Annotated in this window: 41 protein-coding genes (2 of these 41 cut by a window edge); 29 read left to right on the top strand and 12 right to left on the bottom strand. The window is 36.3% G+C overall.

Annotated elements, in window-relative coordinates; all coding sequences use genetic code 11:
* On the top strand, positions 1 to 1061 hold the 3' portion of the coding sequence (gene gor / locus IGJ27_RS12640) for a glutathione-disulfide reductase (RefSeq protein WP_081128988.1). It extends 286 nt beyond the left edge of the window; the window shows 1061 of its 1347 coding nt (coding positions 287–1347); the start codon falls outside the window, past its left edge; its stop codon occupies positions 1059 to 1061.
* 108 nt (positions 1062 to 1169) lie between these two features.
* Here the strand turns inward: gor and IGJ27_RS12635 are convergent, their stop codons facing one another.
* Complete coding sequence (locus IGJ27_RS12635; RefSeq protein WP_228011925.1) at positions 1170 to 2618, bottom strand: helix-turn-helix domain-containing protein; 1449 nt, start codon at positions 2616 to 2618, stop codon at positions 1170 to 1172.
* Between the two features lie 356 nt (positions 2619 to 2974).
* Here IGJ27_RS12635 and IGJ27_RS12630 point away from each other — a divergent pair, with 356 nt between their 5' ends.
* From IGJ27_RS12630 to IGJ27_RS12580, 11 genes are all read left to right on the top strand, one after another.
* Complete coding sequence (locus IGJ27_RS12630; RefSeq protein ID WP_094940893.1) at positions 2975 to 4396, top strand: helix-turn-helix domain-containing protein; 1422 nt, start codon at positions 2975 to 2977, stop codon at positions 4394 to 4396.
* Positions 4397 to 4518: 122 nt separating this feature from the next.
* Complete coding sequence (locus IGJ27_RS12625) at positions 4519 to 5028, top strand: hypothetical protein (protein WP_178306287.1); 510 nt, start codon at positions 4519 to 4521, stop codon at positions 5026 to 5028.
* A 61-nt stretch (positions 5029 to 5089) separates the two neighbouring features.
* Entirely contained in the window at positions 5090 to 10174 is a 5085-nt protein-coding gene (locus IGJ27_RS12620; RefSeq protein ID WP_178306288.1) for a hypothetical protein, read from the top strand.
* Between the two features lie 46 nt (positions 10175 to 10220).
* Entirely contained in the window at positions 10221 to 11966 is a 1746-nt protein-coding gene (locus IGJ27_RS12615) for a VirD4-like conjugal transfer protein, CD1115 family (protein ID WP_370566299.1), read from the top strand.
* 473 nt (positions 11967 to 12439) lie between these two features.
* Positions 12440 to 12670, top strand: a complete 231-nt coding sequence (locus IGJ27_RS12610) for a hypothetical protein (RefSeq protein ID WP_010720705.1) — start codon at positions 12440 to 12442, stop codon at positions 12668 to 12670.
* A gap of 24 nt (positions 12671 to 12694) precedes the next feature.
* Entirely contained in the window at positions 12695 to 13519 is an 825-nt protein-coding gene (locus IGJ27_RS12605; RefSeq protein WP_010737215.1) for a hypothetical protein, read from the top strand.
* 11 nt (positions 13520 to 13530) lie between these two features.
* Positions 13531 to 13893, top strand: a complete 363-nt coding sequence (locus IGJ27_RS12600; RefSeq protein WP_010737216.1) for a PrgI family protein — start codon at positions 13531 to 13533, stop codon at positions 13891 to 13893.
* Positions 13890 to 16226, top strand: a complete 2337-nt coding sequence (locus tag IGJ27_RS12595; protein WP_063627674.1) for a VirB4-like conjugal transfer ATPase, CD1110 family — start codon at positions 13890 to 13892, stop codon at positions 16224 to 16226. The genes IGJ27_RS12600 and IGJ27_RS12595 overlap by 4 nt, the downstream gene beginning before the upstream one ends.
* Positions 16227 to 17020: 794 nt before the next feature.
* Positions 17021 to 19309, top strand: a complete 2289-nt coding sequence (locus tag IGJ27_RS12590) for a lysozyme family protein (protein WP_178306429.1) — start codon at positions 17021 to 17023, stop codon at positions 19307 to 19309.
* Between the two features lie 102 nt (positions 19310 to 19411).
* Entirely contained in the window at positions 19412 to 20296 is an 885-nt protein-coding gene (locus IGJ27_RS12585) for a hypothetical protein (RefSeq protein ID WP_010737219.1), read from the top strand.
* Between the two features lie 33 nt (positions 20297 to 20329).
* Positions 20330 to 21382 (top strand): hypothetical protein, encoded by a 1053-nt coding sequence (locus tag IGJ27_RS12580; protein ID WP_256733892.1) that lies wholly within the window; start codon positions 20330 to 20332, stop codon positions 21380 to 21382.
* A gap of 98 nt (positions 21383 to 21480) precedes the next feature.
* Here IGJ27_RS12580 and menA read toward each other — a convergent pair whose 3' ends face one another.
* The 3 genes from menA to pplA all read right to left on the bottom strand — a co-directional run bounded on the left by menA (position 21481) and on the right by pplA (position 24652).
* Entirely contained in the window at positions 21481 to 22434 is a 954-nt protein-coding gene (gene menA, locus IGJ27_RS12575) for a 1,4-dihydroxy-2-naphthoate polyprenyltransferase (RefSeq protein WP_010737221.1), read from the bottom strand.
* 12 nt (positions 22435 to 22446) lie between these two features.
* Complete coding sequence (locus IGJ27_RS12570; RefSeq protein WP_081128980.1) at positions 22447 to 23547, bottom strand: FAD:protein FMN transferase; 1101 nt, start codon at positions 23545 to 23547, stop codon at positions 22447 to 22449.
* A 175-nt stretch (positions 23548 to 23722) separates the two neighbouring features.
* Positions 23723 to 24652 carry an extracellular electron transfer flavoprotein PplA gene (pplA, locus tag IGJ27_RS12565; RefSeq protein WP_010720695.1) on the bottom strand — a complete coding sequence of 310 codons (930 nt, stop codon included), beginning with the start codon at positions 24650 to 24652 and terminating at the stop codon, positions 23723 to 23725.
* 300 nt (positions 24653 to 24952) lie between these two features.
* On the opposite strand from pplA, the gene IGJ27_RS12560 reads away from it, so the two are divergent.
* From IGJ27_RS12560 to IGJ27_RS12540, 5 genes are all read left to right on the top strand, one after another.
* Positions 24953 to 26890 carry an NAD(P)/FAD-dependent oxidoreductase gene (locus IGJ27_RS12560; protein WP_178306289.1) on the top strand — a complete coding sequence of 646 codons (1938 nt, stop codon included), beginning with the start codon at positions 24953 to 24955 and terminating at the stop codon, positions 26888 to 26890.
* A gap of 135 nt (positions 26891 to 27025) precedes the next feature.
* Entirely contained in the window at positions 27026 to 27436 is a 411-nt protein-coding gene (locus tag IGJ27_RS12555) for a NusG domain II-containing protein (protein WP_010737224.1), read from the top strand.
* A 12-nt stretch (positions 27437 to 27448) separates the two neighbouring features.
* A complete protein-coding gene (locus tag IGJ27_RS12550) occupies positions 27449 to 28015 on the top strand; it encodes a Gx transporter family protein (protein WP_010720692.1) in 567 nt (188 codons plus the stop codon).
* Positions 28016 to 28037: 22 nt separating this feature from the next.
* The gene (locus IGJ27_RS12545; RefSeq protein WP_010737225.1) at positions 28038 to 29027 is read left to right on the top strand and encodes a polyprenyl synthetase family protein; all 990 of its coding nucleotides are present in this window, start codon (positions 28038 to 28040) and stop codon (positions 29025 to 29027) included.
* A 749-nt stretch (positions 29028 to 29776) separates the two neighbouring features.
* Positions 29777 to 30019 carry a hypothetical protein gene (locus IGJ27_RS12540; protein ID WP_178306290.1) on the top strand — a complete coding sequence of 81 codons (243 nt, stop codon included), beginning with the start codon at positions 29777 to 29779 and terminating at the stop codon, positions 30017 to 30019.
* Positions 30020 to 30556: 537 nt separating this feature from the next.
* On the opposite strand, the gene birA is transcribed toward IGJ27_RS12540, so the two are convergent.
* The 4 genes from birA to IGJ27_RS12520 form a co-directional block, all read right to left on the bottom strand.
* The gene (birA, locus tag IGJ27_RS12535) at positions 30557 to 31519 is read right to left on the bottom strand and encodes a bifunctional biotin--[acetyl-CoA-carboxylase] ligase/biotin operon repressor BirA (protein WP_178306291.1); all 963 of its coding nucleotides are present in this window, start codon (positions 31517 to 31519) and stop codon (positions 30557 to 30559) included.
* A gap of 96 nt (positions 31520 to 31615) precedes the next feature.
* The gene (locus tag IGJ27_RS12530; RefSeq protein WP_178306292.1) at positions 31616 to 32419 is read right to left on the bottom strand and encodes an ABC transporter ATP-binding protein; all 804 of its coding nucleotides are present in this window, start codon (positions 32417 to 32419) and stop codon (positions 31616 to 31618) included.
* Positions 32412 to 33326: an ABC transporter permease gene (locus IGJ27_RS12525; RefSeq protein WP_010737229.1), complete on the bottom strand. Its 915-nt coding sequence runs from the start codon at positions 33324 to 33326 to the stop codon at positions 32412 to 32414. Before IGJ27_RS12525 ends, IGJ27_RS12530 begins: the two co-directional genes overlap by 8 nt.
* A gap of 18 nt (positions 33327 to 33344) precedes the next feature.
* On the bottom strand, positions 33345 to 34313 hold the full coding sequence (locus IGJ27_RS12520; protein WP_161652204.1) for an ABC transporter substrate-binding protein: 969 nt from the start codon (positions 34311 to 34313) through the stop codon (positions 33345 to 33347).
* A gap of 497 nt (positions 34314 to 34810) precedes the next feature.
* Between IGJ27_RS12520 and IGJ27_RS12515 the strand changes: the two genes are divergently transcribed.
* The 3 genes from IGJ27_RS12515 (at position 34811) to rpoC (ending at position 42409) form a co-directional block, all read left to right on the top strand.
* Positions 34811 to 35053, top strand: coding sequence for a hypothetical protein (locus tag IGJ27_RS12515; RefSeq protein WP_010720685.1), 243 nt, complete (start codon positions 34811 to 34813; stop codon positions 35051 to 35053).
* Positions 35054 to 35058: 5 nt separating this feature from the next.
* Positions 35059 to 38676, top strand: a complete 3618-nt coding sequence (rpoB, locus tag IGJ27_RS12510; RefSeq protein WP_010720684.1) for a DNA-directed RNA polymerase subunit beta — start codon at positions 35059 to 35061, stop codon at positions 38674 to 38676.
* A gap of 79 nt (positions 38677 to 38755) precedes the next feature.
* Positions 38756 to 42409 carry a DNA-directed RNA polymerase subunit beta' gene (gene rpoC, locus IGJ27_RS12505; RefSeq protein ID WP_010720683.1) on the top strand — a complete coding sequence of 1218 codons (3654 nt, stop codon included), beginning with the start codon at positions 38756 to 38758 and terminating at the stop codon, positions 42407 to 42409.
* 214 nt (positions 42410 to 42623) lie between these two features.
* On the opposite strand, the gene IGJ27_RS12500 is transcribed toward rpoC, so the two are convergent.
* Positions 42624 to 42830, bottom strand: a complete 207-nt coding sequence (locus IGJ27_RS12500; protein ID WP_178306293.1) for a hypothetical protein — start codon at positions 42828 to 42830, stop codon at positions 42624 to 42626.
* Positions 42831 to 43310: 480 nt separating this feature from the next.
* Here IGJ27_RS12500 and msrA point away from each other — a divergent pair, with 480 nt between their 5' ends.
* Positions 43311 to 43835 carry a peptide-methionine (S)-S-oxide reductase MsrA gene (gene msrA / locus IGJ27_RS12495; RefSeq protein WP_010720682.1) on the top strand — a complete coding sequence of 175 codons (525 nt, stop codon included), beginning with the start codon at positions 43311 to 43313 and terminating at the stop codon, positions 43833 to 43835.
* Positions 43836 to 44140: 305 nt separating this feature from the next.
* Here msrA and IGJ27_RS12490 read toward each other — a convergent pair whose 3' ends face one another.
* The gene (locus IGJ27_RS12490; protein WP_178306294.1) at positions 44141 to 44818 is read right to left on the bottom strand and encodes a prepilin peptidase; all 678 of its coding nucleotides are present in this window, start codon (positions 44816 to 44818) and stop codon (positions 44141 to 44143) included.
* A gap of 72 nt (positions 44819 to 44890) precedes the next feature.
* Between IGJ27_RS12490 and IGJ27_RS12485 the strand changes: the two genes are divergently transcribed.
* The 4 genes from IGJ27_RS12485 to rpsI all read left to right on the top strand — a co-directional run bounded on the left by IGJ27_RS12485 (position 44891) and on the right by rpsI (position 48233).
* The gene (locus tag IGJ27_RS12485) at positions 44891 to 46432 is read left to right on the top strand and encodes a gluconokinase (RefSeq protein ID WP_178306295.1); all 1542 of its coding nucleotides are present in this window, start codon (positions 44891 to 44893) and stop codon (positions 46430 to 46432) included.
* Positions 46433 to 46624: 192 nt separating this feature from the next.
* Positions 46625 to 47092, top strand: coding sequence for a Dps family protein (locus tag IGJ27_RS12480; RefSeq protein ID WP_010720679.1), 468 nt, complete (start codon positions 46625 to 46627; stop codon positions 47090 to 47092).
* Between the two features lie 304 nt (positions 47093 to 47396).
* Complete coding sequence (gene rplM, locus IGJ27_RS12475) at positions 47397 to 47825, top strand: 50S ribosomal protein L13 (protein WP_034686358.1); 429 nt, start codon at positions 47397 to 47399, stop codon at positions 47823 to 47825.
* A gap of 15 nt (positions 47826 to 47840) precedes the next feature.
* Complete coding sequence (gene rpsI / locus IGJ27_RS12470) at positions 47841 to 48233, top strand: 30S ribosomal protein S9 (protein WP_002287505.1); 393 nt, start codon at positions 47841 to 47843, stop codon at positions 48231 to 48233.
* 205 nt (positions 48234 to 48438) lie between these two features.
* On the opposite strand, the gene IGJ27_RS12465 is transcribed toward rpsI, so the two are convergent.
* Positions 48439 to 48552, bottom strand: a complete 114-nt coding sequence (locus tag IGJ27_RS12465; RefSeq protein WP_237558459.1) for a ketohydroxyglutarate aldolase — start codon at positions 48550 to 48552, stop codon at positions 48439 to 48441.
* Between the two features lie 300 nt (positions 48553 to 48852).
* On the opposite strand from IGJ27_RS12465, the gene IGJ27_RS12460 reads away from it, so the two are divergent.
* Positions 48853 to 49083: a helix-turn-helix domain-containing protein gene (locus tag IGJ27_RS12460; RefSeq protein ID WP_067483600.1), complete on the top strand. Its 231-nt coding sequence runs from the start codon at positions 48853 to 48855 to the stop codon at positions 49081 to 49083.
* Positions 49084 to 49105: 22 nt separating this feature from the next.
* Positions 49106 to 53653, top strand: coding sequence for a hypothetical protein (locus IGJ27_RS12455; RefSeq protein WP_178306296.1), 4548 nt, complete (start codon positions 49106 to 49108; stop codon positions 53651 to 53653).
* A 644-nt stretch (positions 53654 to 54297) separates the two neighbouring features.
* Here IGJ27_RS12455 and IGJ27_RS12450 read toward each other — a convergent pair.
* A complete protein-coding gene (locus tag IGJ27_RS12450; RefSeq protein ID WP_113803832.1) occupies positions 54298 to 54393 on the bottom strand; it encodes a type I toxin-antitoxin system Fst family toxin in 96 nt (31 codons plus the stop codon).
* A 981-nt stretch (positions 54394 to 55374) separates the two neighbouring features.
* On the opposite strand from IGJ27_RS12450, the gene IGJ27_RS12445 reads away from it, so the two are divergent.
* Together IGJ27_RS12445 and IGJ27_RS12440 are read left to right on the top strand one after the other, a co-directional pair.
* Positions 55375 to 57318 carry a BglG family transcription antiterminator gene (locus tag IGJ27_RS12445; protein WP_178306297.1) on the top strand — a complete coding sequence of 648 codons (1944 nt, stop codon included), beginning with the start codon at positions 55375 to 55377 and terminating at the stop codon, positions 57316 to 57318.
* Between the two features lies 1 nt (position 57319).
* Positions 57320 to 57671, top strand: the 5' portion of a protein-coding gene (locus IGJ27_RS12440) for a PTS sugar transporter subunit IIA (protein WP_063627663.1). 110 nt of this gene lie beyond the right edge of the window; only the first 352 of its 462 coding nucleotides appear in the window; its start codon is at positions 57320 to 57322; its stop codon lies beyond the right edge, outside the window.

Genomic DNA, 57671 nt, shown 5'->3' with positions numbered 1-57671 from the left:
GTGCGTATCAACGTGGCTTGGATAGTAATCAAGTGGATGCAATTAAAGGATATGCTACCTTTATAGACAGTCAAACCGTGGAAGTAAATGGGGAAACCTATCAAGCAACAAAAATTCTGATTGCAACTGGTGGTAAGCCTAGCAAAATGACGATCCCTGGTGGCGAATATGCAATTGATTCAAATGGCTTCTTTGAGATGACAGAATTGCCAACACGGACAATTGTTTTAGGAGCAGGTTATATTGCCGCAGAACTTTCTGGTGTTTTACACGGGCTAGGTAGTGAGGTAATGTGGGCGTATCGAAAAGAACGTCCATTACGAACTTTTGATAAAATGCTATCTGATAACTTAGTTGAGATGTATCAAGAAGCTGGGATCAAAACTTACGCTGGACATATAGCTAAAGAAATCATCAAAAACGACAATGAGTATACAGTTGTATTTGAAAATGGTGAACGACTCTCTGGTGATTGTGTATTGTTCGCAGGTGGTCGAGTGCCTAATACCGATCAATTAGGATTAGAAAATACCCAAGTAAAATTAGATGAACGTGGTTTTATAAAAGTTGATAAATATCAAAATACCACAGATCCACATATTTTTGCGGTGGGAGATGTGATCGGTAAAATTGATTTGACACCAGTGGCAATTGCTGCAGGTCGCCGTTTATCTGAACGGCTATTTAATGGGAAAGAAAATTCTTATCTAGACTATCACTTAGTACCAACAGTTGTATTTACCCATCCACCAATTGCAACGATCGGTGTAACAGAAGATGAAGCATTGGCTACCTATGGAAGTGATCAGATCAAAGTTTATCGTTCACGATTTACACCTATGTATTTTGCATTGAATGACTATCGACAAAAATGTGAAATGAAATTGATTTGCGTAGGAGAAGAAGAAAAAATCATTGGCTTACATGCAATTGGTATTGGTGTCGATGAAATGTTACAAGGTTTTGCTGTTGCAATTAAAATGGGCGCGACAAAAGCAGATTTTGATGATACGGTCGCTATCCATCCAACTGGTGCAGAAGAGTTTGTTACTATGCGATAGAAAGTATAACTATAGTGCGAGTCCAAAGTTAGTTTTTAGACTAACTTCAGGTCGCACTATATTTTTATGCTGTGATACCGATGTTAAACGAGCAATGATGTAACTCCCTTATGCATAAAGAAGTTCTTTTAGGTTGCTCCAAAAAGCAGAAGTGGGAATTTTTGATATTTTTAACATATTAGTCGAGATCTTCGTTTGATTTAGCTCGATATCAGTTAAAATTAGGTCATATTGATTGATTTTCACATAATCAACAGAGAAAATATTTTCTTGATACATATCAATTTTATATAACGACGGAAATTTTTTTAACAGCAGTTGTTTATAGAAAGACAAAATCCGTTCTTCCTGATAAGAAACAATGACGATGGATAAATGTTTTTTATAAGGAAGGAGTGTTGATAATAATTGTGGAGATAATGTAATCAGTTCTAAAAATAATTCTTCATAAAGCAATTGGTTTTCTTTGATTTCAGTCAAACCGGCTTGTTCGATTGACTTTTCATAAGCTGATAATAGTTTTTCTGATTCTTTGATAAATGTTTGTGACAAAAGATCTATGTATGTCGTCTTAAAGGATTGCAATCGTTCATTAAAATGGATAAAGTCATTTAGTCTTTGTATGTCATTAGGAGATAAGGTAATATCTATGCCCATATAATGATAAAAACTATGAACTAAATTTTGTAATTTCTTTTGCTCCATTAATTCATCATTTTTTGAATTAAAAAAATATAAATGACTATATGAACTTAATAGGTTATGGACATTTGACTTTGTAATACTAAAATTATATTTCTTTTCAATGATCGAACAAAGAACGGTACTTTTTGTCAATAAGTCAAAAAATAATCGTTCACTTTCGGTTTCTTTTTTTAAAGGGTAATCAATTATGTGTCGTTGTCCGATACGAATAATGGACGTATAAAAATAGTAACTATTTAAAATTAACTTATATGTACTTACTGAAGAAAACGTATGGTTTTTATTATGATAACGTTGTAACAAGTCAAATATATAGTCAAAATGTGGTAGTTGCTGCGGGGTATAAATTTCACGAAACATGCTACAAAAAAAATGCCGTATAAAACTTTCGTCACCTGTAATTTGTAACTGAGAAGCAACTTTGATCATGATTGGCCAGTTTCTTTCAGAAAAATATTCATTGATTTTAAAAATAATTCGCCGAATACTGGTTTCACTTAAAAATAATGTTTCAGCGAGTTTTGACAAAACAGGTTCATTGATAAAAATCGTTTTTAAGATTTGAACGTTCGTAGAATGATTTAGTATTTTTTTGATTAAGTCTTCCAGATTCATATCATTAGGCATTTTTAATGTTATGATTTGATACTGATCAATTTTAACGACAACAGGTGAATAGGTGTGGTTAAAAAAAACAATGTCACTTAATAATGTTTTTTTTGTCACATTTAATTGCTTTGTTAGCGTGTTGCACTCAATTGATGACATACCCAGAAGTAATGCTAACTTGACTTGTCTTTCTGAAGTTTTTTCCAGTATATTAAGTTCTTTCATCATCATTTTGGATTTCAAAATCTTAGAAATCGCTTCCTCCCACCTTTCTCTTATGGTATATAAATTATTTTATCATATATTTTTGTTATGTTAGTGTTTTTTTTATAAATTTCTATACTTGTTTTTTATTAACTTTATAGTAAATCGTTAATGGTTATTTGTTACATTGGTTATTATTGTATTTAGTTATTGTTATTTAAAAAATGGAATAGATATATTCTATATGATTGGATTTTTAAATTTTATATTTTAACACAATTCAAATATTTTTGAGAACTTAAATTTCTAAAACTAGAAAAAAACATACGGGAAATTAAAGGAATTGACTGTACGATACTCTTACATGATGTTTAATAGAAGGGAGTTTTGTACTTATGGGGTTACTTGAAAAGCAATTAGAAAGGCAAGTTACCTTACTTTATTTGTTAAATACTAGGTCTTCCAATCTTAACAAACTAGCAAGGAAGCTGACAATTACCGATAAAACACTAATTGCTGATATTGAACACTTCAATGATTCCTATTTTCCTGTTCATATTGAGGTAAATAATCACAAAGAAGTAAGTTTGACGATACCGAACAATGTCAATTTAGATGATATTTTTGTTAAAATACTGAATAATTCAATTAATGTCAAAATACTAAAATACATAGTCATATACGAACCAACACTAACTGAAATTTCTCAATCTTTATTTTTGAGTAAAACAAGTATTCGCAGGATTGTGTCAAAAATAAACAATTATTTTTTTACAGAGACCATAAATATTCAGATCGATTTACAAGCAAAATTAATGGTAGTTGGCAATGAAACGGAAATTAGACGTTTATTTGCATGCATGTTTAAAGAGATGTATCGAATACAAGAGTTTGCTTATTTTGATTCTATCTATCAATTAATACGTAGGTGTCTCAAAGCACAAAATAAAACGGCTAGTGCTCCTAAAATTATTTATTCGGTGTATTACATTTTTCTTTCGATCATTCGTATAGGTCACAAACATTTTGTACCGGAAGATGAGTTGGAGAATAAAGAAATGGTTGTCACTGAGCTTTTAACAGTAATTCAAAAAGATACGGTCTTTACAACGTTGATGAGTCAAAAATATAAGTTTAATGTAACTAGAAATAATGTAGCAAATGTCTTAAGTTCCTACTTTGGCTTGCTCTTTACAACAGATACTAATCGCCAGACAATCATGCCTAAGAAAATTGAAACTTTTCTTACTCATTTTTATTATTTACTTAATATTGAAGGATCGGTCAGTAAAAGAACCATCGACTACTTATCTGACTTTATCAATTTTTATAAAGAATTAATGATCTTTAAAGTCAGTTATGCGGATATATTTTATCAAAAAGTGATGCAAAACAATCCTAAGATTTGGCAAGCGTATCATCATTCGCTAGAGGTTGCAGAACTGAGCTTTATTGAAAAAAGTGAATTATTACATAAAGACTTATTTTTGGAATTACTTATTTCTTCCAATCAATTAGTACATATGATCGAACCACAAGTGAAAGAAAAGTCGATTCTGGTTTTAAGTACACAGGAAATTGGTGTCGCTTTACTTTATAAAAATATTATTTTAAACAAGTATCCTTTTTTTAAGCAGATTGATATTTATGAACAAGATGTCTTTTCAATTGATTACCAGGTGTTGAATCAATATGACTTGATACTAACAGATCTCTCCCTAAATTTTGAACGAATCAATGCGGATATTTTAAAAATTTCAAAAGTGCCAACGCCAATTTTTTGGTCGAATTTTGAGGCGTGTTTATATTCTTCCTAAGGACAACTTTTACGAGTGCCATCTTTTTTTATTTTTTGGAAAAAATAGGATGGAGCCAGCTAGAAAGTCAGGTATGATTAAAATAAACAAAAAAATAAAAAAATTTAAAGGAGGAAAAAGTGATGGATTCTGAAGATCGTAGTATGTTGTTTCTTTTATGCTGTCTATTTGGGGGCTTGGGATTTTTGACTGTGAAATTATTAAAATTGACTTGGGAAGTAGCGAAGTGGACTGGGGATAAGCTTTGGATAGCAGTAAAATGGACTGGGGTTAACCTTCGAAAAGGATATAAAGTTCTTAAGAAAAAATGGAATAAACGGCAAGAAAGAAAGGCATTGGCCAAAGAAAAACAAGACCTAAGCCAAGAAACAGATAAGGTCCCATTACTTAAAGATGAACAAGTTCCAGAATTACAACCAATTGATAAACAAGTTTCAAAATTACAACCAATTTGGACAGTGGCGCAACAACAAAATCCTGTGGGAGTATCAGATAAACAAGTAGATGACAAAAAGCGTATGAAAGATGCCACTACGGGAGCAGTAAAAACCAGTATAGATATTAAAAATAGTCTAACAAATGGTTTCCAAATAAACAACGGTCGTAGTGAAATTGCACATCAGATTCAATAAATTGCGCTATTATGCAATTAGAATAGATCTAGTAGAATGATCCAAGAAGGATGGAGGAGGAATGAACTACTTGGTAAGAAAGAATATATTGGAGAACGAAACCGGTGAATGGCAAAATAAATCTAATTTAAAGTCAGAGTTTATCAAAGAAGCATCGTCGTTTTCTGTCAAAAAAGAAAATGTCTTTACTCTTTGTGAAAAGTCAATCCAAGAGAATCATGGAGAAAAGACTGCACTTTTAAAAGTGCAAGATATGTTAGATGACTTTAAATTTGAAGTACTTCGACGGATGGCTGGGGATCGTAAAGTGTTTGAATTACAAAGTGAAAAAACTGAGTATGAAGCAAGAATCGAACACGCCGAGGGAAAAATCAGCGGGGAGCAACTTCAACAAAAAATTAATGTATTAGAAAAGGAACAAGAAACGAAGATCGTAAAGCATGAAAGGGATAAGGCCACAATAGAAGAATTAGAAACAAAGGACGTTTTTTTATCTAATAATAGTCATGAAAGTAATGATTATCTTGGAGCCATCGCAAAAGATGAAAAAACGAAGTACTTTGAGAATAAAGATCTGGCCGAAATATTAGCTAGTGAGATCAGTCAATCGAAACAAAAACTTACTGGGCTTAAGCAGCACAAACGAAACGAAGTAGCAGATTGTAACAAAAAATTAAATGAATTAAATAATGTTAGTCAGAAAAATAAAAAAATGATGCAAGAGATGTCAAATACGTCAAATACGCTAGATCCGCCAAATGCGTCAGATAAGGTAAGAGACCAAACAATAACAGATCAAACAATAACAGACGCTAAGATTGTTGATAAAATTAAGAAGCTTGTTAAAGAATTCATGAGAACTGAGAATTTTGAAATAATAAAAACGGATACTTTGGAAGAGAGGTATGCAAAAGCTACTGCAGTTGATATTACGAGGGAGGAAGTAGAGAACAGAAAAGACAAGGCGAAAAAAGTTCTCGTAGAGACAGCCACTATAAGGAGGAAAAAAAGACAGGATAGGGGGAGTGTATTAGAACAAAATCAAGACCAAATGAATGTATCAGAAAGGGTTGCAGCGTTTGAAAAGAATGGAGAGTCAAAACCCGACCAAACAGTATCAGTAAAAACACCTAATAAAAATGGAAGTAATCTATCAAAAGGAAACAAGCAGCAAACGAATAATTCTTTCAATCGATCAGAAGACGATTTACGAGAACAAGTAAAACCTGAACCTGAACCTAAATCTATCAATCGCCTAAGTAATAGTAATCTATCAAAAGAGAACGAGCAGCAAACGAATCATTCTCTCGATGAATCAGAAGTTGGTTTGCGAAAGCAAGCTAAGCCTGAAATTCAAGCTACTAATAGTCTCCCAAATGGTGCCTCAGAAAAGGATTCGGCAAATGCTAGACCTGTCAGTGGCGATGTGCGAGGGCTAATCGATAAATTTAATAGCGAAAAAAAAGACTCTCACGAGCTTCAGAAAGGTCCTAGAATAAAATTCAATCAAGGACTTAGCCAACAAGACCAACAAGAAGTGTCTAAACCAAACGGAAATAAGCAGCAAACGAATAATTCTTTCAATCGATCAGAAGACGATTTACGAGAACAAGTAAAACCTGAACCTGAACCTAAATCTATCAATCGCCTAAGTAATAGTAATCTATCAAAAGAGAACGAGCAGCAAACGAATCATTCTCTCGATGAATCAGAAGTTGGTTTGCGAAAGCAAGCTAAGCCTGAAATTCAAGCTACTAATAGTCTCCCAAATGGTGCCTCAGAAAAGGATTCGGCAAATAATAGACCTGTCAGTGGCGATGTGCAAAGTATAATCAATCAATTTAATAGCAACAAAGAAACCTCTCCCGAGCTCCAGAAAGGTCCTAGAATAACATTCGCTCAAGGACATAGCCAACAAGAAGTGTCTAACCCAAACGGAAATAAGCAGCAAACGAATAATTCTTTCAATCGATCAGAAGACGATTTGCGAGATCAAGTAAAACCTGAACCTGAATCTATCAATCGCCTAAGTAATAGTAATCTATCAAAAGAGAATGAGCAACAAACGAATCATTCTCTCGATGAATCAGAAGTCGTTTTGCGAAAACAAGCTAAGCCTGAAATTCAAGCTACTAATAGTCTCCCAAATGGTGCATCAGAAAAGGATTCGGCAAATGCTAGACCTGTCAGTGGCGATGTGCGAGGGCTAATCGATAAATTTAATAGCGAAAAAAAAGACTCTCACGAGCTTCAGAAAGGTCCTAGAATAAAATTCAATCAAGGACTTAGCCAACAAGACCAACAAGAAGTGTCTAAACCAAACGGAAATAAGCAGCAAACGAATCATTCTCTCGATGAACCAGAAGTCGTTTTGCGAGATCAAGCAAAACCTGAAACTAAATCTAAATCTATCAATCGCCTAAGTAATGTATCAGAAATAGTTTCGACGTTTGAAAAGAATGGAGAGTCAAAACCCGACCAAACAGTATCAGTAAAAACACCTAATAAAAATGGAAGTAATCTACCACAAGGAAACAAGCAACAAACGAATAATTCTTTCAATCGATCAGAAGACGATTTGCGAAAGCAAGCTAAGCCTGAAATTCAAGCTACTAATAGTCTCGCAAATAGTGTATCAGAAAAGGATTCGGCAAATGATAGACCTGTCCCTGGCCATGTGAAAAATCTAATCAATAAATTTAATATAGAAGAAAAAGACTCCCTCGTGCTCCGGAAAGGTCCTAAAGCAAATTTTATTCATGGACTTAGCCAACAAGAGGAGCGTAGACCAAATAGAATAGCAAGATCTAGATCAGTTAGTCACACATTACATGAAGTACATAGAGAACAAACAGATAAAGGTCGCCGAAATAGTGCACCAGAACTCACTACGCCATCTGAATCTCCATTACGTTCAGAAGATCGAGAAACATCTTCACCCATGTATGATGACAGTCTTCATGAACGGCATTTAAAATTATCAGATTTTGAGTTAGATCCAGAGAAAAAACCATTTGATGATACACAATTTGACAAACTTCAAAGGTTTGAAAATGATATTCCATTGCGTTACATTGGAAAGTTACGGAATTTAACCAATTCAGAACGTGTACTATCATCATTATCTACAACTCAAGATTTAAAGACTCATGACAAGTTAGTTCGTAGAAATTCGGCTCCCGGAGTAATGACGGAACAGGCTATACCAAGTCACAGTTTTGACCAATTTGACCGAATTCTTATACCAAGAGTTAAATTGCGTTATGTTAATGGTAAAGTTAGTTTATCAAAGGAAATTACAAATCAAACTGCTGAACTCAATAAATTTCCAGAATTAAGCAGTTTTACAAACCAAGTTTTAACACCAGGAGATTCCTTAGACCAACCGTCTACACCCAATAGCGATTCAGAAATAAATAATCTTACAAATCAAGTTCCACTACCAAAGGATTCTTCAGATTTACGTTCAGTATCAGAAGGTGACATGAACCAAACTTCTATGCCGGAAAACGTCAACAGTACATTAGATGAAACAGATAGTGTGAAAAAATCAGTTTCGGTTGAGGATCTAAAGTTAGCATACGTAGAAAGATTACGATCTCAGGTCGCGTTTGTCGAACAAAAGATAAAGCACGATGAAGAATTAAAAAAATATGGACCGTACAATAATTTTTTCCTTGATCAATCGAAGAAGTCTAAAGCAGCAAGATCTAAGATAGAAATCGATCTTACTAAAAATAAAACACTATGTGAAGGTTTAAAGACAATTCTTGGCGATGAAAAAAAATTAGCTGAATTTTTAGAAGAGATACAGCCAAAGGATCCTCAGGTGCTAGCTAAGGAACTCGAAAATGTTAAGCAAGATACGGCAGAATTGAAAGGAAAAGCCGAAGAGTTAAAAGAAATTACTTATAAAGATCTTAAAAAGAAATGGTATCAGGTGCTGACCCGCCCTTCATTTTATTTGTTTTTAGCAAGACAAGTACTGTGGGTTGCACCGATGGCGTTTTTTAGTGCGATGGCTGGCGCTCTTCCGCTAATGCCTACTGGCACACAAATATTACACGGATCCGCTGTAGTCAACTGGTTAAGAGGCGTGATTATTGGTAGTTATGTCGGTCAACGTTTAGTAAATGCCGTACCTAAAATCATTCCACGTACTTCCAAGAGAGTCCAGCGATTTGCTAAGGAAAGATTTCCTAAGACAGTGGCAGCGCTAGAAAAAGGATCAAAAACAATTGCTAGACCTTTTAAATCCATCGGAAAATCTGTGCGCTCGACAGCTAGAACAATTGGTCGACCTTTAAAACCAGTCGGTAAAGTAGTGGCTAGACCATATAAATTTGGTAAGGAAAAATTAAGTAATCTTAACGCTAAAACCTTTGTTCCAATCGGAAAGAAAATAAAAGAAACATTCGATATTGCCCATTCTGAAAAGCGTTCATCAGAAGAAAACCAAAATCTGAAAAAAGGGTTGGATGCTAACGGACAGCGGTTGCCGTTTGCTACTCGAGTAAAAAATGCGGCATTGATGACGACAACCAATTTCGCCAAACGTTTATGGAGAAATAAAGTGAAAACGTTAATTGGAGTCGCCCTATTTGTTGGGTTAGCTACTTTCGGCTTACCTTTACTGTTAACCGCAGCTCTTCCAGCGATTTCTGGTACACTTATTGCTTCAGTAGCAGCTATAGCAGTTCCTGCCCTTTTTACGTTGCTAGGTGTGTGGGTTGCTGATAAATACTTATTGAAACCCCTGCAAAATCGATTAGCTAATCGAGAAAATGCGAAGCGTGAACAGTTATTTACCGAACGCTCAGCTAAAGTGCAAGAACTAGGACAGCACCACTCTCTTACCCCTGATTTTAATACGCGAGTAGCACGAGTGGCTCAGATAGACAATGAAAAGCAAACAGCTGAAAAACAGAAAACGCAGACGAGCCAAAAAACGCAAGAACAAGAATCAGCTCGGACGAGTATATCTTCCATTTCTACTTTGAATAAACAGACAGAAACTGACAAAGTAAGATTAAGGGATTCTGTTAGTAGAGTGCTGAATAATCCAACTAATGCAAAACAATCTAGTGGACGAGCATCAGTGAGCAGTAAAAATGATCACCAGCGCTCGGAGGGCTACGGACGTTAGTGATAATATCACATAAACGCTATATTCAAATTAAGTAACGAAAGGGATGAACAACCACTTGAAAAAGTCTCAATATGTTTTATGGGTAGTCCACGTAGTTGTGGTGAGTACATTAATGTATATAGGGAATCGTACATTTTTTTTATTTACGATTGATCAAAATACAACCGTAACATTTGTGGAAAAAATAGCTAGATCTTTTCTTCACGCAGTTGATGAAATAGCTAGTTTTTCCTTCCAATTCTCATTTAACGTAAAGTCATTACTGGGAGGGCTCGCTTTTGTTCTTTCTTATGGATTACTAGTATTATACAAAACGTTTGATGAAAAAAAAGTACGCCCAAATGAAGAATATGGAAGTGCAAAATGGGGGAAATTTCGAGATATCAAACCATTTTTGGCGAAGAAAAAGAGTTTTAATATCATATTGACTAAAACAGAGAGTTTATCCCTGTCAGGACGAATGAAAATTACTGGTAAAGATAATTTTAACCGTAACAAAAATGTCGTTGTGGTTGGAGGAGCCGGTAGTGGTAAGACGCGATTTTATGTAAAACCGAATCTGATGCAAATGCATTCTTCCTATGTAGTCAGTGATTCCAAAGGATTGTTATTGATGGAAACAGGAAAAATGTTTGAGGAAGCGGGTTACAATATCAAAGTCTTTGATTTGATCAATCGGCGTGACACCCATCACTACAATCCATTTAAATACATAAGAACGGAAGACGATATTCTAAAAATCGTAAATAATTTGATTAAAAACACTTCAAACCCTGATAAAAAAGGTGGCGATGATTTCTGGGAAAAGGCAGAGACTGCTTTATTAATGGCAATTTTTAGCTATTTGATCCAAGAAGTCGTTGAAGAAGATCGCACATTAGGAAATGTGATTGAATTGGTACGTCTAGCAGATATTGACGAAAATGTTCCTGGATTCGTCAGTCCTTTAGACGTGCTGTTCAATGAGTTAGAAGAGAAAGATCCAACAAACTTCGCGGTTGCGCAATATAAAATTTTCAAACTATCAGGGGATAAGACGACCAAGAGTATTTTAGTTAGTTTAGGGGTAAGGTTGTCTCCGTTTGATATTCCTAGTATCAAAGACTTGGTCTCTAAAGATACATTAGAATTGGACACCATTGGGGATCGGAAAACGATTTTGTACATCTTACTGCCAGATACAGATACCAGTTTTAACTTCTTAGCCAGTATGATGTACCAACAGCTCTTTGATATGCTGGTCTACAAAGCAGATAATATTTATAAAGGACGCTTACCATGTCATGTTCGCTGTATTCTAGATGAATTTGCCAATATTGGTCAAATTCCGGATTTTGAGAAAGTTATTTCGGTTATTCGAAGTCGAGAAATCTCAACAAATGTGATCTTACAAAATATTAGTCAGTTAAAAACGTTGTATAAAGATACTTGGGAAACCATTATTGGTACGAGTGACGTCTTTTTATATTTAGGTGGGATGGAACAAAGTACGCATGAATATATTTCTAAACTTTTAGGTAAAGAAACGATCGAACAAAGAAATATCAGTGTCACTAAAGGCTCAAATGGATCATTCAATGAAAGTTTCCAAAAGTTGGGGCGTAATTTGATGGACCCCGATGAAGTAGCCAGTTTGAAAGGGCAACAATGTATTTTAAAAATACGTGGAGCAAATCCTTTCCTGTCTGAAAAATATGACATTGTCAAACATAAAAACTATAAAAAATTAGGGGATGTGACAGACTCATATATGTATGAACGTAATCTCTCTACACCTTCCACTACGTAACATACATATGTAATTATCAGGAATTTAATCCTTGTCAATGATGCTGAGTGAAACTAGTAGAAGATGATATAAGGACTGTCTGGCACTCGGAAATCATGGGAAATCCAAAATTGACTTCTTGTTATTTTGAGCATTTTTGATTTTTCGACTTATTTTCAGGAATCAATTCTTAAGCGCTGTGCATTTATTTGAAAAAAATGGATAGATGTTCCAAGTTTTGTAGATGAATCAATCTATTGTGTCCAAAATAACGAATTTTAAAATTTTTTAGAGTAACTATTCTTCTCAGCTAGTCTGCTTTTTGATAAGGACCTCTTACATATATTGACTAAATTAGTCAATTATAAAATTTGAGAGAGGGAGTTTCTAAAATTTCTCAACTTAGAAATAACTGGCAAACATCGGTTGAAAAATTACCATATACTAAAAGTAGTAACAAATAATAAATAACTCAAAAAAGGGGAAATGTTTAAATGAAAGATGCAGCTTTATTAGAAAAAGTTTTTAGTTTAGTATCAAACTTCACTTTAGTAGGTGGAGGTCTTTGGCTAATTTGGGGAACGGTCATTTTAGCTGGTGCATTAAAAGATAAAAATGGTCCGCAATTACAGCAAGGAATTTGGCAAATTGTCGGTGGTGGATTGATTTTAGTTGCTGCAGGCTGGTTCGCAACTCAATTTGATTTCTCTTCACTTTTACAATAATACACTGAAAGCAGGATTTAATTTATGACATCAGCGATAATGTGGCTCTTTAATCAAATCATGTTTTATTTGAATGGAGATGATTTAAAATACACTCTGAGTAAGAATCTATCAGGATACATGTATGATGCATATAAATTAGTAGTAGATTTACAGGAACTAGTTGTTATTCCGCTTTCATTGTCTATTTTAGCCATCTTTATTCTTTTGGAATTTCAAAAAATTTCACTTAAGGTTGAGGGAGCTGGAGGAGCACCAATGCTTGGGTTTGAAATGATCATCAAATCATTTATTAAATTTGCGATTTGTTATGTGGTTATTTTAAAAATCCAAGTTTTGTTAGACGGAATCATAGTGATTACTTCTAATTTAACGTATAAAATTTTACAAGTAGGTGACGAAAAAACTGTAGCGAATGTAGCAGCAAGAGTAGAACAGGCGGTAAATGATCTAGATTTCTGGTCACAAATCGCTGTGCTATTAATTATGTTCATTCTATTTTTAGTGTCACTTGTTGTACGGACGTTGATTCAGGTAACGATTTATTTACGATTTATGGAGCTTTATATTTTTAGCGCGATGGCACCAATTCCGATGGGGGCTCTGCCAAGCCAAGAATTTTCTGCTATGACCAAAGGCTTCTTTAAAAATTTTGCCGCCACGGGGTTGCAGTCAACCTTTATCGCCCTGGTTTTAGTTACATATCCAATGCTATTCATGAGAATAATGGAAGACGTTGGCACCCATATGTTTGGGATTATTTTAGGATTAACGATCTATATGATTGGAATCTTACTAGCTATCAATAAAACTAAAGGATGGGCCAAAACACTAATATCTGCATCATAAGGAGGGGAGATATGGCAATAGAAGTAAAAGTTCCAAAAGATATCAAAGAATACAAAGAAAAAGTAATAGCAGGAATGAATCTAAAACAATTATTGTGTCTTTGTATTGCTGGCGGGGTAAATGTCGCGATCGCACTGATATTCATTGCATGGTTAAAAATGCCAATCGAAATCATCAGTTGGTTGATGATCATTGCCTCTATTCCAATCGTGTCTTTTGGATGGTTCAAACGAAATGGCTTATCATTTGAAGTTTATGTTAAGCAATTTTTTAAATACCATATTTCGACAGGAACTAGAAAAAAGAAACGAAAAAAGAATGATGGTCAGCAAGACATGTCAGAAAGTAAAGAATTAGGCGGACAAGAACGATGATGAAATTAAAGTCAAAAATAAAAAATAATCATAAAAATTTAAAGAAGACTTCTAAAAATATAAAGAAACAACAGAAAAAAAATCCACAAGATGTGGATTTTTTGCGCGATACTTTTTACTTTAAATCAATTTTTCCCAGCGGTGTTTGTCAACTGGATGATAATACGTACTCCATCACAGTCGAATTAGAAGATATCAACTATCAGCTTTCATCAGAAGAGAATCAGATTGAGATTTTCTCGCAATATTGTGATTTCCTTAATTCTTTAAGTAGTAAAACCCAGCTACAGTTAACTGTCTACAAAAAGAAACGACCGTTGAGTGAATTGCAATCAATTCTCTACTACCAAGAAAAGAATGATTTTTTAGACCCTTATCGCGTAGAAATGAATGATGTTATTTCCAGAAAACTGGATGAAGAAAAAAATGGCTATAAGAAACGGATTTTGTTTACCTTCATCCAGCAACATCAAACAGAAAAACTTGCTCATAAAGAGCTGGAAATGGTTGTAGATCGCTTTGCAATGTTTGCGAGTCGATTAGGTAGTGGGATCAACCGTCTTGAGAAAAAACAGATGTTGACAATTTTGTCTGATATCTTATTAACAAAAAGCGATAAGGAAGAACCAGAGATTGAGGATATCCTACCAGAAGTGATTGAACTGAAACAAAATAAAAACTACTTGAAAATGGATGATCATTATGCCAAAACCGTTTATTTGCAAGAATATCCATCGGAACTAGCAGATACCTTTATTTTTGAACTGTTAGAAATCCCTCAAGAGTTGGTGATTACATTACATATCAAGCCACTTGAACAAGATGAAGCATTTGACTTAGTGAAGACCAAATTAGCTTTTATGGAACAACAAAAAGTGGATGAACAGAAAAAAGCCCTACAAAATGGCTACGATTTTGAAATGCTTTCCTATGATTTGACTTATTCGCTAACAGAAGCGAAAAATTTAGTTGATGATTTACAGAACAAGGGTCAAAAGCTTTATTCGATGACTGGAAGTATCCATTTCCATGCCCCAACAGTTGAAAAATTAACAGAAGTACATGACGAGGTATCTTCTATTGGTCGACAATTTGGATTTAAGATCATCGAGTTAGAATTTATGCAAGAGGCTGGGCTGAACGCAACCTTACCTTTAGGAAATAATATATTGCCATTGGATCGAACACTAACGACTGCCAGCACTGCGATATTTGTGCCGTTTACTATTTCAGATCTAATTCAAGAAAATGGGAAATATTATGGCGTAAATGCTATTTCAAAGAATATTTTATCTCTTGACCGGAAATTATTAAAAGCACCCAATGGATTTGTTCTAGGAACTCCTGGTTCTGGTAAAAGTTTCTCGGTGAAGCGTGAGATCGTAAATGTACTATTGCGTGATGCCGAAGATGAAGTCATCATCATTGATCCTGAACGTGAGTATTCCGTTATCGGTAAAAATTTCAATGGTGAGATTATCAAGATCGCTAGTGATTCCGCTACCACAATCAATCCAATGGATATCAACGAAAACTATGGAGATGACAGTGACCCGGTCGTTTTAAAGTCGGAGTTTTTGATTTCATTGTTCGACTTGATCATTGGCGGTGCATTGGGGCTAACCTCTACCCAGAAAACGTTGATCGACCGTGTATGTCGTCGAACGTATGAAACAGTTAGCGATCGGATGCCAACTTTTGTAGATTTCTACCACATCTTACAAGAGCAAGAGGAAGAAGAAGCGCACCAATTGAGGACGGACTTGGAAATTTATATCGAAGGAAGTTTGTCAGTATTCTCCTCTGAAACAAATGTCGATATTACCAAACGGCTCGTTGTCTATGATATCAAAGATTTAGGGAAACAGCTCAAAACAATGGGGATGTTGATCGTGTTGGACCAAGTCTGGAATCGGATCACCACCAACCGGGAAAGAGGCGTTCGGACCTGGTTGTATATCGACGAAATGCAATTACTGTTTACAAATGAGTATTCTGAAAATTATTTCTTTGAATTATGGAGTCGTGCCAGAAAGTGGGGGGCAATTCCAACTGGGATTACACAGAATGTGGAGACACTTTTACTTTCGGACCTTGCACGGCGGATGCTTTCAAATAGTGATTTCGTCATGATGCTCAATCAAGCAAAATCTGACCGTTCACAATTAGTCCGGTTATTTGATATCTCAGAAGAACAAGAAAAATTTGTTGTGAATTCACCAGAAGGTTATGGACTGATGGTATTTGGCGATACAACTTTACCTTTTTATGATCATTTTCCGAAAGATACGCAGTTGTATAAGATGATGTCAACCAAACCTGGTGAAGACTAAAACGAAAATGGAATCAGAAAGGATACGTCACAGTGCCCGATTTGAATGAACCCAATAACGAACAGCAGGAATCACAAAATAGTATTATCAGCACAGGATTAGAAAAAACCAAAGGTCTCATCAAAGACCAAAAAAAAAGTTCAGAACTAACAAAAGCGATCCTTAAAAACAATCAGACAATTAAAGTAACGATAATCGTCCATAGAAATGATAAACTACCAATCATTAAAAAAAAATCTCGTTTAAAAAGAGTCATTAAACAAGGGAAACAAAAGATTAAACTGACTAAGAAACAAATTTCAAAAATAAAACGAGACGTTGAAGAATTTGGAAATAAAACCGTCGTATTAGCTAAAAATAGGTTCCGTAAAGTTTTAGGCATAAAACGCAAAAATGATCAAAAAAAAGTGCGACAGGAATTACGTGCTGATTCAAAAAGTCAGAATAATATCCTGGGAACAAAACAGTCGACAGATCAACCAAAAGTGAATGTGCAAAAGAAACAGCTAAAAAAAGAACAGTTAAAAAAAGTAGCAGAAGAAACAAAAAAAGGCAATTTGGTTGCTCGTTCTTCTAAGGATAGTACCCCTTACAGCTACACTGCTTACAAAGATCAAAAAGGATTTGCACCTCAAGATTCAGTGAAATCCACCAAAAAAAAATGGTACAATATTTTTGGTAAGGGTAAAAACACGAAAGTTGTCTATGTAAATCCTACAAAAGGCGTCGGCAAAAAGGGTGGTTTCTTCAAGAATTTTCTAGGTAAAGCAAAATCATCGCCAAAATTTTTAGATATGGCTCAAAAGCTGTCACCAAAAGGGCAAGCAAAAGAAGCGGCTATGAAAATGCTTGGTGGGCGAGATGAAAAGGGCGATCTAACGATTATCGGGATCCTCATTACGCTGATTTTTTTAGTGATTACAATCAAAGCGCTATTGATCATCGCGATAGTTATCGTTATACTAGCGATCATTCTCGTGGTAATCTCGGTTGTTTTAGCGATTTGGACTTTTATTGTCGCCTTGTTCACATTGAAAACAGAAGATATGGCGATTGCTGAAGCATTTGAGTATATTTCCTATTTGGATGCCTCTAAAAATAGAGATGTTTATAATCGTTACAATCAATTAGTTGAAGAACATGATGAAGTTTATTTTGAAGTGAATGGAATGGTTGCCGATCCGGAACAATTTTCGTTTGCTTCAAATGGGGATAACTATATTTATTACTTAAATGCCAAATATGAAAATTATAATATTAAAAATAGTGCGCTTCCTAATTATCTGAAACGACTAAAAGACCAAACATCCATGAGTCCTCCATTATATATGTCTTTTTATGCCCAGTTTAAAGATAAGTATTCACCAATGGAGGAAGAGCCAGTTAAGATTGCAAAAGTAGAAGATGAACTTCGCGCAATCCATGATGGCACTTTTACATACAAAGTCGAATTTGAAGAAGAAAAAGATAAAGAAGATAAAGAAGAAAAAGAAAAAGAAGAAAAAGAAGAAAAAGACAAAGACAGCGTCACGCTGAATGTCAAAGTACAAACGATTGCTGAATTTCTTGATTTAGATCCTCAAATCGAACTCTATTCAAACAATAAAGTGATAGGAACGATCTCAGCATTCTCACAAGATGAAATCGATAAATATTATCCTGTGTTAGAAATCGATCGTTTTCAGGATAAGATTTTTATGGATAATCCTTTAGGGAAAGTTTCGTATGCTTCTGTTATTGGTAATTATGGTTATCGCGGTCGGGACGATGCCAATATGAATGATGAAATAATCATTGATGCGAAACCACAAACGCCTGTCTATGCCACATCAAACGAGAAGGTAACAGAGATCAGTACGCGTACGGCTCGAGATCTAAATGGGAAAAAGCAAACGACAACAAGTATCAAAACGGAAACAGGGAAATACCAAGCTTATTATATTAATGTGACGCCGATCATACGTGAAGGAGCTTCTTTAGAAAGCGGAGATTTGATTGGTTACACAAGTGACAAATTTGACGGTAATTTATTGATGATCATGAAAGAAAAACGAATCTTCCTCTACCGCAATCCAGAAATCAATCCGACAATTTTTATTGAAAATTTGGTTTATGGAAATCGTACGAAATTAAGTCAGTATGATCGAGAACAATCGCAAGGTGAGCTTATTTATCCACCTGAAAAAGTGGTTCAATGGCGAGAAAAAGTAGTAACAGAAGCAAAAAAACAGAACATTGAATCATTTACCAATGTCATACTATCCATAATCTGGGTAGAAAGTGGTGGGGATGGTGAAACCGTTCCGGATATTATGGGAATTGCTAAAGCACAAAATTTGAATCAAACGATCAACCCAGAAAAGTCAATTGAATTAGGTGTAGCTTATTTTGCAAATTTAATAAGAAAAGCACAAATGTATCAATTAGGTAACTTAGCAGCGATCCAAGCTTACAATTATGGGGAAGACTATTTGGACGAGTTGATCCGTACAGATAGTAAATATACATTTGAGCATAGCAAAGCTTATGCGCAAGAAAGAAGTAATGGGGAAGTTGTTTCTTATAATAAGGGCGTGGCTTTAGATCTTGGCTATAACTGGCGTTACGCATTTGGTGATATGTTCTATGCACGCTTAATTTCTTACAACCTCTCAAACTCTACTGGCAAGTTGGTAGAGGTGGCAACTAAAGAAATCGGTACGTTAAATGGCAATAAATATTGGGAGTGGGCTGGCTATGAGAGCCGAATGGAATGGTCTGCGATCTTTGTTACTTGGGTAGCAGAACAAGCAGGATATCTCAGTCAAGGTCGTGTACCGAATACTGTAAGACCGTTAGATATGTTCAATTGGTACAAAAAGAATAATAAATTCAAAGCCACTGATATAGGCTATATCCCGCAACCAGGGGATTTGATTTTCTTTGATTGGAAAGGTAATAAAACGGGGAAAGACCAAGTGGGGATCGTCGAATTTACAGGTGGAAATACGATTCAAGTAATTGAAGGTAATTCAGAAAATATGGTTCGAAGAAGAACCTATACACTCGATCATTCAGCAATCTCTGGATATGGGGTGCCTTAATCTTTCGACTAGCTAGTTAATGATTCATCAGTCAATTCGTGAAAAGTAAAGGTGGTGAGTAATTTCTAAAAATAACGAAAATCTTTATTTTTAGGAAAAAATATGATCAAAAATTTTTTAGAAACAAAAACAGGCAGAAATTTTTTAATAGGGGTAACAGTTTTTTTCGTTGTGGTCTTGGGTTTGACAAGCTATTCATTGTTCTCAAACACAGCCAATCGGGAAGAGACGACTAAAAAAGGTCAGACAGAAGAAACAGCGGAAAGTAAGGAACGATTAGGAGAATACAGTGCCACTACTTATAGTGGTAAATGGTACTCCAATCGAAGTGACGAAATGGTACTAGAATTAAAAACCGACGGGACCTATCGTGCTTCTTCTTGGCTAGCAGCTGGTAAATATTACTTAGTCGATAACGGGTATTTAGTGCTAGAAGACAAAGAAGGAACCATGAAAAAACTCAAATTACAATCACGTATGGGAAGTACAATCTTTTATTTAAAAGAAGATAAAGAAGAAATCTACTTCTATCCAAATGAAGAAGTTAAAGTCAAAATGGAAGAAGAGATCACCGAACAAGCAGAAGCAGCCCAACAAGTGATTTCACAAGCTTGGTTAGACGTCTTACAACAAGGCGCATGGGAAAATACGAATACCGATCGAACATTTACATTAGAATTTAAAGACGGTAAGTTAATCCAGAAAAAAATCGAAGAAGACAAAACGGTCAATGAGCTCACTTATGATTATCGTGTTGTCACCGTCAACCCAGATCAAGACGGTGCAGTATTTGTCATCACGAAAATCGACGATAACGGTAGAAAAGAAGAAGTTTCTTTCTCTATTGGAGAAAAAGGCTCGAAATATGCCCTAAGAGGCGACCCTGGTTCATTTAATTGGATTACGATATACGAGAAAGAATACGAAGCGGTATCTCCCACTCAAGATGGGACCACACGTGAAGAAGCAACGAAAAAGAATGTCTGATTCAGATGAAAAATAAGAAGGAGGTGAGAAAATATGATGGAACCGGGAACGGAAAGAGAGCTAGATTATACCGAAAGACTCTTTAAAAAGATGCCAGGATGGGCTGTTACTGCGACACTTTTTATTGGAAGAACGCTAATACGCGTAGGTCGAGCTGGGAAAAAATTATGGAATAAACGGAAAGAGAATCAACAACGAGCTTTTCTTACTCAACTATGTGAAGGAAAAAACGGTAGTGAAATAGAAAAAATAATAAAAGCAGATCCTAAACTAGCTAAATTAATCGAACCGAAAAAGAGAGGGTTGATTGGGCGAATAATTGATAAAGTGAGAGGTATTACGCCAGAAGCTAGGCAAAATAAATGGAAAGATAAACTACTTCAACAACCACTTCATAAATTTGATAAGAACCTATTAAAACCACTCATGAATGAGAATGAGGTCATTCGCGATAAAGTCCTAAGTGAGAACAGATTCTTGGGTTCGATTGATCCAAATGCAAGAAAAGTTTATCAAGCCACTCTAAAAGATACAACTAATCAGAGAGCTTTCGTTACGCAACTATGTGCAGGGAATCCAGCGGTAGTAGAGGCACTAAAAAACCAAAACTCTCCATTACTTAAATTAAACGGTCCGAAAAAAAGAGGCTGGGTTGGGCGAATGATTGATAAAGCGAGAGGTATTACGCCAGAAGCTAGGCAAAGAGAATTGCTCCAACGACCACTAAAAACATTTAATAAGTTAGCATTAGAAGACCTCATAACTAGAGATACTACTAAGGTAATTGAAGATCGAGTCAATAGTCATATCAAATTCAAGAGTTCGATTGATCCAGTTTCAAGAGTAGAGTATAAAAATCATTTAATAGATGCAAAGATACAGGCTCAAAATGCTAAAAAGGGAGTGAACGCACTTGACGTCGGTAATACCATGTCTCGTAAAGGAGAACTAAGTAAGCTTACAGATCTTACGAAACATGCAATACCAAAGGCTGCAAGACTAACTGCAGAAAACCAACGAACAATCGGCGGCAATACACTAACGAAAGGTTTACAGGGACAGCTTTTGCAAGCACCTGTAAGGTAAAAGATTAGCATTCTAAGATAACTTAAAATTAACCCATGAAGTCACAGCTTTTCATTGACTTCATGGGTCTTATTTTTATTTGAAAAATCAATGGATCTCTAAACATAAGACAACAGAATACTGCAAAGTAAGCCCAATGCATAACTACTGTTGAACAAGATCATATTTTTGATGGCATAGCTAAAACTGATGGGGTGAGGCAAGGATTGTTTGAATTGTTGCAAGTTACGATAGATCGTTGGTAATGTGAGAAAAGTCAACAAGATTGGCCACTGGTAGACATGGCTCAATAGTCCAATCAAGACAACTAGATAACAAGCATACATCAATAACTGGAACAACAATTGTCCAATGGGACGCCCAATATAAAAAACTAAAGTATAGCGATGATTTTCGATATCTCTTTCTAAGTCCCGTAGGTTATTAGCTAACATGATATTGGCAATCGTAAAAACCAAGGGGAGTGAAGCTAGGATGATCGTCAGGATACTCCAAATGTTTCCTTCTAAACGGAAGGTTCCTGTCTGAAAAGAAAGAATCAGATCAAATACTTTCGTACTGTAAGTATTGATGTAAATGACCATGGCAAAAATTCCCAACCCCATTGTTACACCGCTGAAAATTTCCCCTAAAGGCATTCGTGATAAGGGAATGGGCCCAAAGGTATAAAAAATGCCAATGAAGCAACAAGTAGCGCCCATCAATAATAATAAAATCCCAGTTCTAGCGGTTAGGATTACACCAATCAGTAAGACAAAGAAAATCATTCCTAGGATCATTTTTTGGATCAGTTTTGGTGAGATGCCAGTTCGTCCAATTACGTTTTCTTGGTATTTATAAGTTTTCGAATGGGCTTTTTGGTAGTCCATATAGTTGTTGATTGCTGTTGTTGCTAAATCAAAAACCAACATACCAATAAAAAACAACCCTGTATTAAGCCAATGTATTTCATGAAAAAAAGCGATAGAGAATAAAACCCCTATCGCAAAAGGAAATACACTAGCCACCTTTGTTCGTAGTTCTACTACTTCTAAAAAGATCTTTAGTGTCATAGTTCATACTCCTTATTTCAATTCAGAACGATTGCCCATCGTATATTTAGAATCTTTGTCCAAAACGAAAGTATCTTTGATCGGATCGGTCACGTATACTTTGTTTTCTTTGGTAACAAAAATGGCTTCCGTTCCATCATTCAGTTCACTTTCGACGTATTCCAATCCTTTTTTCACACCCATTGAAAAGACAGCTGTCGACAAGCCATCACCATCAATTGATTTATCTGTGATGATTGTAACACTAGCAATATCATTATCAAAAGGATAACCAGTATCTGGATCAAATAGATGATGATATTTTTTACCATCTACTTCTAAATAACGCTCATAGATGCCAGAAGTCACTAATGTTTTGTTCCGTTCTTTGATCGTCCCTAAAACAGAACCACGTGCTAGATTCGGATCTTGGATACCAACTGTCCAGTCTTGATCTTCACCACGTGGGCTATGACCTAAAACATAGACATTTCCACCTAAGTCAACGATAGCAGTCGTTACACCTTGCTGTTTTAACACTTTGACAACTTCATCTGTGATATAGCCTTTAGCAATGGCTCCAAGATCGATGATCATGCCTTTTTCTTTCAGATAAACAGTTTTGTCTTTATCGTTCAGCTCAATTTTATGGTAATCAACCAGCTTTAATGCTTGATCGATTTCTTCTTGGGCCGGTTTTCTCGCATCGTCAAACCCAATACGCCATAATTGAGTAATAGCACCGATTGCCATGTCAAAACCACCTTGTGAATCTTGACTATATTCATAAGCACGTTTTAGTAACGTGTAGATATCATCAGAAACCTTTACTGGCTTGATACCCGCTTGTTGGTTCACTGCGTCGATTTCGGAACCCTCCTGATTGATCGTGATTTTATCACCTAGTTCTTTGACTCGAGCAAAGGCAGGTTTTAATGCTGCTTCTTTGCCTTCATCATAGATTCGAATCCGAACATAAGTCCCTAATAAGAACTGTTCATCAGAATAAGGTTCTTGTAAAATTTTGGTGGTCGTTTTGCTCTCAGAGGTCGTTTGTTTCGTCGCTGTGCTGCAAGCTGCTAACGTGAACAAACTTAAAAAGGCTACGAAAGAGAGTAATCGTTTCTTTAACATGTGTTTCCTCATTTCATTAGTGGAAGGGACGGTTGCTGAGAAATCAAAAAGTGTACTTTGAGAAATAAGCCGAAACATCACAAAAATTTTTCAAAGAAAAATTTTGGATATCTCGGCTTGGATCTCAAAGAAACAACTTGTGCAATCGTCTCTTCCACGGATAATTATAGAAAATTTATTTTGTTACGATATTGTCAACTTGAATTGTTTGAGTGTCGCCTTTTTCAGCAGCATTCACTAATTGTTGTGCATACATTACAAATGAATGTGAGCTGTGAGTCGCACCAGTGACAACTTCAACATCTGCAGGTGAACCATCTTCTTCGCCCATCGCTTTGACAAGTTCATCATTCAATTCAGGAATGTATGTCTCTGGAGAAGTACCACTTTTTGCTTTCATATTTTTGTTGTAGTCTGCATCGTCTTGTTTTGAGTTGCCGTCTTTGTCGACATAGTCAAATTTAGATTCAGATACTTTACCATCAGCGACTGTCATTTCAAATTGGACACGGTAACCATTAGAATAGTTTTTCTCTTCTAATTTGTATGTGCCATCTTGAAGATCTGCACCGTTATTGATTTCAATTGTATCAGTATTACCAGCTTGAGCAGCTTGGATCAATTGTTGTGCATAGTTTTGGAAGCTTTCTGAAGAATGAGTTGCACCAGTAACAACTTCAACTCCACTTGCGCTTTGTGCTTCGACTAATTGTTCATTCAATTGTGGAATGAATTTTTCTGGGCTAGTACCAGCTTTTGCTTCCATGTTTTTGTTGTATTCTGTATCTTTGGTTTTAGACTCGCCATTTTCGTTGATGTTGTCATATTTAGATTCAGTGATTTTGCCATCTTTGACAACCATTTCGAAGACTGCACGATAACCGTTAGAGTAATTTTTTTCTTCTAATTTATAAGTACCATCTTGTAACTCGCCGCCAGCAACGATTTGTGCTGAGCTTTCAGTTGTTTTTGTTTCTGATGTCTTAGCAGTTGAAGCTTCTGTTGAGCTGTTAGAGCTTCCGTTATCATCCGCACCACAAGCACCTAACATTAAAGCTGAAAAAGCTAATACAGCAAATCCAGTAATAAAACGTTTTTTCTTCATTTTACTCCCACCGTTTCCTTTTTTAGTACACAATATTCTTTGTGATTCATTATACATTCTAATGAAAATCAGCCATAAGTCAACCGTTTTCGTCAAATAACTAGTGTAATCTTTAAACCGTTTTCTTTCTGTAAATTTCGTGAAAAAGAGCTTAACCACAAATTTTTAAAAATAATGAAAATGAGTTAGACAAAAGGGAATAACATCTATATAATGTATAAAGATTGTGTAATAGGTAGCAAACTAATACAAATGTTAATCATTTCAAATAAAGGATTACCAATAAGGAGCGGATGAACAATGACAAAGCAAAATATTGTCGTTGTGGGTGCAGGTTATGCCGGGGTATCAGCAACAAAATACTTGGCAAAAAAACTTAAAAAAGAAGATGTGACAATCACTTTGATTGATCGTCATTCGTACCACACGATGATGACAGAATTACACGAAGTTGCAGGTGGACGGGTTGAACCAGAAGCAATCCAATATGATCTACAGCACTTGTTTGCTCGACAAAAAAATGTTCAATTAGTGACAGATACGGTCACTGGTATCGATAAAGAACAAAAAGTTGTGAAAACAAAATTAGGCACTTACCCATTCGATCAGTTGATCTTGGGAATGGGGGGAGAACCAAATGACTTTGGGACTCCTGGAGTAAAAGAAAACGGCTTTACCTTATGGTCATTTGAAGATTCAGTTAAAATACGTGAACACATTGAACGTACCGTGGCAAAAGCAGCTTTAGAACCTAACGATGCGTTACGTAAAGCAATGCTGACGTTTGTGGTCTGTGGTTCAGGATTCACCGGAATCGAAATGATTGGTGAATTGATTGATTGGAAAAACCGTTTGGCAAAAGACTACAAATTAGACCCAAGTGAAATTACACTGATGGTTGTAGAAGCAATGCCGACGATTTTAAATATGCTGGATCGTAATGATGCAGCCAAAGCAGAGCGCTATTTAAAGAAACATAAAGTAGAACTACTATTGAATGCACCAATCGTGGAAGTAGCGAAAGACCATATCAAGTTAAAAGATGGTCGTCAGATTCCTACCCACACATTGATCTGGACAGCTGGTGTCAAAGGAACTTCTGATGCTGCTGATTTCGGCTTAGAGTCCGCTCGTGGTCAACGTTTGGTAGCGAATGAATATATGCAGGCAAAAGGATATGAAGATAAAAACATCTATATTATCGGAGACTTGGTTTTCTATGAAGAATTTCCTGGAACACCAACGCCACAAATCGTTCAAGCGGCTGAACAAACAGGTCATACAGCAGCAGCCAATATCGTAGCTGCCATCAAAGGCGGCGAAAAGCATAAGTTTAAAGGAAACTATCAAGGTTTCATGGTATCGATCGGTGCCAAATGGGGCGTTGCCAATTTATTTGATAAGATCCATTTAAGTGGTTTCTTAGCAATTGTGATGAAACACATCGTCAATTTGAAATATTTCTTTGATATTCGTTCTGGCTATTATATGTTCCAATACATGATGCACGAATTCTTCCATATCAAAGACGATCGTAATGTGACACGTGGCCATTCTTCCCGTTATGGAAATGTCTTATGGAGTGTGCCTTTACGAGTGTTCTATGGTCTGGTTTGGTTTATCGAAGCCTTCAAAAAAATTGTTGGTGATGGGCAAGTGTTGAAACCAGGTACTTGGTTTGGTGAAGGTTCATGGTTTACAGGTAACAGCGTGTTCCCTTGGACTTGGGAATACAATGTGACCGATGTAGCAAGTGGGGCTTCCGCTGCTGGCGATGCAACAACAGCAGCTACTGGTGCAGCAACAAGTGGTGCAGGAGAAGCAGCGACACAAGCTACTCACTTTGGTCTAAGTTATGCTTATGGTGAACAGCCTATGGCCGTGATTGAAAAATCACCAGACTGGTTCACAAAAATGATGCAAGTGATCATGCCAAACAATGATGTAGCAATGTTTTTCCAAAAATTCATGGTATTCTTTGAAATTGCTTTAGCACTCGCTTTGATTGCTGGTTTATTTACCTGGTTATGTAGTGCAACGACCATTGTTTTAGTGATTACTTTCTGTCTATCTGGAATGTTCTACTGGGTAAACATCTGGTTTATCTTTGTTGCTTTTGCATTGATGAACGGTTCAGGTCGTGCAATTGGTCTTGATCGCTGGGTGATTCCATGGTTACAAAAAACACTAGGCAATTGGTGGTATGGGAGATCTAAATCCCGATATGGATCAAAATAAAAAATTAGCCTAGAGCTTAAACTGAACAATTTGAGAATAATGGCTGATTGAAGAAAGTTCTAGGGAAACCTAGGACTTTCTTTTGTTTCATGCTAAAATTGGAGAACAGTTCAGCAAGAGGAGGCGTGCGAAAAGATGAAAGAATTTATCAAGAAAAGTTTGCTTAAACCTTGGGATATTTTCATTATCGTTCTTTTGATTGCTCTTTCTTTTTTACCCATCATCGTATTTAGTTATCAACAAGACAATGTAGCTCCTGATAAAGAAGCTGTACTCCGCGTTGATGGTGATGAAATCAAAACCTTCCCATTAGTAGCTGGGAGTAAAAAATATACGTATACTTATGAAGATCCACATGGTGATTATAATTTAATCGAAGTTGATGGCGACAAGATACGCATAAAGGAAGCAGATTGTGGCGATCAGATTTGTGTGAGACGAGGGTGGGCTTCTAAGAATGGCGAAACGATTGTTTGCTTGCCTCATAAATTAGTGATCGAGGTTCGGTCAACAGATGGGAGTGACAAAGATGGTCTGATCTATTAGGCTATCCACACCATGACAAAATTACAAAAAATGATTTATATATCTTTACTAGTGGCGCAAGGAGTCATCATTGGATTAATTGAGAACATGATCCCATATCCTTTTTCATTTGCTCCTGGAGCAAAGTTAGGACTTGCTAATTTGATTACCATTGTAGCGATTTTTACGATGAAAAAACGGGATAGTTTTTTATTGTTATGGCTTCGCCTATTTTTAACAACTTTGTTAGGTGGGACGATCTCTACCTTTCTTTATAGTATGAGCGGCGCGTTACTCAGCTATGTAGGAATGCTGTTAGTGAAACAGTTAGGTCCTAAGCGAGTCAGCATTATTGGAATCAGTGCAACAGGTGGCTTTATGCATAATGTCGGACAACTAGTGATGGCTTCGTTCATTGCTCAATCATGGACAGTCATGTTATATCTGCCGATTCTATCTTTCTTAGGTATTCTGTCTGGAATTGCGATCGGGATTGCAGCCAATTATTTGTTGCAACATGTACGTACATTACAACTTTTTCAAAGAGACTATGAGAAAGAACAAAAAGAGAAATGGCAACCGCTTTTTTTGAAAAAATAATGGTTATACAAGGAGTTTTTTTATGAAGCTACATCCAATGTGGAGTGAGTATCCAACTTTGAAAAACGAATTAAACGAGACGTTGAAAAAGATGGAAGATGTTGTCCGCTTAAAGAACAAGCCAGTCGAACAAGCAATCAAAGAGACGATTCATGCGGGAGGTAAACTGCTAAGACCTGCCTATCAATTGCTCTTTTCTCAATTTGGTCCAGAACAAGATCGTGAAAAGGCGATTGCGCTAGCTGCTTCGATCGAAATGCTTCATACCGCTACATTGATCCATGATGATATCGTTGATGAGGCAGATGTTCGACGTGGTCAGCCTAATTTACGTGGTCGATTTGGGAATACGGTAGCCGTTTATGCAGGAGACTATTTATTTGTTTGCTGTTTCAAATTACTTTCAAATTATTCTAATTCGCTAAAGAGCTTACAATCTAATTCTCGGAGTATGGAAAAAGTATTAGATGGTGAGCTTGGACAAATGGACGACCGTTACAATTATCATTTAACTGTGCCGGAGTATTTAGAAAACATCTCAGGGAAAACGGCCGAACTCTTTCAATTAAGTTGTTCAGTCGGAGCTTATGAAAGTGGAATGAATGAACGGTTTGCTCGAAAAGCAGGTTCAATCGGTTTAGCTGTCGGGATGGCGTTTCAGATCATTGACGATATCCTGGATTACACGAAAGATGCGGTCGATATCGGTAAACCAGTATTAGAAGATATGCGTCAAGGCGTGTATTCTCTACCATTGATTTACGCATTACAAACAGATAAAAAAGCAGAATTGATTGCATACTTGGATAAAAAAACTGAGTTGACACAAGAGGAAGCAGAAAGTGTTCGTCAGATTGTCAGAGAAGTCAATGGTGTGACAAAAGCCAAAAAATTAGCGGAAGATTACACAAAAAAAGCCTTAAAGGAAATTAGTAAGCTCCCTGATACAGCCTTTGATACACGTGAGATTCTTTTGTCAGTTACTGAGTTGATTTTAGATAGGGAAAATTAAAGAAAAATACCATAAATCAGCCGCTACAATGGCATATTCTATTTCAAGAATCAAGAAGTAAAAAGAGTAGGCATGTAATGGTTGAACTTGAGAACCTTATTGTTGAGGAATTGCTTCTTGAACGCCGTTTATTCGTTTTTAGATATACCAGAAGAGATTGAGGAAAGTTTTGGCTCAGTCTCTTTTTTATTTTAGAAAAATATTGGATCTATTTCAATCACTTTACTTCTTTATTTGGAAGATCGGTCTAAAGTTTATTCTTTAATTTTACCAATTTTTTTTATTTTTAGAAAAAATAGTTGTCAAAGAGTATTGAGAAGAAAGTATGCTAATAATAGATGCCAGTGAAATCAGAGGACTTTCCTGTTGCAGTCTGAAATTTACTTAACTTTAGGCATGTACTTATAAGTGAGACTTTGTATACACAGAAAGTCGCTATCTGTATAAAAGGAGGGATCAGACTATAGGTTACAATCTTTAACTGACTATTCGTAGTTTTGGGGGAAACGACGAATAGAATTTTAAATAACATTCAGCCGGTTTTCTATTTGGGAAATCGGTTTTTTTATAACTGGATGACAAATCTAAAAGATAAGAGTGAAAAAAAGAAATTTTAACGTGTATTATTCATTAAAACAACTATTTTGCGAAACAATCTTTCCTAATTTTGAAAATAATTGTTCTGGACCAAGACTAAAAATATGTTATATTCACTAGTGAAGAAATACAATTAGAAAGGAAGATGTTGAGTGGAAAAACGATTAACAACGGATTTAACCAGAGTAGATGTAAATAAGATTTTAACCCGAATGATCAGTAAAAAAAATCATTTCTCATTTGAAGATATTGAAAAAGAATGTCAAAAACCGTTAACCACGGCGGATAAATTTCTAATTAGGACACTTGTTGTCAAAAAATTTAAGCTGAATGTAGAATATCTTTCATCTAATCAGTTAAAATTTTATCGTGTAAACAAAGAAGCGTGTTTGTAAGTCCTTTTTGTACATAATAAAATTAAAAATGTTGCAATACCATACAAAATAACACAGACCTTAAAGAATAAGGTAAGATAGAACCAGAAAGAGAAAAGGAGGAGAGCTGGGAAAGAAAAAGTGTTGTTGTGTATGGATCAAGAAGTAGCATGTTTGATTGAACAAGATTTTGGGGAAATCCGTTTAATGAAACATTATATATTGGGGAAGCGACAAATAGTAAGTAGAAGTCATACTTATATGACAGAATAGCATCAGAAAAACAAACCTTTTATAGGTGGAAGTTTGTCTGTGGCTTTTGATTGAAACATTCGATACATCAGATCAATGATATTGCAGTTGTATAAAAAAGCACATAGAGGTTTAAAAATTGTGTAGCATTTTTGTTATGAACAGCAATAGCACATAGAATAACAACTTCATTTTACAACTCGCTAAATGAAGGGGCTATGAAGTATTCTGCGAGATCACATAAAAAAGGAACCACCATTGATGAAGAAAGGGATGGGCATTTTTGCCCATCCCTTTCTTTTTGACTTACTCAATGGAGGTTAAACTAATTTCGCCAGAAAAAAGAGTGAGGGCTTGATCCCCTACTTGCACGATCAACTCTCCATGTTCTCCGATTTCTTTAGCAATCCCAGTATAATGCTGCCCTTTCTGGGTGAACTGTACTTTTTTTCCAAGAACGAAAGACTTTTCACGATAAAGTGTTAAGTATTCGTCTGTGGGTTCTGAAAGATAGTGAAAGAAATTTTTCCAAATTTGACTAATCAATTGATTCCGTGTGATGGATTTCTGACCATCAGGGAAAAGAGACGTTGCTTTCTTTTGAATGGCTTCAGGAAACTGTTTTTGCGGGATGGAGAAATTTAGACCAATGCCAATAATGATCGAACTGATCCCGCCAGTTTCCATGTCACTGATTGCTTCAGATAAAATCCCGCTAATTTTTTTTCCATTTAAATAAAGATCATTGACCCATTTGATCGAAGGATCTTTTTTAGTCAATTCTTGAATGGCTTTCACGCATGCACTTGCTGCAATAACTGTATATTGGGGCAATTCATCAAATCGTTGATTGGGATGGATCAATAAGCTCATATAAATGCCTTGTCCAGGGGCTGCAAAAAAAGGACGTCCAAATCGGCCGTGTGCCTGTTCTTGGGTATCGGCGATAAAAAGAGCGGGTCCGATTTCTTTGGTTGCCGCAAGCTTAGCATCTTTCATCGTAGATTCTGATCGTTCTTGTACCGACACCGTCAAATCTGGTATCCAAGGTTCTAATGCTTGGCGAATTTCTTGGGCATCTAACACATCAGAAGGAAGATAACGGTATCCCTTAGCTTGATGCTCAAAATGATAACCTGTTTTTTCTAATTCTTTGATTGCTTTCCAAATACTGGTACGTGACACTTGTAATTGCTGTGCCATTTTTTCACCTGATAAAAAATCAGGAGATTCTTTTAATAGTTGGAGTACTTTATCTTTTGTCGTCATCCATTGCAACTCCTTTCATGTAGTATTGTATCAATAAGAAAGCAGAAAACAAATGAGAAATTTGTCAGTTGTTATGGAAGTGACAACAGATGATTGCTAACTTAAAAGTACTTGGTCGTCTTTCAATGCAGCGCCACTATTTTGTTTGAACATTTCTAGTAGCTGAGGGACAGTCAAATGTTTTTTTTCTGCCTGTTGGATATCCACGACGATTTGCCCTTGGTGTAGCATGATCAATCGATTTCCGTAGCGGATGGCATCTTCCATATCATGGGTGACCATGAAAGCCGTCAAGTGCTGTTCGCTAATTAATTTGTCCGTGAGTTCCATCACCGTTTTTGAAGTTGCCGGGTCGAGGGCTGCAGTATGTTCGTCTAATAAAATCAATTCAGGACGTTGTAAAGTAGCCATTAATAACGTGATCGCTTGACGCTGTCCTCCAGAAAGCAAGCCGATTTCAGTGGTCAAACGATTTTCTAACCCAAGATTCAAGCGTGCGAGATGTTCCTTGAAAAAAGAACGATCTTGTGGCTTGACGCCACGGAAAAAGCCTCGTTTTTTGCCACGTTTCATTGCTAGTGCTAAATTTTCTTCCACCGTCAATCGGACAGCAGTGCCTAATTTAGGGTCTTGAAAGACACGACTGATTTCTTTTGAGCGAGCAACCACTGACTTTTTGGTGATATCTTTGCCATTCAATAAAATCTTCCCTTGATCCACTGGAAAAGAACCAGCAATACTGTTCAATAGTGTCGATTTACCTGCACCATTTCCGCCAATAATTGTTACGAAATCACCTTGTTTCAACGAGAGATTAACTCCTTTTAGCACATGGTTTTCATTGATGGTTCCTTTTTCAAACGTATGGTGGATAGATTGAAGTGTTAAAACATCAGTCATTGATAGATCCTCCTTTTGCTTTCGTACGCTTAGGTAACTTTAATTTTTGTTGGATTTGTGGAAAAGATAAACAGATAACCAGAACAAGTGCAGAAGCTAATTTTGAATCGCTTGGTTGAACGTTCAACTCAAAAACTAACGCTAAGATAAAACGATAGATCACGGCGCCTAAAATAATTGTCAATAATCGAAGAAGCAATGGTTGGTTTCGAAAGAGGACTTCAGCGATGATGATTGAAGCCAAGCCAATCACGATCGTACCGATCCCAGAGTTTAAATCAGCAAAGCCATTGTTTTGTGCAAGCAACGAACCAGATAAAGCAATACAGCCATTTGAGATCATATACCCAATGATTTTCATCGTATCGGTGTTGATGCCATTTGCTTCACTCATTGCTAAATTATCGCCAGTCGCTCGAATCGCCAACCCCGTTTCTGTCCGTAAAAATAAAACAAGCAACGTGACAACGATCAATGCGACAAGTAAGCCAGCAATCAATACAGCATTTTCTTTTGAAACACCGAGTGATTCTGCCCATGTAAAGACGTTTTTTTGTCCTAACAAAGAAAGATTAGGTGCGCCCATGATTCGTGAGGTAACGGAATATAAGCCAGTCATCGTGATGATTCCAGCTAGAAGTGCCGGAATTTTAAGTTTGGTATGGAGCAATCCTGAAACTAAGCCAGCTGCTGCGCCTCCCAAGAATCCTAAGAGGCAAGCAACGATTGGGGAAAGTCCATTAGTGATACTGACGGCAGCAATCCCAGCACCTAAAGGGAAACTGCCTTCAGCTGTTAAATCAGCGATATCCAGGATACGAAAAGTCAGGAAGACACCGATTGCCAGCAGTGCCCAAAGCACGCCTTGTGAAGCAGAAGATAAAAAGATACTTATTAAATTAGTCATGATTGTCCTCCTGTAAAATTATTCAGTCTCTTTGATTGTTGTTGGATCGATCCCAAGGGCTTTTGCCATGTCTTTATTGACATATAAGGAAAGATCATCTGCTGATTCAACCGGTAATTCACTCGGTTTTTTGCCATCTAAGATCTTGGCAGCCATTTCGCCTGTTTGTCGCCCTAATTCTTCATAATCAATCCCAACAGTCGCTAAGCCACCTTCTTTGACTTGATCCACGGAACCAGCAACGATCGGTGTTTTTGTTTCTTTGGCTACTTCACCGATAACGCTAGCAGCACTGGCGAATGTATTATCCGTTGGGATGTAGATACCGTCGACATCTTTGGCTAAACTTTTTGTCACTTGTTGAACATCATTGGTGGAGTTTGCCGTCAATACTTTGACTTTTACTCCGGCTTTTTTCAATGTTTTCTCGGCTAAGTCTCCTTGGATTTTGGAATTTGCTTCCCCGTTGTTGTACATGATCCCGATCGTTTTTGCTTTTGGCACGATCTGTAATAATAGCTCAATTTGTTTTTCGATCGGTACCATATCCGTTGTACCAGTCACATTTCCACCAGGTTTGTCATTAGAAGAAACTAAGTGTGCTTTTTCTAAGTCGGTAACTGCTGTCACTGTAATAGGAATCGTAGTTGTTTCATTAAGGAGTGATTGCGCAGCTGGAGTTGCAATCCCTAATAATAAGTCGGGTTGGTCTTTCACTAATTTTTCACTCATACTTTTTAGATTGTCTTGATTGTTTTGCGCATTTTGATAGTTGATTGTTAAATTGTCGCCTTCTTTATAGCCATTTTCTGCTAGCCCTTCTTTGAACCCTTTATATGTAGCATCTAATGAATTGTGTTGAACCAGTTGTAAAACACCGATTGTTTTCGAGTCATCCGATTTTGCTGCGGAACTATTTGCAGTTCCACATCCACCAAGTGCTAGTAATAATGTTGCGCCTAATCCGATCAATAAATTTTTTTTCATTTCTTTTTCCTCCTTCAATTTTGAAAACAAAAAATCCATTTAGACAAAACGTCTAAATGGATTGAGTATCGAAAGAGTATGTAAGTAAGAAATCGTGATTACTTTGTACTTTTCGCTTAGCCACTTAACGTAATGTCTACGTGGCTTTTGCGTAATACAAAGTTCTTTAGCCATCATAGATACAAACCAGTTGTTTGGTGTTTGTATCCATAATTCATGAATACAAACCTATCTAAAGTAGCTAAAGTAAAAGTTATTCAATTGTGTCGGGATAAGTTGTATATTCGGTTTTTGCATAAATAAATCCTCCACAAATAATAAATTTTCCTAAGTATAGCGGAGATGTAAGGGGATTGTCAAGACGAACATTCAGAAAATTCTCAAAATCCGTGAATGTTTATTCGATATATTATAGTAAGAAAAGTTTAAGAAAAAATGATGAAAAGAGGAGGGAAACGCCAGGAAGTGTTGACTTTTATGAAAAAAGAGTGTAATATATGAAGTTGCAAAAACTATCTGATGAAGTAAAGGCAGAAACGAAATATTGTCCGTTTCGGCTTTATAATAAGGAAACAAAAATAGAAGCGCATGAAGAAATGGTTTCAAAAGAATGCTCTATTTTTGGTTTTTTTTTGCCTAAAAGCCGCAAAAAATGTCTATTGTTATCTAAATATAATATTTTTAATATTATTGTAACAATTGATCGGGTAGTCTTTTTGAATGACATTTTAGAGGGGTGAAGAGCTTGGCTGGACACGTAGTAAAGTACGGAAAACATCGCGAACGTAGAAGTTTCGCACGAATCAGTGAAGTGTTGGAATTACCAAATTTGATCGAAATTCAAACAGACTCTTACCAATGGTTCCTAGATGAAGGACTAAGAGAAATGTTTGAAGACATTTTGCCAATTGATGACTTCAATGGCAATCTATCTTTGGAATTTGTGGATTATGAATTGAAAGAACCTAAGTATACGGTAGCAGAAGCACGCGCACATGATGCAAATTACTCTGCACCATTACATGTAACGTTACGTCTAACAAACCGTGAGACAGGTGAAATCAAAGCGCAAGAAGTCTTCTTCGGTGATTTCCCATTAATGACTGAACAAGGAACATTCATTATCAACGGAGCAGAACGAGTAATCGTTTCTCAGTTAGTGCGTTCACCTGGTGTGTACTTCCATGGAAAAGTAGACAAAAACGGAAAAGAAGGTTTCGGTTCAACTGTGATCCCGAACCGTGGTGCATGGTTAGAAATGGAAACTGATGCAAAAGATATTTCTTACGTACGTATTGATCGTACCCGTAAGATTCCTTTGACTGTGTTAGTTCGTGCCCTAGGGTTTGGATCGGATGATACGATCTTTGAAATCTTTGGTGACAGTGAAACGTTACGTAATACAGTTGAAAAAGACTTGCACAAAAATGCAAGTGATTCAAGAACAGAAGAAGGATTAAAAGACGTTTACGAACGTCTACGTCCAGGCGAGCCTAAGACAGCCGATAGTTCTCGGAACTTATTGAATGCTCGTTTCTTCGATCCAAAACGCTACGACTTAGCCAACGTTGGTCGTTATAAAGTAAATAAAAAATTAGACTTGAAAACACGTCTATTGAACTTAACATTAGCAGAAACATTGGTTGATCCAGAAACTGGTGAAATCATCGTTGAAAAAGGAACTGTGTTGACTCACCAAGTGATGGAAACATTAGCACCTTTCATTGATAATGGATTGAATTCAGTGACTTACTATCCATCAGAAGATGGTGTTGTGACTGATCCAATGACTGTTCAAGTGATCAAAGTCTTTTCACCAAAAGATCCAGAACGTGAAGTGAATGTGATCGGTAACGGTTATCCTGAATCAGCTGTGAAAACTGTTCGTCCGGCAGACATCATCGCATCAATGAGTTATTTCTTAAACTTGATGGAAGGGATCGGCAACGTGGACGATATCGACCACTTAGGAAATCGTCGTATCCGTTCAGTCGGTGAATTACTGCAAAACCAATTCCGTATCGGATTAGCTCGGATGGAACGTGTCGTACGTGAAAGAATGTCGATCCAAGATACAGAAACTTTGACACCACAACAATTGATCAACATCCGTCCAGTGGTTGCAAGTATCAAAGAATTCTTCGGTTCTTCTCAGTTGTCTCAGTTCATGGATCAAACGAACCCACTTGGGGAATTGACACACAAACGTCGTCTTTCAGCCTTAGGACCTGGTGGTTTGACTCGTGACCGAGCTGGTTATGAAGTTCGTGACGTTCACTATTCTCACTATGGCCGTATGTGTCCGATTGAAACGCCTGAAGGACCAAATATCGGGTTGATCAATAGTTTATCTAGCTATGCGAAAGTTAATAAATTTGGATTTATCGAAACTCCTTACCGTCGTGTTGATCGTGAAACTGGTCGTGTAACGGATCAAATCGACTATCTAACAGCTGACATCGAAGACCACTACATCGTTGCCCAAGCAAATAGCCCATTAAATGAAGATGGTACTTTTGCACAAGACGTCGTTATGGCTCGTGCGCAAAGTGAAAACTTAGAAGTTTCAATCGATAAAGTCGATTATATGGACGTATCACCTAAACAAGTAGTTGCGGTAGCGACAGCATGTATTCCTTTCTTGGAAAACGATGACTCCAACCGTGCCTTGATGGGTGCCAACATGCAGCGTCAAGCAGTGCCATTGATCAATCCACAAGCACCATGGGTTGGTACTGGTATGGAATATAAATCAGCTCATGACTCAGGAGCTGCTTTGCTATGTAAACATGATGGTGTCGTTGAATTTGTGGATGCCTCTGAGATTCGTGTTCGTCGTGACAACGGTGCATTAGATAAATACGCTGTAACAAAATTCCGTCGTTCAAACTCAGGAACAAGCTACAACCAACGCCCAATCGTTCATTTAGGCGAAAAAGTTGAAAAAGGCGATACTTTAGCAGATGGACCTTCAATGGAACAAGGTGAAATGGCACTAGGACAAAACGTTTTAGTTGGTTTCATGACTTGGGAAGGTTACAACTATGAAGATGCGATCATCATGAGCCGTCGTCTTGTAAAAGATGATGTCTATACTTCGATCCACATCGAAGAATATGAATCAGAAGCTCGTGATACAAAATTAGGACCTGAAGAAATCACTCGTGAAATCCCTAACGTTGGGGAAGATGCTTTGAAAGATCTAGACGAGATGGGTATTATCCGTATCGGTGCGGAAGTCCAAGATGGTGACTTACTAGTTGGTAAAGTAACACCAAAAGGGGTAACCGAATTATCAGCTGAAGAACGTCTTTTACATGCGATCTTTGGTGAAAAAGCTCGTGAAGTCCGTGATACTTCATTACGTGTACCACACGGTGGTGGCGGGATCGTCCACGACGTAAAAATCTTTACTCGTGAAGCCGGCGATGAATTATCACCAGGCGTAAACATGCTTGTACGTGTGTATATCGTTCAAAAACGTAAAATCCATGAAGGAGATAAGATGGCCGGACGTCATGGTAATAAAGGGGTTGTATCCCGTATCATGCCGGAAGAAGATATGCCATTCTTACCAGATGGAACACCAATCGATATCATGTTGAATCCTTTAGGGGTGCCATCACGGATGAATATCGGACAAGTATTGGAATTGCATTTAGGGATGGCTGCTCGTCAGTTAGGTATCCATGTTGCAACACCAGTATTTGATGGTGCAAGTGATGAGGATGTTTGGGAAACGGTTCGTGAAGCTGGTATGGCTAGCGATGCGAAAACCATCCTTTATGACGGACGTACAGGTGAACCATTTGACGGCCGAGTGTCTGTCGGTGTCATGTACATGATCAAACTTGCTCACATGGTCGATGATAAATTGCATGCTCGTTCAATCGGACCTTACTCATTGGTTACACAACAACCATTGGGTGGTAAAGCACAATTTGGTGGACAACGTTTTGGGGAAATGGAAGTTTGGGCTTTGGAAGCTTACGGTGCCGCTTATACCTTACAAGAAATCTTGACATACAAATCAGATGATGTAGTTGGTCGTGTGAAAACTTATGAAGCGATCGTCAAAGGCGAACCAATTCCAAAACCAGGTGTACCAGAATCATTCCGAGTATTAGTAAAAGAATTACAATCACTAGGATTAGACATGCGTGTCTTGGATATCAAAGATTCTGAAATCGAACTCCGTGATATGGATGACGAAGATGATGATTTGATCACTGTAGATGCTTTGACTAAATTTGCTGAACAGCAAACAGCCAAAGAATTAGAAAAGAAAGCTGCTGAACAAGTGGAAGATGAAAGACAAGATATCATCCAAAACTTTGAAACCGCAGAAGATAACTTAGACTAATCCGGTCTATGAGCTGTAAGGCGGTCGATGATCAGCCGCCTTGCGGTTTTGCCATTAAACGAAATGGAGGGAACCCCTTTTGATCGATGTAAATAAATTCGAAAGTATGCAAATAGGTTTGGCTTCTCCCGAAAAAATCAGAAGCTGGTCTTATGGTGAAGTAAAAAAACCTGAGACGATTAACTATCGTACCTTAAAACCTGAACGCGAAGGGTTGTTCTGTGAGCGGATTTTTGGTCCTACGAAAGACTGGGAATGTGCCTGCGGAAAATACAAACGTATCCGTTATAAAGGAATCGTTTGTGACCGATGCGGTGTTGAAGTGACACGTTCAAAAGTTCGTCGTGAACGTATGGGTCACATTGAATTAGCAGCACCTGTTTCACATATCTGGTACTTTAAAGGAATTCCTTCTCGTATGGGACTTGTTTTAGACATGAGTCCTCGTGCCTTAGAAGAAATCATTTATTTTGCTTCATATGTGGTTATCGAACCAGGAAACACCAACTTAGAGAAAAAACAATTGTTGACAGAACGTGAATACCGCGAAAAACGTGAACAATATGGACAAGAATTCCAAGCAGCAATGGGTGCAGAAGCAATCAAACAATTACTAGACAGTGTTGATTTAGATGCTGAAGCAGCTGAATTGAAAGAAGAATTGAAATCTGCCCAAGGGCAAAAACGGACTCGTGCGATCCGCCGTTTGGACATTTTAGAAGCTTTCCGTGCTTCAGGAAATGAACCAAGTTGGATGGTTATGGACGTTATTCCAGTTATTCCACCAGATTTACGACCAATGGTGCAATTAGAAGGTGGACGTTTTGCAACAAGTGATTTGAATGATCTTTATCGTCGAGTAATCAACCGTAATAACCGTTTGAAACGCTTGTTAGATTTGAATGCTCCAGGAATCATCGTCCAAAACGAAAAACGAATGTTACAAGAAGCTGTTGATGCGTTGATCGATAATGGTCGTCGTGGCCGTCCAGTTACTGGACCAGGTAACCGTCCATTGAAATCTCTTTCTCACATGTTGAAAGGGAAACAAGGTCGTTTCCGTCAAAACTTACTTGGTAAACGTGTTGACTATTCAGGACGTTCCGTTATCGTTGTAGGACCTTTCTTGAAAATGTATCAATGTGGGTTGCCAAAAGAAATGGCGATCGAACTATTTAAACCATTTGTGATGCGTGAATTGGTTCAACGTGAACTAGCTTCTAACATCAAAAATGCGAAACGTAAAATCGAACGTCAAGAAGACGAAGTTTGGGATGTCTTGGAAGACGTAATCAAAGAACACCCAGTATTACTTAACCGGGCACCTACGCTACACAGACTTGGTATCCAAGCATTTGAACCTGTTTTAGTACAAGGTCGTGCGATTCGTTTGCACCCACTTGTATGTGAAGCTTATAATGCCGACTTTGATGGAGACCAAATGGCCGTTCACGTACCATTGAACGAAGAAGCACAAGCGGAAGCTCGTATGTTGATGCTAGCTGCTCAAAACATTTTGAATCCAAAAGACGGTAAACCAGTTGTAACACCTTCCCAAGATATGGTTTTAGGTAACTACTACCTAACAATGGAAGAAGAAGGTCGTGAAGGTGAAGGAATGGTCTTCCGTGACCAAAACGAAGCTGTGATCGCATGGCGTAACGGCTACGTTCATTTACACTCACGTATCGGTGTGAACCCTAATTCATTAGGTGAAAAACCATTTACTGACTGGCAAAAAGAACGTACGATGATTACAACTGTTGGTAAGATCATCTTTAATGAGATCATGCCTCCAGAGTTCCCTTACTTGAATGAACCAACAGACTTCAACTTAACGGTACAAACACCGGATAAATATTTTGTTGAAGCAGGTACAGATATTCCTGCGCATATCAAAGAGCAAGAATTAGTCTTACCATTCAAGAAGAAAAATCTAGGAAATATCATTGCGGAAGTCTTCAAACGTTTCAAAGTAACTGAAACTTCTAAGATGCTTGACCGAATGAAAGACTTAGGGTATAAACATTCTACACATGCTGGTATCACAGTAGGTATCGCAGATATCAGTGTACTGAATGAAAAACAAGGAATCATTGAAAATGCCCATAAACAAGTTGAAACAATTACAAAACAATTCCGTCGTGGATTGATTACTGATGACGAACGTTATGAACGAGTAATCGCTGTTTGGAATGCTGCTAAAGATAGCATCCAACAAAAACTGATGGAAGGGTTAGAAGCGAAAAACCCAATCTTCATGATGTCTGACTCTGGAGCCCGTGGTAACATCTCCAACTTTACTCAGCTTGCTGGTATGCGTGGACTGATGGCTGCTCCGAATGGTCGAATCATGGAATTACCGATCATCTCAAACTTCCGTGAAGGACTTTCTGTCTTAGAAATGTTTATCTCTACTCACGGGGCTCGTAAAGGGATGACCGATACTGCCTTGAAGACAGCCGATTCAGGTTACTTGACTCGTCGTTTGGTTGACGTTGCCCAAGACGTTATTATTCGTGAAGAAGATTGTGGAACAGACCGCGGTCTTGAAATCCAAGCGATTCGTGAAGGAAACGAAATCATTGAATCATTAGAAGATCGTTTGATCGGTCGTTACACACGTAAAGAAGTACGTGATCCAGAAACGAACGAATTGATCATCGCTGGTAACCAATTGATTTCAGAAGATATTGCAAAACAAATTGTGGATGCAGGTGTGGAAACTGTAACAATCCGTTCTGTCTTCACATGTAACACAAAACATGGTGTCTGCAAACACTGTTATGGACGTAACTTGGCAACTGGATCTGACGTTGAAGTTGGTGAAGCAGTTGGTACGATCGCCGCTCAATCAATCGGAGAACCAGGTACTCAGTTGACAATGCGTACCTTCCATACCGGTGGGGTAGCCGGAGACGATATCACTCAAGGTCTTCCTCGTGTCCAAGAAATTTTTGAAGCACGTAATCCTAAAGGGCAAGCAGTGATCACCGAAGTTACTGGTGACGTCATCGATATCTCAGAAGATGCTTCAACTCGTACAAAAGAAGTAACAATCAAAGGGAAAACCGATACACGTACGTATACAGTTCCTTATACAGCACGTATGAAAGTCGCTGAAGGCGATATGATCCACCGTGGTGCGCCATTAACGGAAGGTTCAATCGATCCTAAACAATTGTTACAAGTTCGTGATGTATTATCAGTTGAAAACTACTTGCTGCGTGAAGTACAACGCGTATACCGTATGCAAGGGGTAGAAATCGGCGATAAACATATCGAAGTAATGGTTCGACAAATGTTACGTAAAGTCCGTGTAATGGATCCAGGTGATACGGATATCTTACCAGGTACATTGATGGATATTGCTGACTTCAAAGACCAAAACTACAATACATTGGTAGCTGGAGGCGTACCTGCAACATCTCGCCCAGTCCTACTAGGTATTACCAAAGCATCATTAGAAACAAACAGCTTCTTATCTGCTGCATCCTTCCAAGAAACAACTCGTGTCTTGACTGATGCTGCGATCCGAGGTAAAAAAGATCCACTTCTTGGTTTGAAAGAAAATGTTATCATCGGTAAAATCATCCCAGCTGGTACTGGTATGGCTCGTTACCGTAACATGGAACCAAAAGAAGTCGGTGTTGCAAGTGAAAATGTTTATAGCATTTCAGACATCGAAGCACAAATGGCTGCAGAAGATGCAATGAATGAACAAACAAAATAATACCTGATGACACCAAACAGAGCTAAGATGAACATCTTAGCTCTGTTTTTTTGTCGTGCTAAAGTTGATAGAACAAACGAAATTGAGAATTTGTTCATTACAGACGAGCATTTTTTCTTATTTTTGTACTTCTAGAAAAATAGGTCCATGAATCATTGAATTGCTTAGCAAAACTTGCTAAAGGTTGCTATGCTAGATCAGGTTTGTTCATCGTTCAGGTAAAACTGCTATGTAGGAGCGGATGGGTTGAGATTTTTTCAGATAATAAACGATACATGATCGAGTTTGAACCAAACGTTTCAGTAAGTGATGCGAGTGCTTGTTGAGCTTGAAGTATAAAAACTTCTTCTTGTAGTTGGGAATGTGAGGACGAAGGATGTGTGGTATTGAGAATCAATTTTTCAAGTATATTTTTTGACATAACCTGCCCTCCTTTAGTTAAAAATGGAAGTGATTGATAATTCAAAAGCTGTGGAAAAGTATAACATAAAAGAACTATCCACAAGGAAAAAGAAAAACCGTTTATTCTCTCTTGTGGAAAAAACAGTTGAGAGGAAAAAGAAAGTTATCCACAAAAGAGAATGAAAATAAGGGAAATTGATAAAAATACCGGGAGGGGGTAAAATGAGTATTTCTTTCAATAAATGTAAAAAATGTGAGAACAATAAATGGCGTTTAGGTTTAAGTCCTAGGAGTATTGTATATACTTTTAAATAGATGGATAAAAAAATCAAATCAATGAAAGATTAGTAAAAAAGAAAATGCTGCAATACTCTATCTTAATAAAGCAAGCAGGTAAGTATAGGAGTATCGATTCTTTGTTTATTCGTTTCGAAGGTAAGCAAAACAGTATCACCCTTTTATAAATCAAGGTATGATGAAAGACAAAGGGGGATTTTATATGACGAAAAAAGCAGTTTTTGCAGGTGGTTGTTTTTGGTGCATGGTCAAACCTTTTGAAACACAGCCAGGAATCATAGCGGTAACCTCTGGCTATACGGGGGGACATGTCCCAAATCCTACCTATGAACAAGTAACCACGGGTACGACAGGTCATACGGAAGCGGTAGAAATCGAGTATGATCCGTCTCTGGTTTCTTATGAACAGTTAGTCGAAATCTACTGGCAACAAACAGACCCAACGGATGCTTTCGGTCAATTTGCTGATCGCGGAGACTCTTATCGACCGGTCATTTATTATAGCAATGAAGAAGAACGTGAAATCGCTGAAGCATCAAAGAAACAACTACAAGAAAGTGGTCGATTCGATCGTCCGATTGTCACAAAAATCGAACCCCGAAGTGAGTTTTATCCCGCTGAGGAGTATCATCAAGACTATTATAAGAAGAATAAAATCCACTATAATCTTTACCGAGAAGGCTCTGGACGAGGGAGTTTTTTACGCAAACATTGGTCTGGAAAATAAGACACATTGCATTTTGAAGAATTTCAGTTAGGGATAAAAGCTGGCTATGCTTTGGCTTGCTGTGAATTTAGTGGTTTTTATAATTTTTAGGTAAAGTTATCTAAGTGTCAATGGATCGGCCATCTGGTTGATCCATTTTTTTATAAATCAAGGTTCATTATCGTTTGTTGAATGACAGCAAGCAGAAAAGATACTAAGCTATCAAAAGCGTACGTAATGAGGCAAATAAGCGAAGTCCGTCAAATCATTAATCATCATCAGTTAAAAGGCTCGCATCGTTGATAACCAATAAATAGACAACTAAATTACCACACATGAAGGAGAAAAAGTGCAACACTCAAAAAAGGCACAAAAGGTACTCTTTTAGATTTTTTATCGTGAGAGAGAAAAATAAAGAAAAAAAGTAATCCCAATAAACTAGCAAGAAAGAGGAGTTGCATCAGTTGATTGAGAGTTAGACCGCCACTCCAGCTTAAAAGTAATAAAACATCACCTAAACCTAAAAATTCACTCCCGTAACGAGTAAGGAAAAAACTGATCAAGAATAAAACAGCAAAACTAAGCCATTGAAATTCTCCTTTGATCAACCAAGTCATCCATAAGATAAACCAGATAAAATAAAGCGTTCTTCCCTCAATCATCAAATACAAACTATCCATTAAAGAGAGTAAAAAGGCTGACAAAAACCAAAAAATAAGTAACCAGTCTGGTCGCTGTGAAAAATAAAATAGCCAAACAGATAAACAACCACCGATACATTCTGCTATAAAATAAATCGGTGAAAGATTGCTGCGACAGTTTCGACAACGAAAACGTTGGAAACAGATGGAAAGCAATGGGACCAGTTCATACCAAGCCAATACATGCTGACAGTTGACACAATGAGAACGTAGGTAAATAATAGAGTGTCCTTGTGGCAGGCGTTGTGCCATTAAGCATAAGAACGAACCAATGCAACAACCAATGATAAAATAGAGAAACATAGCGAGGGCCTCCTTTTAAAGAAAGATACGCCAATAACAACCATTTTATTTATTTTTAGTAGAGGTGACAAAATGAAGATTTCGATCGGAGTCGATATCGGTACGACACAAACAAAAGCAGTGGCATTCAACGAGCAAGCTGAAGTCATCGCTTCAGCTTATTTCCTTAATCCGATGATCCAAGAAGCACCAGGAATGGCAGAACAAGACCCAGAATTGATCTTCCACGGTGTATGTACAGTAATCAAAGAAGTCGTCAAACAGTTACCGAAGTCGACAACTATAGAAGTGATGGCATTTTCATCAGCGATGCACAGTTTGATTCTGTTAGATGATAATAAACACCCTTTGACCCGTATGATCACTTGGGCAGATAATCGTGCGAAGGTACAGGCTGAAAAACTAAAAAACAGCCAACTAGGGTTTCACTTTTATCAACAGACAGGCACGCCAATCCACCCAATGACGCCACTAGTTAAAATCCATTGGTTAAACGAAACCCAACCAGAACTAACGAAGCAAGTGGCATACTATGTTAGCATAAAAGAATATATCTTTTACCGTTTGTTTGGGCAACTAGTCTGTGACTACAGTACAGCCTCAGGCACAGGTTATTTTGATATCCATCAATTCAAATGGGCAGAAGAAGTGTTAAATTACTTATCAATCACTCAAGAACAACTACCTGCAGTGATGCCGTCAACCACCATACTTAATGGATTATCAAAAGAAATGCAAAAAATTCTAGGATTAGAAAATGATATATCATTTGTTTTGGGTGGCGCTGATGGACCTTTATCTAATTTAGGACTGGGAGCTTTTGGCGAAAAGATAGCTGCGTTAACAGTCGGTACCAGTGGGGCATTAAGATTTATTACAGATAAACCACAACTACATCCCGAGATGGAAACCTTCTGTTATGTACTGGATCGTACACATTGGGTAGTCGGTGGCGCAACAAGTAATGGTGCGGGAATTTTTGATTGGGCAAGTCAAACTTTGATGCAAGAAGTAACTCAAGCGGCTATTGACCAAGGTGAAAATCCTTACGATGCTCTTTTCTCAGCAATTACGTTTGTCCCACCAGGAGCGAACGGATTACTCTTTCAGCCCTATTTATTAGGAGAACGAGCCCCTCTATGGGAGGCAGAAGCTTCTGGGAGTTTTTTAGGTCTGCAAAGAGACCACACGGAAAAAGAAATGATGCGAGCTATTCTAGAAGGAATTTGTTTCAATTTAAAAAGGATTTTGACAGGAGTTTGTTCAGAAGATCAATTAACAGAAATCAGAGCTACAGGCGGATTCTCACAATCGCCTGTCTTTCGCCAATTAATGGCTGACGTTTTGGGGTATCCGCTCATTTTCCCGGCGGTGTCTGAAGCCTCCGCTTTAGGAGCCGTTTTCTTAGGGTGGCAAAGTATCGGGAAGATCACTGACTTAAGCGAAGCTATAGAAAAAGTACAGCTTGCTTCACAAGTACCAGTTCAACAAACGGTCAAAGAGACATATCAAAAAATCTTTCCGATTTTTGTTGAAACACAAAAACAAGTAGCGGCAACTTATCAGCCTTTAGCACATTTACGTCAAACTTTAAGTACTATGAATGAAAAATAGGATGAAAAAGTAGAATGACGGAATAAGAGAGGAATAGTGTAAGAGCTATCCTGAGATAACAGCTAAAGCAATAGAAAGTCTTTTAAGAAATGATAGGATGAAAATCGTTCTCAACTAATTGGTTTTATTGTACTTTTGTCTCAAAGTTTACTATGCTTTTATTGTAGACAAAAGTTAGGAGGAGAAAAGAAAATGAAATTTCCACAAACAAAAGAAGTATTAAATCAATTAGTTGCAGACTTGAGTCAAATGTCTGTTGTTGTTCACCAAACACATTGGTATATGCGTGGACCAGGTTTCTTGACATTGCACCCAATGATGGATGAATTTATGGATGACTTGAATGAACAATTAGATGAAATCTCAGAGCGTTTGATCACACTAGATGGTTCTCCTTATTCAACCTTACGTGAATTTGCAGACAACACCAATATTCCTGACGAAGTAGGCAATTGGGATCGGACTATTCCAGAACGCTTAGAAATTCTTGTGAAAGGCTACCGCTATTTGGCAGACCTTTACCAAAAAGGAATTGAAGTAGCTGGCGAGGAAGGCGACGACCCAACACAAGATATCTTTATCGAATTCAAAACAGCGACTGAAAAACGAATCTGGATGATCCAAGCACATTTAGGAAAAGCACCAGAAATCGATGCGTAAAATGATCATCAGCTGATGATATTATATAATAGTAGAAAAACTGCGAGGAAAGTTATTTTCCTTGCAGTTTTTATTTTAGAAGAGAAAGAAAAGTTCTTCGTTCTAAAAAAGAATGAGTGCATCACAAGGATACGGGCAATAAAAACGAAAGTTTTGGATTGCTAAGAAAAAACGTTGACATTAAGGGGATTAGCAGGTAATATGTTAAATGGTATTGTTTGCCCCACAAAGAGCCCCGGAAACTCGAAGTGTATGTCAAACATCAGAACTTAAATTGGAGGAAACTAACGTGCGTACAACATATATGGCCAAACCAGGCGAAGTAGAACGTAAATGGTATGTAGTAGACGCAACTGATGTTCCATTGGGACGTCTTTCAACAGTTGTTGCATCTGTACTACGTGGTAAAAATAAACCAACTTTCACACCTCATTTGGACACTGGCGATTTCGTCATCGTAATCAATGCAGATAAAGTGAAATTAACAGGTAAAAAAGCGACTGATAAAATTTATTACCGTCACAGCAACTACCCAGGAGGATTGAAATCAATCACTGCTGGTGAATTGCGTGCTAAAAATTCTCGTCGTTTGATCGAAACTTCTGTAAAAGGAATGCTTCCTAAAAATACTTTAGGCCGCAAACAATTTACAAAATTGAATGTATACGCTGGAGCTGAGCATCCACATGCAGCACAACAACCAGAAGTTTTAGACATTACAAACTTAATCTAATAGGAGGGAATTTCATTGGCACAAGTTCAATATATCGGCACAGGCCGTCGTAAAAATGCAGTTGCTCGTGTACGTTTAGTACCAGGAACTGGTAAAATTACTGTAAACAAAAAAGATGTTGAAGAATACATTCCACATGCTGACTTGCGTGAAGTAATCAATCAACCTTTCGCTGTTACTGAAACAAAAGGCGCTTATGACGTATTTGTTAACGTAAACGGTGGAGGCTACGCTGGACAATCAGGAGCTATCCGTCATGGTATCGCTCGTGCATTGCTAGAAGTTGATCCTGACTTCCGTCTAGCTCTTAAACGTGCTGGCTTACTTACTCGTGACGCACGTATGGTTGAACGTAAAAAACCAGGTCTTAAGAAAGCTCGTAAAGCTTCACAGTTCTCAAAACGTTAATTGTTGGAGTCGTTGCGAATTTATTCGCTTACGAATACAGTATGGGACGGAGATTTCGAGAGAAATCGAGTACCAGTCCATTGTATCGTTTCAAGACACTTTCCATTTTTGGAAGGTGTCTTTTTTTTTGTACTTTTTTGTATAGAAATGGGTGTGAGATTTTTAAACCTGCTATTTATTTAGCATTTTTTACTTCTGCTAATCGTTAATCGTTGTTCAAATTTTTGTAAGGCGATAGATCAACGATATTTGGTGTTTTCATATAAACTTCTGTTGTTTTTGTATCAGAATGGGGGAATGCTCTAGAAATTTGTTCCATTGTTGCGCCACCTCCACATGCTAACGTGCTAAAAGTATGTCTTAACTTATGAGAAGAAATTTATCAAGTGTTTGTGTCGATGTTTCAATGAGTTGAGGCGGTAGTTAAGATAGTCTATGTGTACCGAGAGACTCATATTTTCCTGTCTATCAATGTAAGTAAAAAGAAATTGCTCTGCGTATCGTTTAATTCCAAGTTGTTTCTCTAGATTTTTACTGATAATCATGTCTATACGAACAACAATTTTAATTTTTTATACTATACCATGTTTATATAGACAACACAGGGGAGGAAATATAAATGAACGAAAATGAAGGTGGTAGAAAAGTGGAAGTGCTGATTAACGATTTGTTAGCAGAACGTCAAATGTCATTAAGAGAACTCGCAAGATTATCGGGAATTGAACCATCAAATTTAAGCAATTTGGCAAATGGAAAAAGACAAAAAATTTATTTAGAACACATTGAAAGAATCGCAGATGCGTTGGAGATTGATGATATATCGAGGATTATTAAATTAACTAAGAAATGACAATCAATAGGGGATGATAAGGGTGCCATATGAAAAAGGTGGAAGAGCAGATAAGGATGGTAACAGATTTGAAATAAGATGGGTAGTATATCAATTGTTACAAATTTTAGAAGAGAAAATTGAATATGTTATTTTAGAAGCACTTGGTGACGATGAAAAAGGAGTAGATATATGGGTTGGGAGAAAAAACGGAATAAAGGAAGGTCAACAATGTAAAGGTAGAAATGGAAGTGAAGAATACTGGGATTATGCTAGTGTTAATGCTAAAGGTATCTTCGATCATTGGAAATATCATTTAGATAGAGATGACGCAAATACAGTTTCTCTCATTTCTCCTTTAACCTTTACTTTTTTAGAAGATTTGGTTAAAAGAGCAAAGAGTAGTGGTGGAGATCCACATAATTTTTATTCAGGACAAATACTTACTGCTAGTAAAAAATTCATTACTTTTTTTAATAATTTTTGTAATGCAATGTCTATAAATAAAAATATAGAGTCAGAACTAGCTAGATGTATTTCTTATTTAAATAGAATTTATTATCGACAAACTCTAGATGCTAGTTTAAAAGAAACTATCTTAGATAAAATTCGTTATCTTTTAATAGGAAACGAAGAAGAAATATATAATTTATTCATTTCCTGGGTAGTTGAAGGCGATATTTTAGGGAAAGAAATTAACTATTCTAATATATATTCATTTCTTGAAAGTAAAAAAATACAATTAAGAAATTTGACTTCGGATAAGCGAATACTACCTAGAATTAATGAATTAAATGTGGAATATGAAAAAGGGTTCTCAAAAATTGATGACACATTGATTATTAGAGAGGAATTTTCGCTATGTAGAGGAAGGATAGATGCAGGAGAATCTATTATAATACATGGAAGAGCTGGTCGTGGGAAAAGTGGCTGTACAGTAGATATTATAAATTATTGTCAAGAGAAAGAGATACCATATTTAGCAATTAAATTAGACGAGCGAATCCCTAAAGGAACTGCTGAAAATTGGGGGAAAGAGATAGGTTTACCCGCATCTATTGCACATTGTATGCATAGTATTTCAAAAAATAAACATGCTGTTATTATTTTAGACCAGTTGGATGCGTTACGTTGGACACAGGCTCATTCTAGGGAGTCATTACTAGTATGTGAACAAATTATAGATCAAGTGCTGAAATTAAATTCTGAAAGAAAGCACAATATTTCTGTTGTTTTTGTTTGTCGCACCTACGATTTGGATAATGATAATAATATTAGTTTATTATTTAGAGAGTCAAATGTGGGAATTAATTCAATTAAATGGAACAAAATACAAATTAATGATTTAAGCGAGGAAATTGTTCGTCCTATTATTGGAGAAAGATATAATCAAATAACGAATAAGTTGAAGGAAGTATTAAAGATACCCAGCAATCTTTATATATGGAAGCAGTTAGATCCTAGAAAAAATTATGCCGAATGTTCTTCTACTAGTAACTTAGTATCAGAATGGTGGAATCAAATATCTGAAAAATGCTCTATTTCAGGGCTTGATGAAATAGAATTAAATAAAATAAAGTCAGAAATAGTAAGTTGGTTAGAAAAAAATGGTAGAATATATTTTCCTTTAAAAGCACTTAATATAAGTAAATCATATATAGATTTTTTAGCATCAAATTCTTTTTTTATTATTCAAGGTAATAAAGTATCCTTTGCCCATCAATCTATTTTAGATTGCTTTCTTGCTGATGAATTAGTAAAAAGATATTTTGATGGAGAGAGTATCATAGACCTAATTGGTTCTAAGGATAAACAGACTCCAAGTAAGAGATATCAAATTCAAATGTTTTTAGAAATGCTGTTGGAATATGATAGTTATGATTTTTTAGAAGTAGGGAAAAAAATTTTTGAAACTGATAAAATCAGATATTTTATAAAATTTGTTTTTTTAGAAATATTGAATCAAGTAGAAATTTTAGATGAAAATATACAAAGATTTATTCTTGATAGATGTGAAGATAAAATATATGAAAAACACTTTAATAGAAGTGTTTTTATGACGAAACCCCAATATGTTAGGTTATTGCGGAAAGAAGGGATTTTGGATAAATGGTTTAAAGATTCTGAAAGAAAAAAGATAGTATTTAACTTGTTAGAAAGTATATCTCCAGACTACAGTTCAGAAGATATATTATTTATTGAAAAGAATTCTTTTAAATCCGAAGAAGATGACAATCGATTTGTAAGGTGTTTTCCATATGATTTGAATGAAGATACAGACGAATTATTTGAATTAAGAATGAAATTCTATGAAAAATATCCAGAAAAATCGGGAACCTATATTAATATAAGAAATATGATGAAAAATACCGAAATGAAAGCTATAAGAATATTGGAATTTTTTCTTAAAAATAAGCTTAATAAGCACGGAAAAAGTCTCTACAGGTATGAAGAAGAATTTCTTGATAGTGTGTCTGAAATAATTGTAAACAGTGGAATGGAAATTATTGATTTATTGGTTCCATATATTCCAACCCAAAAAGATGGAGTGTTAACTATCAATGAATGGTCAGGTCGTTATGAGCATAACAATGGGTTAGAAAGAACCTGTATTCAGATTGTAAAAAAAGCAAATGCAAATATTATTTCTTCTGATCCCTCAATCTTTTGGAAATATTATCAGAAGTTTATGGGGAAGGGATTTTATTTATTTAATGAAATTCTTTTAGATGGATTTGTACAGTTACCCAAATCATATAGTGATTTAGTAATAGAATACTTAATTCAGGACTTTGATAATAATATCTTTGTATTAACAGATGGAGGCAAGAGTGAGTTATCACTTGCTAAAAAAGTATTAGTTAAGCATGCTGAGCACTGTAGTCAAGAAATTTTTAGTAAATTAGAGAATAAAATTTTGAAGTATTTTCCTTCGAATGCGAAAGAGCGTTATAAAAGAAGAATTGAATATAATAAAGAAGAAAACGGTATGCGAGTTTATTGGAATTTTTGTGGAGAATTACAAAAAGAACTTTTAGAGATTTTACCCCCTAACCGTATGAGTACTCAAGCTACTGATATGATTAAGGTTTTAAAGCGCAAATTTCCTAATGGTACAAATTATTATGCACAGCATGGAATTCAATCAGGTACTGTAAGTTCTCCAATATCTGGTAAGAAATTTAGCGACAGGCAGTGGTTAAAAATTTTAACAAATAAAAAGATCAAAAATAGAGATCATTCATTTTGGAACGATGATTTTATAGATAATTCTATTGAGGGATTTTCTGGTAGTTTTGGAAGAGTAGTATCAGAAGATCCTAAGAGATTCATAGAGTTGGTTATTCATCATAAAGAAGGAATTTTTGTGGAGTATATCGATGCATTGTTTAGTGGAGTTGCTTCTAGTGGGAATATTGAAGAGGTATCAGTTGAGCTTTTAGAAAAACTGATTTTAACTTTTTCATATGATTATACCTCATATAGGGCAAATGATATTTGTAAGATTATAAATAAAAAAAGTAATAATGTTTGGTCTTCAAGTATCGTAGATATTATTGTGGATATAGCAATTAATCATAGAAATCCTGAAATTGGGCAAGTAAATGTAACTACTTATGATGATAAAGAAATGAAAAGTTTTAATATGCTACAAAGCAATTCAATTAATTGTGTAAGAGGTTCAGCTGCTCAAACTATAGGGAGATTGTTGTGGGATCATAAGACTTTATTTGGTTCATTTAAAACAGCGATTGAATCATTAGTCTCCGATCAAAATCCAGCAGTGAAATTAGCATCTTTATATGCTCTATGGCCATCCTATAATATTGATAGAGATTGGGCGTCAGCACAAATTTTGGATTTGTATGAACAAGATTGTAAATTCGCTGGCTTTTCTGGAACAAAAGATATGCTATTTTATTTATATCCTAAATATCGTGAACGAGTATTATCAGTTATTATGAGTTGCTATGAATCAGAAGACAAAGATATTATTAAAATGGGATCATATTGTCTTTGTGAAATGTATATTCTTCACAATGAATTTGAAAATATATTAGACAATATTGATATTATGAGTGAAGTACAAGCTAAGTGCATTCTTGAAATGGCAAATCTTTATTTTAATAAGGATAAATTTAATAATATTGCCAAAGAAATAATTTTAATATTTAAAAATAGTGAATTAGATTTAGAAGTACCAGTCTCATCTCTTTTCTATAATAATCGTATTAATTTGAATCGAGATAAAGAATTTTTACTTGAAATAATGGACTCAGATATGAGTCGTAGAACGGTACATGGTTTTGTACATTATCTTGAACAAGAATCAAAATCAATAATTGATTATAAAGATATTGTTCTCTCAATGAGTTATCAGATAATTGAAAATAGGAATCCTGACAACTATATTTGGGGTATTGACGATGAAATTTCTAAATTAATAATCGGATTATACGATGAAACTTCCGGTTCCTCACTAGACGAAATGAAAATGGTAGCAGAGGAATGTCTTAATCTGTGGGATTTGATGTTTGAGAAACAAATTGGCTCTATTAGGAGTTTGAGTCAAGAAATAATGGAAAGATAGTTACAACATCGTTCTGATTCACGCATATTTTTTGGGTACGTCTTTAGGTACGAAGGTCTTAAAATGTGGTGAAATCCAATAAAACCGTACCTATTAGAATATTGCTCAATCCATTGCTGTTAAAAGGTTCTCCAACCCTTTCAAAATCTCTGATACAGAACCAGGTCTTAAGAAAGCTCGTAAAGCTTCACAGTTCTCAAAACGTTAAGACTACTATTATATCAACGTTTCAGACACTTTCCATTTTTGGAAGGTGTCTTTTTTATGCTTTTGGGTACGACAATGATTTGCATTTATTGGATAAAACAATGTCTTCATTAGATAGTGTTTCCAAAGAGAGTATTCCTAATTTAGCGCCAGGACAAGTTATATTGACTGGTGTATTATTTGATCTTTCAATAATTATACAAGTTGATCCCTGTAAAAAAATTATCTATCTTTTGAGGCGTTAACAGGTTACTACTTATGGGTACTGAATCCTTTAATATAGGCAATTTGATTTTTTACATTCTTTTTGATATGATAATTATGCGAAGCGATACTATTTTTATCAATAAAGCACAAAAACCACTCTACTGCGAATAGAGTGGTTTTCTTTTTCATTCGTTGCGACTACGAATGAGTGGGCTAGAAGCAACTTGCTTTTAGTCATTGTCTGTCTCATCTAACCAGTGAGAAAAAAGTTTGATAACGATACCTACAAAAATAGGCGCAATGACCAAGGATACTATTTTTTCCAATAAAGCACACCCCCTTTGAGGGCAAGTTGCCAAAGTGAGTATAGCATATTGTGCATTAGGAAGTGAACTTAAATTTTATGGGTGAGAAATTGTTATAAAATAGTCTTTTTGATTCACGCATATTTTTTGGGTACGTCTTTAGGTACGAAGGTCTTAAAATGTGGTGAAATCCATTAAAATCGTACTTGTTGAAGAGTTGCTCAATCTATTGCTATCCATCCCCTTCAAAATCTCTGCCACAGAACTAGCTCTTAAGAAAACTCGTAAAGCTTCATAGTTTTCAAAACGTTAAGAATACTATTATATCAATGTTTTAGACACTTTCTATTTTTGGAGAGTGTCTTTTTTTGTACTTTTGGGTATGGAAATGGATACTAGCTTTTTAAACATGCTATTCATTTAGCATTTTTTACTTCTGCTAATCGTTGTTCAAATTTTTCATAAGTGGATAGATCGATAATTTAGTAGTTATCTTAGGAAAGTTTGGGGTATATAAATAATGATATTGGATATTTCTTGACTTTTCTTGCCTAAAAAATGTTGTTTTTTTTACAGTGTTGAGAAAATATAATAAATGAAATACTTTCTCCGCCAAATAGTATAAAATGGCGGAGAAAAGAGGTGGATGGCGGTGAAAGAATTTAATTATTCTACATGCCTTTTGTTTGTTATCTTGTTGGAATCATTTTGCAAGCTTACGGAAACTTCTCAGACAGATCGGGCGAGTTACGAGAATCACACTGGGCGAAGCTATGCTGAACGAAGTTACCTTGAGCATGACTTTCAAGACACTTTCCATTTTTGGAAGGTGTCTTTTTTCATTTTAAATCATAAAAAAGTTGTCGTGAGTTTCACCAACATCAAAAAGTATAGGGTCATAATAATCGGTTCCACTTTAATGTGGAACCGATTACGTATTTATCTTTAGGGAGAAAAACTCTATGATATAGACAAGGAAAACGTTTTCTGAGGTGATGATGGATGTTATCAAAGCGCGAGAGTCAGTTAATTGAATTACTTTTAGAGGAGGAGAATTTTCAACCAGCAAGTTTCTTTAGTGAAAAACTCAATGTTTCGAATAAAACAATTTATCAAGATATTCAGAAGCTTGGACAGTTCTTGAATCGTTTTGAGTTAAAAATTGAAAAAAAACCTCGCATTGGGATTTACTTAATTGGAACGTCAACTAAAAAAAATGATGCCAAAATATTTATCACTAGTAAAGAAGCTATGTCAACAGAGGTAAAGTATAGTTCAAATTATCGGAGAGTGTACTTATTCGCCAATCTAATTTTTAAAACGGATAAAAAAAGATATGAGTATTTTGAAAAAAAGTTTTTTGTCAGTATTGCAACTTTACGTAAGGACTATGAGGAAATCATCAAATATTGTCGATTAGCTGGGATTAGGATTACTTCAAATCATGTAATAGACACACAAAAAACACCTGAAGAGTTGATCCAGCGGACATTTGTCAATTATTTTGAAAAAAACATCGGTGTAGGGAATGAAAAATGTCAATATCACTTTGTTTTTGATCAAGCGATGGTTAAGTTTGTGGATGATTTTGTAAAGAATTTTTACCAACAGTCTAAACAGCAACCAACAAATTATATTGTCCATTCACTCAAACTTTCGTTGTTAACTTTGATTGGTCGAGTAAAGCATGGCTACCATTCACAAACAAATAAAAATCCTTTGTTTGTCGAAATAAAGAAAATGGAATTATATATGGTGGCACTAGATTTTTCAAATGGGGTCAAAGATGAATTGAATTGTTCCTTTACGATAAATGATCTTTACTTTATTTGTTCGTTGTTTATGGGGCATGGAGTGAGACCGTTTGTGAATCTGGCAACCCATAGTCAACAAATCATGGAGACCACCAAACAATTTATTCAAGATATGTCGACACTTGTTGAGAAGGATTTGGAGCAAGATAGTCAACTGCTTCAATCTCTATTTGCCCATATTGAGCCAATGGTTTATCGGTTGCAAATGGGGATTACCATTAAAAATCCTTTAAAAGAGGATATCATTCGGCAATACAGCACAATGTATACGCTAACAACTTACTGTATTCCAAAATTGGAAAAAGCAATGGGGATCAGAGTAACGGATGATGAAATTACTTTTTTGACTATTCATTTTCAGTTAGCTTTTGAAAAAATTGTGAATACGAAGCATGTTTTTCTTATTTGTCCAACTGGGTTGGGAACTTCGCAATTATTATTTCAGCGTATTCGTCATAGTTCTCCTAGCACCGTAGTCTATGAAGTGATTGATGTTCAAAAGTTGCAGGATTACAACTTAGATAGTGTCGATTTGATTATTTCAACAGTCAAATTGGAAAATGAGTATCAAACGCCGATTATTTATGTTCGACCATTACCAACGAAAGAAGAAATTGCATTGATTAATCGTCATCTTCTTACCTTGAATCAACAAGACAATACATTTTTACCATCCATTGCACCGGATAAAACGATTTTAAAGAAATATTTGAAGGATGGTTGGATGTTCTTGAATCAAGATTTTGATAGTAGAGAATCTGTACTTTCTTTCATCACTGAGAAATATAAAGAAGAACAATTAGTAAAGGATAATTTTCTTGAGGTTGTACTTCAAAGAGAAAAACTAGGAGCTACCGGACTTTCATCAGGCGTAGCCATCCCACATGCAAATCCTAAATATGTAGTCAAAACAAAAATTTCTATTATCACTCTAAAAAACAAAATTACTTGGGGAGATGTGGATATAAGGGTTGTTTTATTCTTAGCGATTGCAGAAGAAGATATGATTCAAGTGAAAAATATGATTGCACTACTTTACGATGTCTTTGTCTCACCTGAGAGAATAAAAAGTATTGCAAGTAAAGAAACAAGGAATGAGATTATTAACGAAATTATAGGAAAGAGGAAGTAAGATGACGAGTTATTTTGGAAAGAAAATTGCATTATTTCAATCTGAGGTAAAGAGTCAGAAGGAAGCTTTATCAATTATTGCAACTTGTCTATATCAAACAGGTTTAGTGAAGGATTCGTTTGCAGAGAATGTACTGAAAAGAGAAGAAGTGTTTCCTACTGGCTTATTAATCAATGATGTTGGGATTGCTATACCACATACGGATGCAGAACACGTGAATGATTCTCAAATTGCATTTATGTCATTGAAAACACCAGTAACTTTTTATGAAATGGGAACTGCAGATAAGGAAATTTCAGTCAGCTTGATCTTCATGTTAGCGTTGAAAGAACCACATGCACAGTTAGAAATGT

The organism is Enterococcus sp. DIV1726a, from assembly GCF_051710985.1.
Taxonomy (GTDB): domain Bacteria; phylum Bacillota; class Bacilli; order Lactobacillales; family Enterococcaceae; genus Enterococcus_B; species Enterococcus_B hirae.
The sequence above is the reverse complement of the archived record's forward strand: the minus strand, read 5'-3'. Positions and strand labels throughout refer to the sequence as shown.

What these genes read in the sequence shown, in the direction of transcription:
- IGJ27_RS12630 (WP_094940893.1), top strand. Translation starts at nt 2,975, where the DNA reads ATGGGGTTACTTGAAAAGCAATTAGAAAGGCAAGTTACCTTACTTTAT.
- IGJ27_RS12625 (WP_178306287.1), top strand. Translation starts at nt 4,519, where the DNA reads ATGGATTCTGAAGATCGTAGTATGTTGTTTCTTTTATGCTGTCTATTT.
- IGJ27_RS12620 (WP_178306288.1), top strand. Translation starts at nt 5,090, where the DNA reads ATGAACTACTTGGTAAGAAAGAATATATTGGAGAACGAAACCGGTGAA.
- IGJ27_RS12615 (WP_370566299.1), top strand. Translation starts at nt 10,221, where the DNA reads ATGAACAACCACTTGAAAAAGTCTCAATATGTTTTATGGGTAGTCCAC.
- IGJ27_RS12610 (WP_010720705.1), top strand. Translation starts at nt 12,440, where the DNA reads ATGAAAGATGCAGCTTTATTAGAAAAAGTTTTTAGTTTAGTATCAAAC.
- IGJ27_RS12605 (WP_010737215.1), top strand. Translation starts at nt 12,695, where the DNA reads ATGACATCAGCGATAATGTGGCTCTTTAATCAAATCATGTTTTATTTG.
- IGJ27_RS12600 (WP_010737216.1), top strand. Translation starts at nt 13,531, where the DNA reads ATGGCAATAGAAGTAAAAGTTCCAAAAGATATCAAAGAATACAAAGAA.
- IGJ27_RS12595 (WP_063627674.1), top strand. Translation starts at nt 13,890, where the DNA reads ATGATGAAATTAAAGTCAAAAATAAAAAATAATCATAAAAATTTAAAG.
- IGJ27_RS12590 (WP_178306429.1), top strand. Translation starts at nt 17,021, where the DNA reads ATGGCTCAAAAGCTGTCACCAAAAGGGCAAGCAAAAGAAGCGGCTATG.
- IGJ27_RS12585 (WP_010737219.1), top strand. Translation starts at nt 19,412, where the DNA reads ATGATCAAAAATTTTTTAGAAACAAAAACAGGCAGAAATTTTTTAATA.
- IGJ27_RS12580 (WP_256733892.1), top strand. Translation starts at nt 20,330, where the DNA reads ATGATGGAACCGGGAACGGAAAGAGAGCTAGATTATACCGAAAGACTC.
- menA (WP_010737221.1), bottom strand. Translation starts at nt 22,434, where the DNA reads ATGACACTAAAGATCTTTTTAGAAGTAGTAGAACTACGAACAAAGGTG.
- IGJ27_RS12570 (WP_081128980.1), bottom strand. Translation starts at nt 23,547, where the DNA reads ATGTTAAAGAAACGATTACTCTCTTTCGTAGCCTTTTTAAGTTTGTTC.
- pplA (WP_010720695.1), bottom strand. Translation starts at nt 24,652, where the DNA reads ATGAAGAAAAAACGTTTTATTACTGGATTTGCTGTATTAGCTTTTTCA.
- IGJ27_RS12560 (WP_178306289.1), top strand. Translation starts at nt 24,953, where the DNA reads ATGACAAAGCAAAATATTGTCGTTGTGGGTGCAGGTTATGCCGGGGTA.
- IGJ27_RS12555 (WP_010737224.1), top strand. Translation starts at nt 27,026, where the DNA reads ATGAAAGAATTTATCAAGAAAAGTTTGCTTAAACCTTGGGATATTTTC.
- IGJ27_RS12550 (WP_010720692.1), top strand. Translation starts at nt 27,449, where the DNA reads ATGACAAAATTACAAAAAATGATTTATATATCTTTACTAGTGGCGCAA.
- IGJ27_RS12545 (WP_010737225.1), top strand. Translation starts at nt 28,038, where the DNA reads ATGAAGCTACATCCAATGTGGAGTGAGTATCCAACTTTGAAAAACGAA.
- birA (WP_178306291.1), bottom strand. Translation starts at nt 31,519, where the DNA reads ATGACGACAAAAGATAAAGTACTCCAACTATTAAAAGAATCTCCTGAT.
- IGJ27_RS12530 (WP_178306292.1), bottom strand. Translation starts at nt 32,419, where the DNA reads ATGACTGATGTTTTAACACTTCAATCTATCCACCATACGTTTGAAAAA.
- IGJ27_RS12525 (WP_010737229.1), bottom strand. Translation starts at nt 33,326, where the DNA reads ATGACTAATTTAATAAGTATCTTTTTATCTTCTGCTTCACAAGGCGTG.
- IGJ27_RS12520 (WP_161652204.1), bottom strand. Translation starts at nt 34,313, where the DNA reads ATGAAAAAAAATTTATTGATCGGATTAGGCGCAACATTATTACTAGCA.
- IGJ27_RS12515 (WP_010720685.1), top strand. Translation starts at nt 34,811, where the DNA reads ATGAAGTTGCAAAAACTATCTGATGAAGTAAAGGCAGAAACGAAATAT.
- IGJ27_RS12500 (WP_178306293.1), bottom strand. Translation starts at nt 42,830, where the DNA reads ATGTCAAAAAATATACTTGAAAAATTGATTCTCAATACCACACATCCT.
- msrA (WP_010720682.1), top strand. Translation starts at nt 43,311, where the DNA reads ATGACGAAAAAAGCAGTTTTTGCAGGTGGTTGTTTTTGGTGCATGGTC.
- IGJ27_RS12490 (WP_178306294.1), bottom strand. Translation starts at nt 44,818, where the DNA reads ATGTTTCTCTATTTTATCATTGGTTGTTGCATTGGTTCGTTCTTATGC.
- IGJ27_RS12485 (WP_178306295.1), top strand. Translation starts at nt 44,891, where the DNA reads ATGAAGATTTCGATCGGAGTCGATATCGGTACGACACAAACAAAAGCA.
- IGJ27_RS12480 (WP_010720679.1), top strand. Translation starts at nt 46,625, where the DNA reads ATGAAATTTCCACAAACAAAAGAAGTATTAAATCAATTAGTTGCAGAC.
- rplM (WP_034686358.1), top strand. Translation starts at nt 47,397, where the DNA reads ATGGCCAAACCAGGCGAAGTAGAACGTAAATGGTATGTAGTAGACGCA.
- IGJ27_RS12465 (WP_237558459.1), bottom strand. Translation starts at nt 48,552, where the DNA reads ATGGAACAAATTTCTAGAGCATTCCCCCATTCTGATACAAAAACAACA.
- IGJ27_RS12460 (WP_067483600.1), top strand. Translation starts at nt 48,853, where the DNA reads ATGAACGAAAATGAAGGTGGTAGAAAAGTGGAAGTGCTGATTAACGAT.
- IGJ27_RS12445 (WP_178306297.1), top strand. Translation starts at nt 55,375, where the DNA reads ATGTTATCAAAGCGCGAGAGTCAGTTAATTGAATTACTTTTAGAGGAG.